Genomic DNA, 57671 nt, shown 5'->3' with positions numbered 1-57671 from the left:
CGTTTAGGTCGTAGGTCATGGGAATAGTTCCTCGAAGTGCGGTCATTTCAGGCCAAAGTTCCTGGCAGGCCGGTGACAAGGGGGGAGCCGCGATGCAGCACCGGGGTGACTGATCGTGTGGCGAGGGCGTGTCGGGCAATCTCGTCCTTGCGGGCGAACCAGACACCGGGCTTGCTGCGCGCGTAAGTGAGGAAACGATCAAGCGCCCTCACCCGCCCTGCATGGCCCGAAATCCGGTCATGCAGGCTGATCACCATCATGCGACGGCGCGTTGCGCCCTCGTCATAAAGCTGATCGAACTCGTCCTTCAATGCCTGCTCATAAGCCCCCGGATCCCACCCCTGGAAGGGGAAGGAAACGATGTCGTTCATGTGGAATGTATAGGGGACTGTCACGAAATCGCGGTCCCGCACCGGAATGATGAACGGCTCATCATGGCTCGGCTCATCGATATGGTAGAGAAAGCCGAGCTCCTGCAGGCTTTCGAGGATATGCACCGAGTTACGCATCCAGTAGGCATTCCACCCTACGGCTCGCTGGCCTGTAATCCGATGGATCGTCTCCACGCTGCTGGCGATGAAGCGTTTCTCCTCATCGGGCGATAGCTGATAGGAGTTCTCCCAGCGACGACCATGGGCAGCGGCCTCATGGCCACGCCTGACGATCTCCCTCGCGAGGTCAGGTGCGGTCTCGACAGCATCGCCAATCATGAACGAACTGAGCTTGATCTCGTGTCTGTCCATCAGTTCGAGCAGCCGCGGTATGCCCTCGTAATGTCCGTAGGCGAAAAACGCATTGGTTGGCAGATCCGGGACATGCTGTGCGATCGGGTCAGGAATGACCCCGCCGGCGCCCGAGATCGGCTGACCGCCCCCCTCGAACATGAGAGACAGGCTGATGGCGAGCCGCGCTCGATCCGGCCAGAAGTCGCCTTCCTTCTGTTCCGACGGTATTGCTGCGCGGGCCTGCCCTGTGCGCTCGGCCAGCCCCGCTCCTGCTGCTGCGCCGCCCGCCATCATCAGGCTGCGGCGGGATAGGGCATACTTATTGCGGGCTTCTGTCTCGGCCATGATGCGTTTCTCCTCCGTTTCTGGTTGAGAAATTGCCGTTGCCTTCGTTAGGAGAGTAGCCGTCGGTAAGGAGAATGATATTCTCCCCTCAGGAAATAACCATGCTCGACGCCCTGTCAGATTTGCGGCTTTTCACAAGGATCGCGCACCATGGCAGCATCACGGGGGCTGCGCGCGAACTCGGCTTGGCTGTCAACATGGCCAGCAAGCGCTTGGCAGGGCTAGAAAAACGGCTTGGCGTCACTCTCTTCATACGCACTACCCGCCAGTCTTCCCTGACGGAGGAAGGCGCTTTCCTGCTTGAACGCGCGCACACCATCCTGACGGGGGTGGACGATATTGAAGCCCAGTTCACGGAGCGTCGACGCGAGCCCCATGGCCTATTGCGGGTCGGTGCTCCCGCAGCGCTCGGACGCCGCGTGATCGCCCCCCTCTGCGCCGCACTGATGGCGCAATGGCCGAATCTGAGGATTGATCTTCATCTGAGCGACCGCATTGCGGGGCTCGTCGATGAATCGCTGGATGTCGTGATCCGTATCGGGGCCGTAACTGACTCAAGTTTGCGCATCAGGAAGCTGGCCGATAGCTGCCGCGTGATCGTCGCCAGTCCTGATTATCTCGCCCGATATGGCACCCCATTGTCGCCAGAGGTGCTATCGCGGCATGATGTGCTGCGTTACGGCAGCATCATGGACTGGGAACTGATCGGGCCCAGTGGACGCAGGATGACGATACGCCCCTCAGGCAGGCTCTACACTGACAGCGGCGACGTGGCCCATGACTGGGCGCGTATGGGGTTGGGACTGATATTCAAATCCGGCATCGACGTGGCACAGGACCTGAGCGATGGTACGCTGGTGCGCGTGCTATCCCAATGGCATGGCGAGCCCGCCCCGGTCTCCGCTATCTACCCGGCCGGTCGCCATATGCCTCACCGATTGCGTGTATTTCTGGATTTGGTCACTGAGCGCCTTCGGAACGAGGTATACGCGCGCTGACAGGTGCGCTCTCGCTCCGCATCTGGTTCTGTTGCCTATCAAGACAGAACGCGTGCAGCACCCCATGATCGAATGGCGGCCCAGGTCGCGTTTATCACGCCTCATAGGCAGACGGGCGATCCATCCGGTTCGCGGCATATCTGGCTTCCCGTTTTCGCTTCAAGACCCATAGCTGCGCGTCATTTGATCGCGACCAGCAGCCTGCCCCGGTGCCGCCCTTCCAGCAAGTCGTTCGCGGCCGCTTCGACATCGTGCAGCGTGATTTCGTGTGCCAGGGTCTCGAGCACTGCATGATCGACCTGTTCAGACAGGCGTCGCCACGCTTCCACTCTGAGGGCGCGCGGACAATACACGCTGTCGATTCCGATCAGGGAAACGCCACGGAGAATGAAGGGAGCCACTGTTGCCGGGAATGCCATGCCAGCGGCCAGCCCGCATGCCGTCACGACCCCGCGCGCTGCCATTCCCGCACAAATATTGGCAAGTATCTGCCCGCCCGCCGTGTCGACCGCTCCTGCCCATCGCTCATGCGCGAGAGGTTTGCCCGGTTGGGTGAACATGGTGCGTTCAAGAATTTCTGAAGCACCCAGTGAGCGCAGCCACGTGCCATGCTCTGGTCGCCCGGTCACAACCTCGACCCGATAACCGAGACGGGAAAGCAGCCTGACCGCGATACTGCCGACACCACCTGACGCTCCCGAGACGATGACAGGCCCGCTGCCGGGTAGGATCCCATGGCGCTCAAGTGCCATGACGCACAACATGGCGGTGTAACCCGCTGTGCCGATTATCATTGACTGACGGGGTGACAAGGTGTCGGTCAGGTGAACCAGCCAGTCGCCTGACACGCGCGCCATGCCGGATAATCCGCCCCAGTGCTTTTCACCCAACCCCCAGCCATTAAGCACGACACGATCACCCGATGAGAAGGCGGGATCATCACTGCGCGTCACCGTGCCAGCAAAGTCAATGCCCGGCACCATGGGGAAATGTCGGATGACGGGCGCGCGCCCCGTGATTGCCAGCGCATCCTTGTAATTGAGCGCGGAATACGCGACTTGCACGGTCACGTTCCCCGCAGGAAGGTCGCTTTCACGCATCTGGCGCAGCGTGACTTCCTGCCGGCCCGTTTCATCCCTCGCGATCACGAGGGCGGGGAAATCCGATGCCATGAACCTGTTCCTCTTCGCGAGAGATCACTGCGTTTCAGACACTGCCTCGATCTGTTCGGGAGCCACCGGGGCTCTTTTCGATTTGCCGAAGCCCGTATGAGTGTCGCCCCAGCTCTTGAGCGCGAGAATCACGGGCTCGAGCGTTCTGCCATGCCCCGTGAGGCTGTATTCCACCTTGGGGGGGACTTGCGGATAAATTTCCCGATGGATGAACCCGTCCTCCTCTAGCTCCCGAAGTTGCATTGTGAGCATACGCTGCGTTGCGTTGGGCAAAAGCTTGCGCAGGGCGTTGAAACGCAGCGTACCCTGCAGAAGATGGAACAGGATCACCCCCTTCCATTTTCCATCAATCAATTCGAGCGTGGCCTCGACCGCGCAGCCGGGGCTGCAATCGAGGCGCTTATGGCGGATGCGGGGCATGACGGTATCATTTCCGATACTATGAACAGTATATGTGCGTTCTTGCGCTTGAGAAGTATAAGACCTCATCTCTGCTTCATACAACCATGGAGCAGAGATCATGCGTGCAATTGGTTTTCAGTCGCCCCATCCGAACGGGAGGGCGCCGACATTGCAGGATATCGTCCTGCCCGATCCCGTCCCGACCGGGCGTGATATCCTGGTCGAGATTCGCGCAATTTCGGTCAATCCTGTCGACGTGAAAATGCGGGCGGGTGCCAGACCGGCCCCGGGCGAATATCGCGTTCTCGGCTGGGATGCCGCGGGCATCGTCAGGGCAATCGGTCCCCTCGTGCGTGATTTCGCGATTGGCGACGAGGTTTTCTACGCGGGAGACCTGCAGCGTCCCGGCACAAATGCCGAAAGGCATCTGGTCGATGAGCGTATCGTTGGTCGCAAACCTCAAAGCCTGGACTGGGCGCAGGCAGCCGCCCTGCCTCTCACCGCGCTGACCGCCTGGGAGATGCTGTTCGATCGGCTGGAGATCCGTCGTGACGTTCCGGGCACGCACCCTTCCCTGCTCATCATCGGCGGCGCTGGGGGTGTCGGTTCGATGGCTATCCAGCTCGCGCGTGCCCTTACCGATATTACCGTCATCGCCACGGCCTCCCGCCCTGAAACGAAGGATTGGGTACAGGGCCTTGGAGCGCATCATGTTATCGATCACCGCAAGCCGCTTGCTCCGCAGGCAGCGGCGCTGGAAACCGGTGCGCCGGGCTATGTCTTCTCCACAACAGCGACAACCCAACATTACGCCGATATCATCGAGCTTCTGGCGCCTCAGGGTCATTTCGGGGTGATTGACGATCCGACTGAGCTCAACGCCATCGCGCTCAAGCGCAAAAGCCTCTCGCTGCATTGGGAGTCTATGTTCACGCGATCGTTGTTCACGACTGCTGATATGGATCATCAGGGTAAAATTCTGAACGAGATCGCATCGCTTATCGATGCACGGCGCCTGCGCACAACGCTGGGCGAGCATTTCGGCCTCATCAATGCGGAAAATCTGCAGCATGCACACGCCTTGATCGAAAGCGGCCGCGCCCGGGGCAAAATCGTGCTCGAAGGCTTCCCAAGTGGTGAAGATGGGGCATGAGTGACGGCGCGGCCGATCTGGAAGGAAGATGGCAAGCACCAAGTGATACGCGCCTGTCAGCACAAAGGGCGGTCTCCATCACGCCCTATGCCCCCTTCCAGCAGAAATCCACATCTCGTGGCGACGTGGCGATGAGTTTCGGTATAGCGGTGAGAGCGCCTTTAAGCGCGTGGAGGGCGGAGCTGAAGACCCGCCCAACCCGGGCCGAAATAGCGGTGACAACCGGACTGCGTCATCTTGACGGGCTTGTTGCTACAGCGAAAGACACAGGCGGGGCGGTATGTCGGAGGCAGATCGCCACAGCCCTCACAACTCTTCTCGAGAGAGAGGCTATCAGCATGACAAATGGCTCCAATTTCCCCGCCGGCGGTCGGTTCGACCTTCACGCCGTCGCCAGCGACTTCCCGCAAACATCGGAGACGATGTTGCTGGACACCTATCTGACCGACAGCCCGATCCGCAGCATCCGAGTGTTCAAGGTCTATCAAGCTGTGCCAGCGCATTATCACACTGGATGTGACGAGATACTGTACGTGCTCTCGGGCGGCGGAACGTTCTGGATCGATGATCCAATGACCGAAGCCGCATTCGCTCCGGGCCAGCTTCTCGTCTTTCCCAGAAGAGCGGTTCATGCCCTTCCGGCACTTACCGATGCTTCTACCGTTTTCCTCGCAATCGATACGCCCCGTCGCGCTCAGGACGATGTTACCTTTATTGAGACGACAAACGACACTCGCCCGATTTTCATCGCCGGGATATAAGTTCGTTTTCCGGCTTCATAACGGAACGGACCGTCGGACTCAGACTCTTATCTCATCCGTTCTCTGCACCACGCCATTCTGGATGGGTTCACGCAGTTTGACAGAGCGAGGAAGCTCCTACTGCCTGCGCCGACGGCGCTGGCTTGCCGGTCATGCAAATCCTCAGGCATCGCCTTGGTCGATTGATCTGAAAAGGGCGCTCGGGCTAAGCCCGGTCATCTTGCGACAAAGGTTGAAAAAACTCGAGGGGCTCTCGTATCCCAGGCGATACGCTGTCTCGGTTATGGATATGCCCTCTGACATCAGAGCACACCCTCTGAGGATGCGGGCGCACTGCATCCAGGCTCCGGGCGCCATCCCGGTTTCCGAACGGAATCGACGCGTGAAGCTCCTCCTCGACATCCTGCAGCGCTGCGCAAGTGCGTCGAGCGAGAGTTGTTCTTCACTCTCACGGGCCCATTCCGACATCACAGCGCGCATGATGACGTGAGCAGGCATGGGCAGAATGAGCGGTCGCGTCACGGCACGGGTCATCTCATCCGATACGAGAGCGAGCCTGTGGCGATCGAGCGGCCTATCGGGCAAGCCCAAGGAAGCCTCCTCCGCCCAACGTTCCATAATTGCGCAGAGGAGCGGCGTGACGCTGAAAGCAAGCGGTACGGGGGGACAGAAGTCTCGAGAGAGATCGGTTGAGATATAGACCTTGATACCATCCGCCGCACAGAGCGCACCGCCATGAGGCATGGCGGGCGGCACCCAATAGGCCTGTCCTGCCGGGATCAACCAGCGTGCGTCTGTGGACGCCGATACAAGGTGACCCGCCTTGACGATATAAATCTCGCCATGGGGATGGCGATGAGCCGCGATCTCGTCGCTGCGCGCGCGGTCCTGCCGGGAGATCAGCGCGCAGCCAATCGGTAGATAGTCGAGCGTTTCCAGAGCAAGCCTCCATATCGCGTTTGGCCCAATCCGAACGAATTATGGCCTCGCAATGTTATCGGGTCGCTGGCAATGGCGCGATAGTGGTCCGCATGAAATACGCACCTCCCAACAATGTTTCTCCATCTCTCTTCCTCTTCACCATGCCGTTGATTTGCCTGCTATCAGGCTGTGCAGGCACCCATATACGGGCCGAGGAAATGAGTTCGGCACAACTCAAACTTGCTCAGCCTCATAGCGTTGCGGTCTCGATTATCGACGAAAGCCCTGTGCCCCGCAGGCCGACACGGATCACCACTCACGCGCATGATGTTGCCTTGGCGGAACACGCGCTTGCACAGGATCTTGCGCAGATATTGGCGTCGCGGCGGTTGAGCGTTGTCGGTCCCGGTGATCAGGCAGACCTCGTGCTCGTATGTGCCGTGACCGACGTACGCAGCGGCAGCACAATGGCGAGACTTCTTGTCGGGTATGGTGCGGGCAAGGCCGTGCTTGGAACCAGAATCACGATTTCGGCTCCACGAGCATCCAACGAGCCCTTGCTCGCTTTCGGGACGAACAGCACGACTGGTGCCATGCCGGGAGCCGGAATTGGGGTTATGTCTGCGGCAGGTGCCGCAGGAACGGCAGTGCATATGGTCGGCCCCCTATTGGGTGTCCCCGGAACACTTCGACAAGGCTTGGCTCAGGAGGCACGGCAGACATCCGCGCGGATCGATGACGAATTGGCGAAGCTCTTTGACAAGCAAGGGTGGGTCTATCCTCGCTCGCCTGCGTCGTTTCCAAGCAGATCGTGACCTCATCTGACCCGAAGCCGCCTTGCATCGTATTGCACGCGTGGTCGGGTGCCCCCGACCGCACCACGCAAGCGTCCTGACGAGGATCGGTTTCCTGCTTTTCGAAGACAATGCGTCGCCGCCAGCAGTTGGGATTTCTGCTTCACATTTTCTTTCTGAGGCGACACCACCAGCAACGGAGGTGAGATGCCTCCTCGATACGTGGCATTCGCCAGCGCGCTTTACGCCACTATGGTCGATCCTCCGCCTGAGCGGAGAAGTATATCATCTGTCTGCGACACGATACACCGTGGCTTCCCGATAATGAAAAGCTTGTTGCTCGTCCTACGACGTGCGGATTTTAGGACGCAGTGATCGGCAGGACAAATTCCTCCGATCGTGGCCCGGCAAGACAGGTCGGGAAGACTGTGCCTCAGGACACAGGCTTCCCGTGACTCACAGGGTCTTAGCAGGCTACGGCAAGAGCTGTCGTTGTCTCCGCAACATATGGACCGCCTGCGCGGATCTCGATGCTCAGGATGCGCTCCCCATCCCCGGTCGAACCGGGCAGCGCGATCAAGGCATATCCGTCGGTCCAGCGCGCGTCAGCAGTTTCACTCTCATGCCAGCCTCGAGAAGCCTCATCCCCTAGATGTGCATCGAGCGACCGCATGTCCGACGCATCGAAGAGGGTGATGGCTCCCACGAGAACGCCGAGTTGACGACGGTCATCATGAAAAGGTCCGATCGCGTCGCATGGGCGGCAGGCATTGGAAGCGATACGGACACTCTGGATCTGCGGAGGCAGCCTGAAGACAATGTGATTCGCACTTGCCCGCAGGGCGCGCACTACCTGCCCGGAAGGTGTAATGAGACGCACGTCACGTTCATTCGTGAGGACGCGTGCCTGTTGCGCCGACGGTTGATTCCCGGAACGCGATGAGATCCTGTTGTATAGCGTCTCCAGAAATGCCAGGTCGGTACACAGGCTGAGGGACGAGCAACTCATCTGAGGATAAGACAGACGAGCGAGCTTGCCATGCTGTGAAAAGGCTCTGGCATTGCCGGTATCCCGATATGTTTCGCTCGGCATGCCGTCAGCCAGGATGACGCTATGCTTTTCCGTCGCAAGATGGAAATACTCGTAGTCTGTACGCGAGGTATCGTAATAGATCGAGCCCCCATTAACGAGCGTTCGTACTGGCACGAGATGACCGTCTACATAGAGACAATGCTCCGCCGTGAGATAAACGTCCCGGTGGGGTACGCCCGTAGCAATCGCGTCCTTGGCAACGCATACAGGATATCCTGCAAGATCGTCATAGGCGGACCCATTTGTGATTGTCCGACCCTTACCAACCCATGTCACGCGTTGTGTGACGGCATTACCTGTCCCGGGTTCGAGAGTGATGATCTCGTCACCAACTGCAAGTGTCTCGATTGCCACCTCGCCCATAGGCGTGGCGATCATTGTTCCCGGCAGGAAGCAGGCTTCTGCTGTTCCGTAGATCGTCGCCGCACCGCCCGACCCGATATTGACGGGCTCGATCAGGCTCGCGCCGCTCGATACCACCAGTGTCGTATTGGAAAGAGACGGCCCGCTGATAGTCGCTCCACTCAGAACGGTGACTGTGTCATTGCCTCCATAGGTCGTGTAGAAAGTGTCGTTGATTGATTTGCCCCCGGAGGAGACGGTGACCTGTGCCGAGTTTCCGTAATTGCCGGACATGACGCCGCCGTTCTGGACGGTGACATACCCATTATTCAGGGTCGAGTGTGTGAGCACACCGCCACTCTGAATGGTGATGGTCGGGTTTCCCAGCTGGGCCTGCAACATGCCGTCGACCACGGCGCCGGACGTGATGGTCAGCGTGGCATTGGTCAGAAACACGGGCCCGGTCAGCTTGGCAGTGCCGCTTTGATAATAGGTCGTGCCGCCACTATTGACCGCAATCCAGTCCCCACCCGTGATCGACCCGCCGGTATTCATCGTGTTGTGGTTCTGCACGGAAGGGTTGAGGGTCACATTGCTCGTGCTGGACGATACGGGCGCACCGGCAGAAATCACACTCCCTCCCGACCCCACGACGATCTGGCTGAGAGAGGCCCCGGCAGCGGCACTCAAGGTCATGTTCGAGGTGATCTGGGCTCCCGAAACCGAAGCGCCGTTCTGAACGGTCACGGTGCCGCTCTTGCCTGTCGTGGCATAGAAGACGTCATTCTCGGACTTCGCACCGCTGGCATAGGTCAGCGTATTGCCATTGAAGTCGTTATTGGCCGTCAGTCCTCCAGCCGCAACCGAGACCATGCCCGTATTGACCACTGAGTCGATCAACTGGCCGCCATTCATGACGCTGATGGTCGGAGAGCCAACCGCTCCCGCTGCCAGCAAGCCGGAAACGACAGCGCCAGACTGAACGATCAGCGTGGTTGATGCGGCAAGCACCACCGGGCCATCAACAACAGTAGAGCCGCTGATATAGACCGTCTTTCCATTGACGTTACTTGCGACCCAGGTCTCGCCATTGAGGAAAACCTGCTTGTATTTCTGATCAATGGTCGCCTGGTTCGTCGTGATCGTAGAGGCGCTTCCGACCTTGGCCCCATTTAAAATCTGAACGACACCGGAATCCGAATTAGTGAAACTACCGACATGCGCCCCGCTCGAGGCAACAAGGGTCGAGTTCTTGACCGTAACACCCTCGATACTACCACCATTCAGTACCGTGACCTGATCTCGGCCGCCGTATTGGGTGTCGAACGTATCGTTGATTGATTTGCCCCCGGAGGAGACGGTGACCTGTGCCGAGTTTCCGTAATTGCCGGACATGACGCCGCCGTTCTGGACGGTGACATACCCATTATTCAGGGTCGAGTGTGTGAGCACACCGCCACTCTGAATGGTGATGGTCGGGTTTCCCAGCTGGGCCTGCAACATGCCGTCGACCACGGCGCCGGACGTGATGGTCAGCGTGGCATTGGTCAGAAACACGGGCCCGGTCAGCTTGGCAGTGCCGCTTTGATAATAGGTCGTGCCGCCACTATTGACCGCAATCCAGTCCCCACCCGTGATCGACCCGCCGGTATTCATCGTGTTGTGGTTCTGCACGGAAGGGTTGAGGGTCACATTGCTCGTGCTGGACGATACGGGCGCACCGGCAGAAATCACACTCCCTCCCGACCCCACGACGATCTGGCTGAGAGAGGCCCCGGCAGCGGCACTCAAGGTCATGTTCGAGGTGATCTGGGCTCCCGAAACCGAAGCGCCGTTCTGAACGGTCACGGTGCCGCTCTTGCCTGTCGTGGCATAGAAGACGTCATTCTCGGACTTCGCACCGCTGGCATAGGTCAGCGTATTGCCATTGAAGTCGTTATTGGCCGTCAGTCCTCCAGCCGCAACCGAGACCATGCCCGTATTGACCACTGAGTCGATCAACTGGCCGCCATTCATGACGCTGATGGTCGGAGAGCCAACCGCTCCCGCTGCCAGCAAGCCGGAAACGACAGCGCCAGACTGAACGATCAGCGTGGTTGATGCGGCAAGCACCACCGGGCCATCAACAACAGTAGAGCCGCTGATATAGACCGTCTTTCCGTTGACGTTACTTGCGACCCAGGTCTCGCCATTGAGGAGTACATTTGCGTAACGAGAATCAGAACTTGATGTCATTTTACATCTCATAACTCGGGAGATTTGTTTTGTAGAAATACTATCTCATAAAATGCACGTATTTTTTTATGTCAAACCATGTTTTAGAAATACAAATTTCTGTAAGTAAGACAAGATGAGTATGTAATATAATACAAATGGTTATAACAAATAATTATATCGTCATAGACCACTAATTTATGTCAAACTATGTTATAGGTGTCTCGTTTTGTATTTATGTCGTACTGCGCGACTGTGGGTAGTATTCATATGTCACTTGTGATATATTTATTCATGTCCTGATTTCTGAGGCTTTGTGAGTGACTAATCGTGTATCTTTAACTCTTTGTTAACACAGTATTTGTCAATATATACAAATATAATAATAAACTAATAAGTATATCTACCGATTCGATAAGCAAAGAAGGTGCCTGAAAAATTTTCCGCATCGACATCAGGGGCATTTATTGTTTGTAGGGCTTCACTCCGCCGCAAAGCGGTCCTGGCTTGAGAGCTCTCGCCAAGCCACCTGTATGAACCGGTATACGGTTTCCCGCGGCGTACAGACGAGAGGAGGGAGCAGCCGGCCTGGTCGCCCTTTGCTTCTTCGATAAACAAAGCGAAGCCGATCGTAGGCGTGTTCAGCGCCCGAAGTGGTCGACGAGTTCCGCTACCCTCGCGTGATCCGACAGGGTTGCCGGACTGTAGATGATCAGGCCCAGATCAGAGCGTCCCTCAACAGCGAAGCCGGAATACTCCAATTCGATCAGGCCGGCTGTCGGATGAACCAGACGCTTTGTGCCCTCGGCATGACTCTCGATATCGCTTTGTTGCCATAGCGCACTGAACTCCGGGCTGCAGGCGCTCAACTCGTCGATCAGCTGATCGACCAGGGTAGAGGCGCCCGCGCGCACGATATCTGCCCTGAAGGCTGCGACCACGGATCGCGCAAGATTATCCCAATCCGTCTGCATCGCCCGAACTCGCGGCGTTCCGAACACGATCTTGAGGATGTTGCGTTGATCGGGCGGTAAAGTGCTGTAGTCGGTCAGCACCGCAGCGGCCGCCTTGTTCCACGCCACAACATCCCAAAGCGGCGTCTTCACGATTGCCGGCCTGTAAGTGAGCGCGTCAAGAACACGCTGCAGTCTAGGCGTAATGGCGTCAGCCTGCCGATATCGGATCTCAGGCAATCGGCCGAGCGCCAGCATGTAGAGATGCTCCCGCTCTAGTTCTGTAAGCTTCATGCCCTTGGTCAGACGGTCAAGGACGTCTGATGAGGGTGCGCCTCCTCGCCCCTGCTCGAGCCACGTATACCAAGTCACGCTGATATTGGCGCATTGTGCGACCTCTTCCCGGCGAAGACCCGGGGTACGGCGGCGCGATGCGGGAAAACCAGAAGCGACCGGATCGAGCCTTGACCGCTTTTCCCTGAGATAGGCACCGAAGGATGGAGAAGCGGGCATGCGAGCCTATCAGTCACTATACCATGATACGATCACTACTATAACAGGAAGGCGCGTCAGGCGATAGCAGAGGAGACGATCACAGGAGATGGATAATGAGAGTCTTTTTAACCGGTGCAAATGGTTTCATTGGAACCAGACTCGTTACCGAATTGATCGCGGCGGGCCATCAGGTTCTGGGCCTCACCCGCTCTGAATCCGGCGCTCAACGTTTGCTTGCCGCAGGTGCAGAAATCCATCGTGGCACGATTGAGGATTCAGCCGCGCTTCAAGCGGGCGCCAATTCTTGTGACGGCGTTATTCATACCGCTTTCGACCATGATTTCTCTCGCTACGTCGAGAACTGCACGATGGACAGCCGTGCCATCCTGACAATCGGATCGGTGCTGCGCGGGACCAAACGCCCATTCGTCGTCACCTCGACCACATTATTCGGTGAGGAGACACCCGGGGTGCTTGCAGATGAGGATGTGTCCAATCTGGATCATCCTAACCCCCGAGCCGTGTCTGAGCGTGTGGTGGCAGGCCTCGTTGCAGATGGCATCAACGTTTCATTGGTCCGTCTGTCTCAAATTCATGATACGCACCGTCAAGGATTGGTCACATTCCTTGTTGATCTGGCCCGCAGAACAGGCCGCGTGGCCTATCTTGGCTCAGGCACCAATCGTTGGTCGGCGGCTGCTCTTGGCGATACAGCGCGTCTTTACCGCCTCGCCCTGGAAAATCCAACCGCGGGGGCACGGTATCACGCAACGGCCGAAGAAGGCGTAACGCTGTGCTCAATCGCTGAAACGATTGGGGAAAGACTTGATCTCCCGGTCGTCTCACTGTCAGAGAGCGAGGCACGGGATCATTTTGGATGGCTCTATGGGTTCATTGCCAAGGACATGATCGCTTCCAGCGAGAAGACGTACAAGCGTCTGGGTTGGTGCCCGACAGGCCGTTCCCTTCTTGAGAGCCTCAAATCGATGGCAGAGCGAAAATGACACACACCCGGACGTCACTGGACGTTACCGCCCTGCGGTAGAGTGGGACATGGTCCCATCGGCTTGTTGCGCTCTCCCCTTAGTGGCTCGCCAAAGGGGAGAGGATGGAGAGTTCAGCGCATCAGAGGCGCTTCGCTCCCAAGATCGAAGAGAAAAACCATCTGGTCCGCCCGGGATACGCTGCGGTCCAGACGCAAGGTGACGTGCTCATCGAGCTGCGCCAGCCAACCCTCGAGAACCCCGCCATAGAACGCGCTCAGCCACTGGCCAGCGGGATTTCCCAAAGACCCGACGGTCGGGAAGTCCGTCAACTCGATATAGAGGGCGCGCGTTCCCTGTTGCAGTCGTAGCGACACAACGCCCCATCGGGCAATCGACAGAAGCGCATTGCACTCGAGTTCGAAGGCCTCAACCGTCTCGCACTCTGGCAGCGGCAGCCGGGTCGCCATCCGCCTGCCAACGCTGTGCAAGAGCGCATCGCGCTCCTCCGGGCCAGCCTGCAGATCGAGTTCGGCGGCGAGAGCATGAATGAAAAGAGAATAATCAGGCGCGATCATTTCGTCCCCAGAAAGCTGTATTTTGCTGCGACAAAGGCACGGACTTCGTTCCAGGGTCCGGCCTTCTGATAATCTGCGTTGAGGCTGAGCTTGAGATTGGGCGTCAGGCGGTAATCGATATTGCCGTAGATGCCCCCAGTCAGACCACTTGCCGACTCACCTGATTCATAGGCGTAGAGCGGTGCGATACTGGCCAGAAGCGCCTGGTCCTGCGGATTGTTGGGAAAGGTTTCGGAGTGACTGGAGTGATAGGTCTGGTACCCTATGCGGCCCAGAACATTCCAGTCCATCTGTTTGTAGGATCCGGCATAGGTGATCGGGAAGGTGAAAGCGAGGAAGTTCTGCGGCGAGAAATATCCGCCATTGCCGAAGGAAAACTGGTACTCGTTGCGCGCATAACCGAACCACGTCAGATCCATGCCGAGATGGAGGTTCTGTGTGCCTGATTCCCAAATCTTGGCCTGTCCCCCTGCCCCAGCTTCATAGCCCGTGTTGCTGCGCGTGTTTCTCCCTGCAAGGTACGAACCACCCCCACGCACGTAGAAGGACGCGTTGCTGGTTCCGTAAGCGAGTTGAGCGTAAGCGCGATTGCGGGTCACCCCACCCCAGGTTGCTCCGGATGCGTCACGCAACCCTGCGTAGGAGAGAATACTGTCCTGAACGGCGCGACGTTCTGCTCCTATGGTAAGGGTTGTGTTGCGCGCAATCTGCGGCGCGACACGCAAACCACCCTGGGCCGTCGCTGTGGTAAACCCGAGCGGCGTGGAACCAACATCTGCGGTCAGCCAGTTCCAGCCGAACTGCGCATCCAGAGCGACACCCGTCGCATTGAAAGAAGAGGACTGATTGAGCGGACCGTTCTGCTGGCTCGACAGCGGGTTCATGCCAATCTGCAAGGGTCCATTGACGTCACTGGCGTTGTAGGATCGGCTTGAGAGGAAAGTGGGGGTCGCCGAAAGCGTAAGACGGCCATGACCAAGAGGTATCGTACCCGCAACCCGCGTAGTGACGTTGTTCAACCCGTTCAGACCTGATCCCGATCGGCTGTCGATCCCCGGGGTGATACTTACCGAGGCGGTAAGGGAGTCCGTGATCTGTGTGAGATCGCCATCCATGCGCCGGATGAGCGGATCAGAGTCGTTGCGTACGAGCGTGACATCCTCAGAAGCGAACGGGTTGACCCGTCGCGCGCCCGAGAGGCCAGAGGGCGAGATTTGCTCGATGCGGAGCAACCGTGCCTGGGCCAATTCGCGCACCGCAGCGCGAATATTGCCGCGCGCCCGATCTAGCTGCGCTGCTGCATACCAACTCCTCGGATCAGTCGGCGCCATCGCATTCATCTGCTGGATATAGCCACTGGCCTCGGCGTAGCGATGCATGGCGATTGTCGTCTCGACAAGTGCCAGGCGCGCGTCGAGATCGGCTGGATCATGCTGTACGGCACGCAGATTGATCTGATAGGCCTGAGCGTATTGACCGCCGGAGCTATAAAGCCGAGCCAAAGCGAGATTGGCTGCGACGGGAGGGTTGGCACGATCGATAGCAGGGGCCAGTGCCTCATAGGCGCGCGCGCGGTTGCCGCTCTCATTCAGGCGGTCTGAGGTCGCGACGGCGAGGCCCGTGTCGATTTGCGAAAGGCGGGTCTGGTCATCGGTACCGAGAGGCATCGCCCTGAGCTGTGCGGCAAGACGCCGTGCCCGCTCCAGGTCGTGCAAATGCAGAAAGGCACTTGCATAGGCGAGGCGCTGCGAAACGCTCAGCCGACCAGCGGCGCGAGCGATCTGAATATCCAGAATTTGGGAGGCACCGCCCTGATCTCCCCGATCATAGAGTGCTTGAGATGCAAGCTGACCGAGTGTGCCATCCGGATCGCCCTGATCGAGCAGATGCGCAAAGTAGAAGCGGGCCGCGTCACGATCAGTGGGCGCGTTACGGATATCGTCTCTGAACGTCGAGGCGCGCATTACTGAACGCAGCTCTGGTGTGAGGCCACGGTCAGGCAGAAGCGGGCGCAGCCTCTGCACCGCTCGGTCGTCTCCCGTTTGTGCGGCGAAGTACAGTGCGGCCTGCAATCCTTCCATGTTTGAGGGTGAAGCCGCCTCAAGCAAGGGGGCCATCACCTGCTCGGCATCGCGCCGACGATCCTCACCAAGAAGGGCCTGTGCATAGTGCAAACGCGACCAGGGAGACAAAGCGTTGCTTTCATCAGCCTTGTGCAGGATCGCCAGGCGCTCCGCCGGCGTGGCTGCCTGCGCGGCCTCTTCATCATATAACAGGGCCTGCAATTGCGGGTTCGACACCGGGCTTTCTTCCAGCAGGGAACGTGCTTCCCCGAATTGCCGGTCATTGATCAGCGCGCGTACGAGACGCTCCCTGACCGATACGCTACGCGGGTCGTTGTGCAGCAACGCGCGATAGACGGCTATCGCCTCGGGCCTGCGGCCAGTGCGCTCAAGAATATCCGCGCGCATGGCTTGCAGCCAGGACTGGCGCGGCGACTGGGCGATCAGGGGATTGATCAGCGCGAGCGTCTCGGCATAACGGCCCCGCCCGAACAGGTAATTCGCGCGCGCGTAGGAATCATTGAGTACCGCGCCACTCTCCGCTGCCCTCCAGCGCTCTGCGGAACTTGGATCTGCCGCCATCGCACGATCCAGATAGGTGCGGGCTTCCCCATCTCTGTTTTGACGGAGCAGACCCACGCCGAGGCCACCCAATGTATCCGCATCATTCGGCGCGAGCGCCAGAGCCTGCCGAAAGTAACCAATCGCCTGAGACGGATTATTGGCACGCAGCGCGTCCCACCCTTTCTGGCGCAGCTGTTCGTTAGGGTGAAGCGTTCCTGCGAGTTCACGTCCCTTGAGCGCAAGGACGTCGCGATCACCAGGGTGGTCATTGAGATAAGAGGTGATGACCGCGTCCGAGCTTGTGTTGGCAGGAAGCCAGAGGACAGACTGACGCGCGGTCGTGTCGATTTCCTGCTTCTGTGCGGAGTTTAGACCGGGGAGTTTAGAAAGGGCCTCGAGCCGCTGGATACCGGTGACGCGATTTTTCTCATCCCAAACGAGCGATTGAGCATAAGCGATCTGATATTCCATATTATCAGGCGCAGACATGATCAGCTTCGCGAGGCCTTGCTGGGCCTTGCTTCGCTGGTCTGGCACGCCAGCGAGCGTCCGGTAATACTCCAGGGCATAAAGCGATGGAGGGCGATCGGGGAAAGCCCTCAGATAGGCGGCAGCGGCCTGCGCCGTGGCCCCTCGGCGAGCGAGTGAGCGCGCCGTTTCAATCTCGGGGCTTGGCGCGGAACGCGCTTGGAGATCCATGTCCAGCGATCGTCCGGCATCAGGATCATGGCTTTGATCGCGTATCTGCTTGAGTATCTTGTGTGCTGAGGCGATGTCGCCTTCGCGAAGGCGCATCTGACCCTGCATCGCAAGCACATCGGGATCATTGGGCGCAAGCTGCGCCGCTTGGTCAAGGGCGACACGCGCATCGTCCATACGACCGTGATCGAACCAGTAATGGGCCCGTTTCATCACGACCGGCAGAATCCGTGTGGGATCAAGAGACTGGGCGATGCGTTCGTCCTGTGACTGCGACCTTGCCTGTGCCGCTGGGGGTGCGGCGTCCTGAGGTGCAGCCTGCCCTCGTGAAATGCTGACGCAGATCAGCGCCGGGAGAGCCGCACGGCGCAGCCCGAGGATCCTATTTGTCACGGCGGAGTTCCTGCTGGCGGCGTCTTGCATGGGATGTAAGGATACGGAACAGGATCAGAACGCCCACCCCAATGCCAAACATCGCGAGGATAATAACGCGGAACGGATGATTGCCGAGATAAAGGTCGGGCCAGAACCAAAATGGGAGGGACCCAATTGTGTAGGTCGGCAGATTTCTCGTCGACAGGACGTGGCTTCCGTTGACGATTGCCAGATCACCCTGAATCATGGGCTGGACCTTCGTGTCATGTACGGCCTGAAGCAGGCGTTCCAACCCCTGTGGATTTTCGCTCAGCATGAGGACCATAGTCGCATTTGAGGAAAAGGGAGAGCGTCTTTCGATGAGGACACCTCCATCACCGAGCGAAGTCGTTGCGCTCAATGCACGCAGCATGTCCGGAGTCTTACCTGTGGACTGGCTACTGAAGCTCCGCGAAAGGACGTGGAACGGCTCGAGGAAAGTCGAGCTGCTATAATTGAGTGTCGTACCGTTAAGGCTGTACGGAGTACCGCGGAGGAAGCGCTCGATGGCAGGCGAAGAGGCGACTGTGTCGAGGACAATCAGGTTGCGCGTCTCGGTTTCGGAGACTGCGTCCGAATGGAGAACTGTCAGACCGGAGACGGGATATTGCGTGAAGGCGCCGATCATACCCATCAGATCCAGATAAACCGACTCTACCCCTTCAGTATGTGATGAGGGCAGTACGACTGCCGTATCGGAAAGATCGGCCATACGCGTGAACGGAAACCCTGAGTTGGCAAAATAGGCCAGATTGGGAAGCTGGGTATAGTGATAGGCCCGGGTCAGATCGATCGTCGAATCCGGGTCGATGCTCATGCGCAAATCCTGCGTCATGCCACTGCAATCGCGTCGGCCTACCGGACGGCTCTCGAGGTAGAAGTCGAGTGTATTGGCACCGTAAATCGCCCAAGGAGGAATGGCGACGCTTGCGGATTGCACCCGCGACGCTGCTGGCCAAAATCTCTTGATCCAGTCGGGCAAATCCGAGGGCGGCGCGAGAGAGACGGATTTGAGATAGAGGCCATTGACACTGACATCTACATGCGAGCGCCTGCGGTCGATCTCCGTTCCCAAGGGGCCGCGAACCGTGAAGTGCAGGCTCAAAGGGTGATCGCGCCACGTATAGATATCTGGCGAGGTACGGAACGGTACTGATATCGTTCCGGGCACATAGCCATAGCCCTGCAGCGACGACAGAGCGACGAGATCCCCTACCCTCACCGGCTGTGAACGCGTCACGAAACCAGGAGCATCGCAGGGCTGCCTCGGCTGAATGGTCACCTCAGGGGCAAGGATACGGGCTGCGTGGGGAAAGCCTTTGCTACCAAATGCAACAGAGCGTGCAGCGGCCAGAACTTCGCTGTCTGTACGCCCTGTGACGATCAGAAGGGCACCAAACGGATCATTCGCGTTAACTGTCTCGAGGACGGTTGGTCCATCGATAGACGCCTGCCCTTTCAAAAACTCACTCAAGGTCGATGCCGGGCCGATCACAACCGCATTCCCAGAGGGTGGCATCTGAGACATTACGGGGAAGCTCACGCCGCGGTACTGGGCCATGGACCCGAACCACGATGCTAGAATCGCCGAGGCCTCGAGCGTATGAGAATTGCTCTGTCGTGCAATGACGAATGGTACACGGGCCGGAGTCAGTACTGCTTCGTCGAAGAATGGCTCTGGCAAAGCAGCGAGGTCTCGGGAGGGAGGCATCGGGGCGGTGGTGATAGAGAGAGTCGACTGGCCCAAGATCTTTGCCCATAGCACAGGGCTGGTCTGATCCCCGCAACTCAAAGTGTACTGCCCTGCGAAATGGAATGTCAGGACGTTATGCTCTTTGAAATAAAGTGGATTGACCTGAAAGCTGAGCGGGCCGAATTGCGGCTTGTTCTTATCAGGGTGGACCACGCCGATATATTGGTCATTGAGGAAAATAGTGACCCCGCTCCCCGCAGGTAGCATTTCGGGAGATAGGGAACCAAAGAGAGAGAGGGTGGCGCTCGTCACGACTTCGGAGGAGGAGACCCCAAAATTCAGCCCCTGGATCGGAATCCAGGGCGTCATTAGGAGGGTATCGGCGCTGCCAAGTTGGCTGAAGCTCCAGGACGTCGTTCGCGCATTCTCGAGTTCATCGCGGGATAATGCCGGTCCTGTTTGCGCCGGTCCTTGGTCCAGGATAGCAGAGCCAGGCGCAGCGAGAGCCGGCGGAACCGGCGCCAGATGCGGATCTGGAACTGTTACGGACGCGGAGATACCAGGCGTCGCTAGAGGCGTGTTCGTAGTACTGTTACCCACGACCGTGGGATTAGTCGTTGCCGGCATTGCAGCGGGGGGAGAAGGTTGCGTGGCCGGGGAAATTTGATTTCCAGACGAGACCATACCGCCGGGTAACGGTAGATCCGCAGGATTTACCTGTGCGGAGGCGCTACCGGTGAGCATGATGGCACCGAGCCCAAGAACGAGCGCCAGACTCCGAATCATTCCGGGATTGGGACGGACGATGACGGCAGTCTTCTGCGGCGTGGCTGGTGTCACACGGGGCATGAGCGAGATACTCGGCTTCTGCTTACGAAATGTTGCAGGCTTAAAGAGCTCGAAGATACTCCGAAGGATGAGACCAATCGAGCGCGGCAGGCTGTCCGGCTTGTAATCTGCCCAGCTTCTCCATGCATCCAGACGGCCGAATATGACACGCACGATTTGTGCCTCCTGCAAAAGGGTAGTTTCTGCCCAGCGCAGAGCCAGTTCGCCGGATTGCGCGGCGCGAACGACGATCGCAGGAAGACAGTAAGTATCATTATGATCCCGGATCATAACGGTAACGGAAGAGTCTTTCACGAAAGCTTCGGCGGGTGCGGTACCGTGAAGCTGGCAGCCGCCGTAAGACATGTTTTGGGTCATGAAGTGAAAGAGGCGACCGTCTTCGACACGCACCATGACCGGAACGACCATCTCGACACGGGGACTTTTGCGAATCTGCATTGATTCCCGTCCGATCGAGATGGCGGCAAGAAGTATGGTGATGCTTATCGACACCCAAACGACATTCATCATGAGCGCGTTGGAGACAATGTAGTCGTTGTGCTGGAAGAAAAGCCTGTAAAGGCCGAACACCAACCCCAGTATCAGCGCGATTGCGATGTAGACATTCGGATAAATCGCGCTCCAGTCCAAATAGGAACGATCCAAAATACCACCCTTTTCTGTCACGTTGAATTTGCCGCGACGTGGAAAAAGGAGGGTCATGATGGTAACCCGAGCCAGAAAAGGTGCGAGTGTCGTCTCGTAGACCTCGCTCCATAGAGAATAACGCCAGTTCCTGTTGGTGCGTGCCGAAGTCAATACGCTATGCATCAGATGCGGTATTGCGTAGATCGCAATGGCGAAAGGCGAGGCATCGATTAGCGTTTGATTAAAAAGGAGGTAGGCCATCGGCGCGGAGAGGAAGATCAGACGCGGGATGGCGAACAAGAAACTGGCGATTGCAGAAAAATAGCACAGGCGTTGTGCGAAGTTCAGGCCTGGCCCGAAAAGCGGATTATCCAGACGGAAAATCTGTAGCATCCCCCTTGCCCAACGCATACGCTGGCCGACATGCAGGATCAGGCGTTCCGTCGCCAGTCCAGCGGCCATGGGTTTGCCGATATACGCGGTAGACCAGCCAAGACGCTGCAATTTGAGCGCCGTATGCATATCCTCGGTGACGGTTTCAACAGCAACTCCGCCGATCTCCATCAGCGCCGAACGTCGGATCACCGCGCAGGAACCGCAGAAGAAGGTCGCATTCCAGAAGTCATTGCCGTCCTGAATCAGACCGTAAAACAGATTCCCTTCCGGTGGAACGATAGCGCCATGAGAAAAATTCCGCTGGAACGGATCGGCTGAATAGAAGTGATGGGGCGTCTGCAAAAGCGCGAGCTTCTCTTCAGACATGAAGGGCGCAACCGTCTCCTGCAGGAAACTGCGCTTGGCAATGTGATCGCAATCGAAGATTGCAATCAGCTCGCCTTTGGTGATCGTCATCGCGTGATTGAGGTTGCCGGCTTTCGCGTGACTATGTTCCGACCGGGCGATGTAGCCGGCACCGCAAGCCTCGGCAAACTCCTGGAACTCCTCGCGATGCCCATCATCGAGAATATAAACGTGAAGTCGATCGGCAGGCCAATCGATCCCCATTGCTGCGAGCACAGTCTGCCGAACGATACGCAGTTCTTCATTATAGGTCGGGATATAAATATCCACGCTGGGCCAGGAAGCAATATCGTCTGGCATCGGGGCGACACGGCGTCCCAACGGATGAAGCGACTGGAAATAGCTGAGAACAAGCATGACAAACGCGTAGATCTCGGCGGCGACGAGCGTTGTCCCCAGTATCGATTGCGTCCATGTGCTGAAATTCAGGGTTTCGGTCAGGCGCCAGCTCAGATAGCGGAGCGAGACGATGATCGAGAGCCCCTTGAGGACGAGGGTTGCGCGTGGCCCAGGCCGACGATTAACGACGAAGAAAACGAGAATGCCGAATAAACAGACGATGGTCTGTCCTGCGAGGTTCAGATGAACAAATGCAGCGACAAATGTACTCAGAAGCGCGACAACGATCATGGAAAACTTGATTGTCGTATCCAGGCGCGATTCATGGGCGCTATCGATCCAGTGTTCTGCAATCGAAATTGCATGCCTGACGCGGCTCATGCCAGCTTCCTCACTCTAAGTTTCAGTGCAGCCTGCGAACCGTCTGGAGCAGACGATCTCCGATCGCCTCAAGGTCTAGAGCCGCGCGCGAAAAGGGTGCGTAGTGATGAATCAGCTTTTGGCTGGCAAAGGCTTCCCCGACATGCTCATCGCGGAAAATTGTCCCGAGATGCATGGAGCCAAGACGCCGGATAATCTGGGGCATCGTCATCGCGCTGATACGGTTCATGGGATCGAAGCGATTGACAACCACCTGATGCAGAAAAGGCAAGCTCGTCTGGGCCTCACGTGCGTAGCAGCTCCCCGAATGAATCTCTGCAATCAACGAGACGCAAGACGCCTCTGCAGTCATGACGGTGACGACCATATCCGCGTGATCAATCAGTGCGGAGAGTGCCACCGAATAGCCCGGCGCCGTGTCGACGATAACGACTGTGTCCGGAGCCTGTGCCAAGGACACAAGATCATTGGCGAGAACGCCCGGGTTTGTGACGACCACCCGCTCAAAAGCCATCTGGCGTTCCAAAGACAACGTACCGAAGGGATATATGATGACGTCATTTACCCCCCTCACAGCCGTATCTCGCCAGAGGCGGCGACTTGCAATCTCAGGTGCGAAGCCGGCGCGATGTGAAATCGGGATACCAAAGTGTAGACGCAACGCGTTTTGCGGATCGAGATCGACTGCTACGACCCGCGGTATCCCGGCGCGGCGCAGTTCCTCCGCGAGATGCGCGGTTACCATGGTCTTTCCAACACCCCCCTTGGGTGAGGCTACGCATATAAGTGTCATCAGGGCTGCTATCGTCTCAGAGGGGTTAAGATAAGCAATCGATGTTCTAGCGACGAAATACGCCATGTAGGCGACGCTGCGTGCTGTGTCGGCTTTGCGGTGAGGCTCTTAGTGAAGACAGCAATTGCTTGAGGGGCGTGTGCTTCCACTGTTGGTCTGGATTTGAAACGAAGCTTGTCTCAACTCCCCTGGAAGCAGAATCCCCCAATGGAATGGCCTTTTTGACGAAGACGGCCTTTGGGGGAGGCTCGACCTCGTGCGCACGACCATCGGTCTCCTGCGTTGGGGACATTTGAGGGCGGGGCTCAGGCACATCGAACCGCACCTTCGAGGCCTCCCGCTCCGCATACGACGGGCTATTTTCAGTATCAGATGGCCGCGGCTGTGACTGTCCTTCAATCCGCGATAAGGCGTCGAATTCATGAAAACCGCCATGAGCTTCCACTGGGGAACCTGCTTCGTTGAAAGATTCGTTTAGAAGCTTGAAGTTATCGGGCATCAGACCATCTCCATGGCAGCAATTCGCGCCAGTAACGTGAGCGAAGACGAATAATAATCGGCGCTATCTTTGACACTTGGAAGGATTGGGAGTGCGTCCGCGCCGTGCAAGGCAAATTGGTAAACGGCGCGGAAACCGGGTGGTGCGGCATAAGGTGAACGCTCGCCCGTGTTGAGATCGACCCAGGCTGGCAGGTCTGCCATTGACCAGTTCTGACTGACGGCGAGGAGCGATTGTGTCAGACTGGGCACCATGCGCTTCGACCATTTTAGATAAAGAGGGATACGAATGGCATCATAGGAGAAACGCGCAGGAAAGCCGGGCGCGGGTGCGATACGCTCGGATTTCTTGTCTATGGACAGCCAGTCAGGGGGCAAACCCCACAGTCCGAAGCGGCTGGCCTGGATGAGCTGCGTGCCGGTTTCCATCAACGCGCGCCATGGGCCATTCGGATCAAGCGATGCTGCCCGCCCCAGCGCCGGCATGAGGTAATATGAAAGGTTGATGATCGTGATTTTGGAGCGATCAAAGCCCTTCATCGCGGGCAGGAACACAGTGCGCGAGCCAACCTTGCGCACACAACGCGACGCAAGGTCAGCGAGTATGGCCCGCGCCGCATCGATATAGTCGGGACGCTGCCAGAGAATACCTCCCCGCCGCAGCGCCCACGCAATCATCAGATCGCCGTCGGAGGCGTTGTTCGTGTCAGTGATGTGAGGCTGCGTCGGCACCCACCGCCAACTGCTCAATGCGTCGCCGCGATGCCGGAGCGTATCCCGTGTCCAGCTCCAGATCTGCTCGAAGACGGCCTGATCGTTGAAGGTCGAGGCGAAAAACATGCCATAACCCTGCCCCTCGGAATGGGACACACCCTGATTACCCGTATCGATGACACGACCGTCAGGGCGGATATAGCGGCCCTTGAAGACCTCCCAGTCGCTATCGGTCTGAGCGGACCGCTCCTCTGCTCGGCCGCTCCCTACAGATAGGGCGATCGATGCGGCTGCTGAGCCGCTGCAGAACCCCCTTCGCGTTCTCAAACGAAACATTAACGATCTTCCGTCCACTTGCAGACTTAAGCTACAAATTAATTCCTCGACCTTTGAATAATATCACGATTACGTCAACAGGTTATGAAGGACGTTAATGACGGAGAGGGGCATTCTGCCCTTGAATAGGTAAAAATCATTAAAAACCGCACGCCTATCGTCACAGTGCTACCCATTTGCCAGCAAAGCCTTGCGAATGATCATGAGGCGTCCAGTTACCTCGCGATTCGCGCAGGCGATCATTAAGGCCGAGGCGTAAGAATTCCGAACTATGCAAGCAGGCACCATGGAAATGCCGTGCACATGGCAGGAGGGCTACGCCGATCAGGCTGAGCAGTATCGATTTGGAAACAAATATTAACGGTTCATCGTTTAGTCGTTGGCTCAAGCAACGACTGAGCGGCGATAAGCGGGCCTGCTCATGACAAGGCGCTACATTGGCGCCCAGTCAAAAGTCGCATGTTGGTCTAGCCTCAGGCGAGGTGGCGCCTGATGAGCTGAACACCGAAGCTCAATCTGTACTCGGTACCCTCATCATCGCGGATCTCAAGCGTTCCGCCGAGCTGGCGTGCAAAGCCCTTGACCAGCTGTAGTCCAATACCCTCACGCTTTGCAGCGTCCTGCGCGCGAGTGGATGACAGGCCGATCCCGTCATCTCTGATCGTGAGCACCGCCATCTCTCCTTCTCGCTTGAGCGTCACCTTTACAGATCCGGTTCGGTGATCCGGGAAAGCGTAACGTAGCGCGTTCGTCACAACCTCGGTGACAACGAGAGCAATCGGTACCGCCTGATCCGGTGTGATTGGTACGGGATCAACGTCCAGGAGGAGGGTAACACGGCCTTTGTTCAGCCGATTATTTGCCGTAAAGATCTGACTGGCGAGTTCCTCGAGGAAGGCGCTGATATCTAGAGCGGAGAGCCCACCCTCCGGGTAGAGGTAGCGATGAAGGGTTGCAAGCGAGCGGATGCGATCCCTCACCAAATGAAATTCCTCGCGCGCCTCGGGTAGCTTGATCCTGTTCGCCTGCAGGTTGAGAAGAGAAGCAACAATCTGCAAATTGTTCTTCACCCGGTGATGGATCTCTCGGATCAGGAGATCCTGTTGTCTGGTGGCGCGTTGCAGGCGCGCCTCATGTCGATCCAGACGGCGTGTCGCCCGGCTGAACGCTCGCTCCATCTGTCTTATCTCAAGAGGCAGAGATTTGGGCAAATCTGGCTGGAAGGTTCCGTTCCGGCGCCAATCGCCGACACTGAAGGCGAGTTTCTCAAGTGGCTCAACAAGGTAACGTTGCGCTGCGAGCGCGACGAGAAGGAGCTCTACCACGAGGATAAGGACGATCAGCGTGAGCCGCGCCAGAAATAGTTGTAATGCACGGTTTTCCGCGATGCTTCGCGCGGATATTGCGACGATATTGACGGGACCGTAGCCTGGTATGAGGGTGTAGTAGGTCATGCCGAGGCGGAAGTGGTCTGTCATCACCCGGGTCTTCAGGTCACGATCCAGCCGTGCTTGGGCGTCAGCTGACCACGGTATCGGAGTGGTCCCACGACGCGTAAGCGGCGTCGGAGGGACATCTCGATTATAGAGCCAGAGATCGGTGCTCCCGCTTTCCGGATCTGACGCAGGTCGGGCGTATTGGTCGGTACGGAGTATTTGCTGATTCACGAGCGGGCGGAGTGCGACGAGTTTGCCCGACACGAGCGCGCCACTCCGATCGACGTACTCAAGGGAGACGATCGCTCTCACGATCGGGCGCGCACCGTGGAAGATGATCTCGGCTTGCGAGCCCTCGCCATGTAGGGGAAGAGCCATCATCTCACCTGGCGTGAGAACCAGACGATTATTGTCGCAACCCGGAACTTCCGTCCCAAGATCCTGATAGGTCGATACAACACGGCCGGATTGATCGACAAGGACCAAGGCACAGTAATGCTGCTGGCTGATTGACTGCACAAGGCGAAAAGCCCTGGGGGCGATCTCCTCGTGCAGACCAATACCCGCTAGCGTTTCGAGCGCGCTGCGTGTGCGGTCAATGTCATTGATGATTTCGTGGCGCGCGCTGAGCGCGTCGCTTCGTGTGCGCTCGTAGCTGTTGTCAGCCGTCGCTAGGTAGGTATGCCAGGCGAGCACACCAGCGACGCAAGCTAGGGGGAGCGACGTGCAAACGATGAGCGCCATGACGCGGGAGCCGACCGTGTCGAAAAGGCGTGGTCGAAAACGGGCAAATCGCCAGAAAGACGTCGAGGGACTTTTCAAAGAGAGTTCGTCCCTCGCCCTACGCGATGCTCATAGGAGCGAGGTCAAGAGGAGCGCTCATCTCTGTCTCCTTCGATCAGACGCAACAATTCTTCAGGAATGGGCTCATTCGCCACATCATCGAAAAGCTGGTGGAGGCCCCGCTTCAGCCAGATATCGAAGGGGTTGTCGCTTTCAGGAGACTGATCCGTCTGACGGGACTTACCCGGCGCGCCGTCCTTTCCCCCCGTCATGTCATCCCCTTAATGAAAGAAACCAACTCACGCCATTCTAACTAAGTGCTGACGGTCGAGTTGCACTACCGAAATTTAATCATCTGATTTTGAAGAAAAGAAAAGGTGCAAATGTGAAGAGGGGGAATGACGGATCGCCATTCCCCCGAAAATCGTGCAAAGATGTCGCACAATCACCTTTCGTTACTCGTCTCGCGCCTGCGATTGGGTCAAAACGTGAAAAGATCGTCAGACTTGAGACCCTTGCGGCGACGATCGTCGAGCGTGGAACGCAGGGCAGCGACCTTGATGCGCAGCTTGTCGTTAGCGGGAAGATCGCCCGTCATCCAGGCTTCGAGTTGGCGACGCGCCCGGAAGACGCGGCTCTTGGCAGTTCCGACTGCACAGCCCGTGGCCTCGGCGAGAGCCTCGTAGCTCATGCCCTGAACGACGACCATGACGAGCGCTTCGCGCTGGTCGGAGGGCAGACGCGACAGGGCAAGAGAGAGATCTTTCAGCGCCAGACTGTCCTCGTGCGTCGCGTTGCTCGCGAAGGAGGAGGCGGGCACGTCCTCGATATCCGTAGTCTCGCGACGCTTGCGCAGGTCCGAGATGAAGCGATTGCGCAGGATACGGTGCATCCATGCCGAGAAATTCGTGCCGGGAATGAAGCTGTCCTGAGCGGCAAGCGCATTGCAGACAGCATCCTGCACCAGATCTTCAGCGGCGAACCGGTTACGGGTCAGAGAGAGCGCCTGGACGCGCAGCTTGGGGAGAATCTGGATAACCTGGTCATGGAAGCTAGTCATGCGAAAATCCTCTTCGCTCGGTGCTTTTCAACTGAGGAATGAACGGCAACTCGGATCGGTTGCATGGTCTCGCAATTTTCTGAAATTAATCTGCAGCACTTTAAAAAAGTCGTGTGTCAGACGGGCGCAGTGGGATGCTCGCGGCCTGCCGGAGTGGCCGTCATTTCGGCCAATTGCGCTCGGGCGCGAGACACGCGGGCCTTCATCGTGCCGACGGGACAGGCGCAGATCTGAGCAGCCTCCTCGTAACTGAGTTCCTGTGCACCCACGAGGATGAGGGCTTCGCGCAGGAGCTCGGGTAGGCGCCATAAGAGGACAGACAGATCGAGCACGTGATCGTGAAGGCCAGAACTGACGCCGTCGCTCTCATCACCATTCCGTGAAATCTCGGACAGTATCTCGGTTTCACGTGCCTTGCGACGACGTTGCTCGAGAAAGACGTTGCGCAGGATTGTGAAGAGCCACGCCTTGATATTCGTCCCATCCTCAAACTGATGGCGCGCGCCCAATGCCCGCAATACGGTGTCCTGGACGAGGTCGTCAGCGGCGGCTGCCTCACGCGTGAGATAGCGGGCAAAACCACGCAGGTCGCCAAGATGGGCCGCAATGCCCCTGCGTACAGGGTCGCCCCCTGCCCCACTCTGTCTTTGAATATCCCGCCCGTCCGAGGTCAGCGTTTCTTCTCCCGATCCTGGTCCACTGCATTCCCCTTTGCTGCCATCTGAAAAAGTGCCATTCTGACGCAACAGAACGCGTTTTGTTCGCACATATTCCCGGAGCTTCGTTAATCAATGGTCGATGCAGAGCGCCAAGACCTGATCCAAGCCTTGCCCTTTGCTCGCCGATTTGCAAGGGCTCTCGAAGGCAATCAGAAACAGGGCGACCAACTGGTTGCCCTCGCCATCAAGGATATGATGACCCGCCAGGGTGGGCACGATATTGGCGTGAGATACCGCCTCTACCGCTCGATCATCACATGTTTTGCTCTGGAAAGCGAGGCTCTTCACGCGCCCTCGTCCCTTACGCTGACCCAGCGCTATGTTCTGCTGCTGACCTCTCTCGAGGAAGTTCCGCTGAGCGCGGTCGCCCTCATTCTAGACCGCTCGGAAGCGGAAATCCTCGGTGACATCGCCCAGGCGAATGACGGATTGCGCTCGGTCGCAGAAACAAGCGTGCTCATCATCGAGGACGAGCCGATCATTGCCATGGATATCCAGGATGTCGTGCAGCAATGCGGCCATCGTATTGCGGGTGTCGCCTATACCGAGGCCGACGCCGTGCGGATTGCGAAGGAAACCCGTCCCGGGCTGATCCTGGCCGATATCAATCTTGGTGGCGGTGGTGACGGAATGCATGCTGTCGGGCGTATCATGAAGGATCATCAGGCTCCGGTGATCTTTGTGACTGCCTATCCTGAACGCCTTCTTACGGGCGAGCAGGAGGAGCCCTCCTTCATCATCACCAAGCCATTCGAGCCGACGACCCTCGCTATCACCACCTATCAGGCCGTCACCGGTGGACTTAAGGCAATCTGACTTGCATCCCCGGGGTCTGTGCGACACATAGGGCGCATGGCCGCACCCATCCTCCATCTCCGTGATATCGTCTACACTCTCGGGGGACGCCCCCTTCTGGATGGCGCCGAAATCGGCGTCGCTCCTGGAGAGAAACTTTGCCTGGTAGGCCGCAACGGTTCGGGCAAGTCCACGCTTTTGCGCATCGCTGCTGGTGAGATCACACCCGATTCAGGGCAGTGCTTCGTGCAGCCTGGAATCAGGATCGTCTACCTCCCGCAGGAACCCGATCTCACCGCCTTTCCCACCAGCTATGACTATGTGGCCCAGGATCTTCAACCGGATGAGGATTATCTTGCGCGCAGCATGCTGGCTGAGCTTGGTCTGACGGGCGAGGAAAGCACGGCGACGCTCTCGGGGGGCGAAGCAAGGCGCTGTGCGCTCGCACGTGCCCTCGCCGCACGGCCTGATCTGCTTCTCCTGGACGAACCGACGAACCATCTCGACCTCCCGACCATCACATGGCTGGAACGCGAGTTGGCGACCATGCGGTCGGCCATGATCGTTATCAGCCATGATCGGCGGCTTCTGGAAACACTGTCTCGCGCGGTGGTCTGGCTCGAGCAGGGAATCACGCGGCGCCTCGACCAGGGCTTTGCACGCTTCGAGGACTGGCGTGAGGAAGTCCTGGCTCTTGAGGAACTTGCGGCGCACAAACTCGACCGCGAGATCGCGCGTGAGGAAGACTGGATGCGATACGGCGTAACGGCGCGGCGCAAACGCAACGTGCGCCGTGTGGCCGAGCTTGCAGCGCTACGCTCGCGCCGCAAGGATATTGCCAGCCAGTTCCGTGGCGCCTTGAAGCTGACCGTCTCAGAGGCGCAGAACACAGGCAAGCTGACGACCGTTGCCGAAGGTGTCACCAAGGGATTCGGTGAGCGCGTTGTGGTGCGAAACCTCGATCTGCGCGTACTAAAGGGCGATCGTCTCGGCATCGTGGGTGCAAATGGCATGGGTAAGACGACCTTGCTCCGCCTTTTGACTGGCGAAGATGCGCCAGATGAGGGGCGGGTACAGATCGGTCCGTCCACGTCCCTCGTCACGCTGGACCAGCGTCGGGCGAGCCTGGACCCTGCCCAGACGCTCTCGGATACCATGACCGGCGGCAGTGGCGATATGGTGCAGGTCGGAACCGAGAAACGGCACGTCATCGGCTATATGAAAGACTTCCTGTTCCGCCCGGAACAGGCTCGTACGCCCGTGGGCGTCCTCTCCGGCGGTGAGCGCGGCAGGCTTGCTCTGGCCTGCGCCCTCGCTCAACCGTCCAACCTGCTCGTACTCGACGAACCGACCAATGATCTCGATCTCGAGACGCTGGATTTGCTCCAGGAGATGCTGGACGATTACCCCGGCACGGTGCTTCTGGTCAGCCATGATCGCGATTTTCTGGATCGTGTCGCGACATCTGTCCTCGTGGCGCAGGGGGACGGGCGCTGGATTGAATATGCCGGTGGCTATAGCGACATGCTTGCCCAGACGGGAGGCGCGGCTCCCGCTGAGCGCGGCACCGCGCCTACAGAGGATAAACAGAAAAATACTGCAAGATCAGAGAGAACGACCAAAAAGCTCAGCTATAAGGACAAGCTTGCCCTCGAAAAACTCCCCGCTGAGATCGATCGCCTGGAGAAACTGATCATCTCGCTGCGCGACACCTTGTCAGACCCTTCGCTGTACAGCAAAGACGCAAAGAAATTCGCAAAGACCAGCGAGGCCCTTACCCAGGCTGAAGGTGCTCTGACGACAGCTGAAGAAGAATGGCTGTTGCTGGAAATGAAGAAAGAAGAACTCGAAAGCGGGGGCTGATCGGTTCACATCACGCGAGATTGGAGCGCTCAGCTCCATGCCCCGCTCGACGTTAGGCGCTTCCGATGAGCCCGGATAATTCCATGCGTGCCCGGGTTTCATCCATACTGGCCTTCACCCTGATGGCCGCATCAAGCGCTCTGATCCCGGCCTCGGCATCAACGAGAATGGGGGCGCCGTCGAGACAGGCGGCCGCGAAGGCATCGTGCTCGGCAGCGAGGCAGTCGCAATCTTTCCAGCGCAGCGCCTCGCGCCTGAATCCTCCCGTTCCGGGCAGGGGCAAACCCCGCTTGCGACCGATCATCGTGAGCTCCTGCTGCATGAAATCAGCGGAGAGATAGCCCTCTTCAGAAAATACGCGCATCTTTCGCTCGGTCTTGAGCGAGATACGGCTCGCTGAGATAGCAGCCACACACCCATTGGCGAAACGCACACGCGCATTGGAGATGTCTTCATGTTCGCTCGAAACCGCGACGCCAACGGCATCAATCGACTCAATCGGTGAGTCCACGAGTGAAAGCACCAGATCAAGATCATGGATCATCAGATCAAGAATGACCGACACGTCAGTGCCGCGCGGTTTGAACGGCGCGATACGTGTCGCCTCGATATAAAGCGGCTTGCCGATACGTTCGGAGATTGCCCGGTGCTCGGAGGAATAACGCAGCAAATGTCCGACCTGCAGGACGCAGCCGCTTTCGCGCGCGAGCTCGGCAAGCGCTTGCGCTTCCTCAAGGGTTGCCGCAATCGGTTTCTCGACGAGTACATGACGCCCAGCCCGGAGGCAGGCCGAGGCGACCGGAAAATGATGCTCTGCAGGCGCTGCGACGATCACGGCGTCCACCTGATCTATCAGTCCCTCCAGGCTCATGGCCATCGTACATCCCGCCTCCTCGGCCACGTTTTTCGCGCGGGCAGGATCGGGGTCATACAAAGCGACAAGCTGCTCGCGGGGACAATCGCGCGCCTTGAGAGCATGAAAACGGCCGAAATGCCCAGCCCCGACAATCCCGACCTTCAACATGTGTTTTCCTGACTTTTGTACGCCTGAATTCATGAAATTTGGTGTAGCAGGGCGCAAAGGGAGGTTGCAACGCGCTGCGCCACCCGGCATCTTCCCGCTGCCTGACCGCCCTGCGGTAGTTTTTGATCTCCGGTCGTTACAAGAAGGACGCCGCTCCGCTCGATGATGTACTATAGTCGGCCCACCATGCTGGGAGTTCTCGGGGTCTGTGTCCTCGGTCTCCTGCTCTGCCTGCCCAATTTCATGCGTGCGCCCGCGGCCAAGCTGCCATGGCACCAGATCCATCTCGGTCTGGATCTGCGCGGCGGCTCATATCTGCTTCTTCGACTCGACCAGCAGAGCCTGGTCGATGACCGCCTTCAGGGGCTCGAAGATCAGGTCAAGCAGGTCCTGATCGAAAAGAATCTCGGCTATCGCGATTTCCACAAGGATGGCAGCGCGCGTGTACTGAGCTTTCTGCCGCGCGACGCCAACGAGGCACAGGCGAGCCTGACCGCCCTCTCCGCCCTGACAGGCAACGGCGGCGACGTCGCGGCAGCCCAGGATCAGGGACGTATCACCCTGTCTCTGAACGAGGCCGCTCTCAAACAACGGGCTCGCGAGGCCGTCAGTCAGTCGATCGAGATTGTGCGCCGCCGTATCGACGGAACGGGAGCAGTTGACCCGGAAATCACACGTCAGGGTGATGACCGCATTGTGGTTGAACTGCCGGGCATCAGTGATCCGGAGCACATCAAGCGGCTTCTCGGTACCACTGCCAAGATGACATTTCGGATGCTCGCCAATGGTGCGGGCGGCAACGTGGCCCCGCCAGGTGCAACCATGCTGCCTGATATGAGCGATAACAACGTCCTGCTTCCCGTGATGGATCATGTCGAGGTAGATGGCGCAGCCCTCACCAATGCAGGAACGACCATCGACCAGAAAGACGGTGGGTGGGCGGTCAGCTTTTCATTCAACCGGGCGGGTGCCCGCGCCTTTGCCCAGACAACCACGCAGAATGTCGGGCGACGCTTCGCGATCGTACTGGACAATAAAGTGATCGAGGCGCCGGTCATCAACGAGCCTATCACCCAGGGGAGTGGCCAGATCACCGGTCGGTTCACGGCTCAGGCAGCAACCGATCTCGCGCTCATGCTGCGTGCGGGTGCCCTGCCCGCCCCGCTGGCCGTTATCGAGCAGCGTTCCATTGGGCCCTCTCTCGGCGCTGATTCGATCCGCGCCGGCGCAATCAGCCTTGGCATCGGGTTCGTGCTCGTGATTCTGTTCATGGCGTTGTTCTATGGGCGCTTTGGCCTCTACGCGAATGTTGCGCTCCTGGCGAACCTCGTGCTCATGACCGCCATTCTGTCATTATTCGAAGCGACGCTGACCTTGCCCGGCATGGCAGGCATGCTGTTGACGCTTGGCATGGCGGTGGATGCGAATATCCTGATCAACGAGCGTATCCGTGAGGAGGTCGGTCGCGGACGGACGGCTCTTGCAGCCATGCAAGCAGGTTTCGAGCGTGCGTCGTCCACCATTATTGACAGTAATGCCACAGCCTTTCTGGCCCATGTCATGCTGTTCGTTTTTGGTACAGGTCCGGTGCGAGGCTTCGCCCTGACGATCACGATCGGTATCGTCACCACGCTCTTTACCACCATGCTGCTCTCGCGCCTGCTCATGGTGCGCTGGTACGCCCTCACCCGTCCCACTGAACTGCCGGTCTGAAGCGATGCTCTCACGTCCCCTTTTCCGCTTCGTCCGTGAAGACAAGCATATCCCGTTCATGCGCGGCCGCTTCGCGGGCCTTGCGACTTCGGCCATTCTCTCGGCGCTCTCTGTGGTGCTGTTCTTCGTTCCTGGGCTGAAGCTTGGCCTCGATTTCCGCGGCGGAATCGTGGTTGAAGCCCAGACGCAGGGTCCAGCCGATTTTGACAAGCTGCGTCACGCCCTCGCCGCCCATGGGATCTCTGCCGCAGGACTACAGAAATTCGGCAGTGACCGCGATGTACTGATCCAGCTTGATACGCCGCCCGCCGGGCCCAATCAGGAAGCGGCGACGCAGAGCCTGGTCGATACCGTGCGTCATGCTGTGGTTGAGGCTCAGGCCGGGACGCAGGTCCTGCGGGCGGACGCCGTAGGCGCATCGGTATCGAGTGAGCTCTTCCGTAACGGTCTTCTCGCTCTCGGGCTCAGCCTGGCCATGATTCTGGTCTATATCTGGGTGCGGTTTGAATGGGAATTTGCGGTTAGTGCCGTGATCACGCTCGTGCTGGATCTGACCAAGACTGTCGGGTTTCTCGCCATCACACGGTTCCAGTTCGATCTCGTGATGGTGGCGGCAATTCTGACCATCCTGGGCTACTCCACGAATGACAAGGTGGTCGTCTATGACCGTGTGCGCGAAAATCTGCGCAAATACCGCACCATGCCGCTTCGCGATTTGCTGGATCTCTCGATCAACGAAACACTGAATCGCACACTGGGCACGTCCATGACGGTCTTCCTTGCCGCACTGCCCCTCGCAATCTTTGGCGGGCACAGTCTTTCCGGCTTTGCGACAGTCATGCTCTTCGGCATCGTTGTCGGAACGTCCTCCTCGATCTTCATCGCCGCGCCGCTCCTGCTGCTTATGGGAGAGAAACGCCTGCGTCGCAGCAGGCCGGTCTAAGGGCATTACAGGATTACCGGCATATCTCCCGGTTCAATGCAAAAAGGCGCCTCATGGGCGCCTTTTTCATGCATGCTGCGTGAGACGGCAGTCACACCCGAAGAGCACGACGAGCGTTCAGGGGATTGGCGCGCTCTTGCTATCGCCCTTCGGCGCAGGCTGCGAGACAGGCGTGGAGTAGCTGAGGATCTGCAGAATTCCGTCATCTGCAGCACGGAAATTATCATCGGTTGGCGTGAAGGCTGCCTGCCTGATGGCAATCCAGGTGTTGTGGTCGATGGCAATCAGTTTCGCGATATCCGCGCGCGTGGCCTGATGCTGCAGGATCTTCGTAATCAGACCATGTTCTGCCATGCCATTCGCAATAGCATAGCTCGTCAGCAGAACACTCGGCGAGCGGTTCTGCATCAGATGGTCTCCTCCCTGCCCGGCACACGCCGTGAGGGAGAGGAGGACCGTCATGGTGATGGGGACAAGTAAGCGGCGCATGAAAGGATCATGCGCCGAACAGAAGCGCGCGCCAAGGGTGACGCGCCCAGTTGAGGAACGGCTCAGCCCGCATCCTTGGCGATCAGGTCGCGAATTTCGGTCAGCAGGACCTCGCTCTTCGTCGGGGCCGGGGGAGCGGCAGGGGCCGCCTCTTGCTTGCGCTGGAAACGAGATACAAGCTTGATGAGCCAGAACACGGCGAAAGCCACGATCAGAAACTGAATCACTACATTCAGAAAGACGCCAATATTGATCGTAACGGCGCCAGCCTTCTGAGCTTCGGCAAGGGTGGGCAGCACCGGCCCTTTCAGCGTGACGAAGATATTGGAGAAGTCGATCCCCCCGGTCAGCAACCCGATCCCGGGGGTCAGGATATCCTTGACAAGGCTCGTCACGATCGAGGTGAAGGCCGCACCGATGATGATACCGACCGCCATGTCGATAACGTTGCCACGCATGATGAATTTCTGAAATTCCGCGACCCATCCCGGTGTGTGCAGCTTTGATCTGAGATCGGACATCGATGACTCTCTCCTGAAAGGTGGAAGATTTGAAATGAGCCGCATGGCCACACAAGATGGAGGCGGCACGCATGGCGGGCTCAGAATGTGGGCTAAAGGTGGAGGGATCGATAGAAAAAACATAGCGTAGCCAAAAGTTTCTGCGTTTTTGTCGTTCCCCTCACCGTTTCTTTCCGTTATAGCCCCGCCATCCGCTCCGGTCGGCATCGGAGCATTCCAACGAGGACACCCCCATGAAATCCGGCATTCACCCCGATTATCACGAAATCACCATCATCATGACCGATGGTACTGAGTTCAAGACGAACTCCTGCTACGGCAAGGCTGGCGACACGCTCCGTCTCGACGTCGACCCGAAGTCGCATCCCGCCTGGACTGGCGTCCAGCGCATGCTCGACACCGGGGGCCAGGTTGCCAAGTTCAACAAGCGCTTCGCCGGAATCGGGGCACGCGCCGCAAAGAAGTAATCCTGGCGCTCCTTCCCGGGCAGGCTCTTGTCCTGCCCGGAAACGATCCCACATGCAGGGAGCGGCAATGCCCGACAGGGGTTGCCGCATTACCCTCATGCAGTCGCGCCGGCCCGTGAGGAGGCGCGCTGATGGATCTGCCTTGAAGGAGGTTCACATCATGTCCTACGATTTTGCTCCGCTTTTTCGCTCAGCCATCGGCTTTGATCGCCTGGCACGTCTCGTCGATGATGCGGTATCCAACGCGCCCGCCCATGCGAGCTATCCCCCCTACAATATCGAAAAAGCCTCGGATGACGTTTATCGTGTCACCATGGCGCTGGCCGGGTTTGGCCCCGATGATGTCGAGATCTACCTCGCCGACAACCAGTTGATCATCAAAGGCAGTGTGCCGCGTCACGATCGCGCCGGCGAGCTGCTCCATCGTGGCATCGCCACAAGAGCATTCGAACGGCGTTTCGCCCTGGCTGATCATATCGAGATTGCCGGTGCTGAATTGATCAATGGACTTCTGACCATCACAGTGCGACAGGTCACCCCCGAGGCCCTCAAGCCACGGCGTATCCCGATTTCACTGGGTCCGGCCCCCGCAACAAGCGCTCCGAACCATGTGAATGTCAGCCACGCTGCGTGAAGTCCTGAGCCTCGGCCCCCGCCAGGTCCGGGGTTCATATTTTTAGGCGATTTGTCATCGAGGGGCTTGACCCCTCCGCACTCGACAGACCATACCAGCGCTAACTTTGCAGTGCATCCAGCAGGTGCCGCGCAGATGGCTCCGGACCTTCCGGAGCAGGACATTTGAATCGGTGCCTGCTGGAGCCTTGCTCCTCACGCAGGATAGACCGAGATGACCTTGCCGCTTATGCCGAAAGCCACCGCAGTATGGCTGATCGACAAAACCGCCCTCACCTTTACGCAGATTGCCGAATTTTGTGGCATGCATCCTCTTGAAGTGCAGGCCATTGCCGATGGTGAGGTGGCTGCGGGCATCAATGGCTACGATCCGGTCAAAAACAATCAGCTGACGCAGGAACAGATCACGCGCTGCGAGGGCAATGCCGATCTGCGTCTCAAGCTCTCGGCCAAGGCAAATCCGGTAGCGCGCCGCGCCAAGGGAGCCCGCTACACGCCTATCGCACGCCGTAATGACCGGCCCGACGCGATTGCCTTCGTGCTTCGTCAGTTTCCGCAGCTTTCGGAACTGCAGATCATCAAGCTTCTGGGTACCACCAAGGACACTATCGCCAAGGTGCGCGACCGCCAGCATTGGAACAGCGCCAACATCAAGCCCCGCGATCCCGTCATTCTCGGGCTTTGCAGCCAGACCGACCTGAACGCCGCCGTGCAGGCCGCTAATGAGCGTCTGGCCCGTGAAGGCCACACGGTGCCGGTTGTCGCGGAAATGTCAGACTTTGACGACGGTCAGGACTAAGAAGAGATGGCACCGGCGAACGACCCTGTTGTAAGATTTACGGGTCAGAGCCTGACAGTCTAGCGGAAAGAAACCGATGCTTGTTGATGTTGACCATGAAGTCATGCTCCGCCGTCTGCATGAGCTCCGCAGCGAGCATCGCGATCTCGACACGGTAATCGACCGCCTGGTGCAGCACCCTCTCAATCAGTTGCAGCTGCAGCGTCTCAAGAAGCGGAAACTCCTCCTCAAGGACGAGATCAACTTCATCGAGAACCGCCTTATACCGGATGATATTGCCTGAATGAGCGAAGAACTCGATCTCTACCGTCAGACGACGGATGCGGCTCAGACCCCGCGTATCGGCATCATCATGGGAAGCCAGTCGGACTGGAGCACCATGAGTTTCGCCGCCGAGAAGCTTGCTGAGCTCGATATCAGTTTCGAGACGCGCATCGTCTCGGCCCATCGCACGCCCGATCGTCTGGCCGAATATGCACGATCCGCCCGTGGGCGTGGCTTGCAGGTGATCATCGCCGGCGCGGGGGGAGCGGCTCACCTGCCAGGCATGGTTTCAGCCTGGACCACATTGCCCGTTCTGGGCGTCCCTGTGGAATCCCATGCGCTTAAGGGAATGGATTCCCTTCTTTCCATCGTTCAGATGCCCGGTGGCGTACCGGTTGGAACGCTGGCCATCGGCAAGGCAGGGGCGATCAATGCGGCCCTTCTCGCTGCCTCGATCCTCTCTCTTCAGGATGAGGGCGTCCGGGCACGGCTTGATACATGGCGCGCCATGCAGACGGCTTCGGTAGCCGACACGCCGGAATCATGAGCCTGACGACCCTCGCCCCCGGGGCGACTATCGGGATCATTGGCGGCGGGCAGCTCGGGCGCATGTCCGCCATGGCGGCGGCGCGGCTCGGCTATCATGTGCATGTTCTGAGTGCCGAGCCAGATCCTCCGGCGCAGGATACCGCTCATCGGGTCACGATCGGCGCCTATGACGATGAAGCGGTGCTTCGCGCCTTTGCTCAGAGCGTTTCAGCCATCACCTTCGAGTTCGAGAACATCTCGGCATCTGGGCTCGACCTTCTTGCCTCTCTCTGTCCAGTGCATCCCGCGGGCAGCATTCTCGCTATCAGCCAGGATCGTATTCTGGAAAAGAGCTTTCTGGGTGATCACGACATCCCTGTCGCAGACTGGGTATCCGTGCCGGATCGCGATGCCCTGCCCGAGGCTGTGGCATCCCTCGGATTTCCCTTCATCCTGAAGACGACGCGTTTCGGTTATGACGGCAAGGGCCAGTTCCGTATTGCAGATCAGGAAGCCATCGACGCCCTGGCCGCCCATCTGCCATATCCGCTGATCGCCGAGGGTTTTGTCGATTTCGAACGCGAGCTCAGCGTTATGGTGGCGCGAAATGAGGCAGGAGAAATACGCTGCTTCAGCACGACGGAAAACCAGCATCGCGACGGAATTCTGGATTACAGCCTCGCCCCCGCCCGTATCCCTGTCGCCCTCGCGGAAGAAGCGCAACGCCTGGCAGCCCATATCGCCACCACAATCGGCCTTGTCGGGATAATGGGGGTCGAGATGTTCGTGTCTGCGCGTGGCGCCTTGCTCGTCAACGAGATCGCCCCCCGACCGCATAATTCAGGTCACTGGACCATGGATGCCTGTCTGATCGATCAGTTCGAGATGCATATCCGTGCAGTTGCCGGGCTGCCCCTGCCCGATCCCTTCCGCCATAGCGATGCCGCCATGAAAAATCTTATTGGTTTTGAGGGCGTGGGGCTGTGCGACGCCGTCCTGGCGCAGCCGGGTCTGGCGCTACATCTCTACGGCAAGCACGAAACCCGAGCGGGCAGGAAAATGGGCCATGTCAATGCGCTTTTCCCCCTTGGTGCCTTGCCAGGCCCCTATGGTATTGCCGCGCGCTTCGATCAGGCATTGAAACCAGCTCTAGAGATCGCGCAGGAGCCGTAGATCGCGAAAGCTCACATAAGCGCCATTGCCGATAATGAAATGATCGGCAATCCGTACCTCTATGAGGGCTGCAGCGCGCTGTGCATCCAGCGTCATGGCGATATCGGCCTCCGAGGGAGTCGGGTCGCCGCTTGGATGATTATGGACGAGTATGATGCTTCTGGCCCCAAGCTCCATCGCTCTGCGTGCAACCTCACGCGGATAAACGGGTGTGTGATTGACCGTTCCGCGTGTTTGAGCCTCATCGGCCAGGAGCCGATTGCGCTCATCCAGAAAGAGAATGCGGAACTGCTCGACAGGCTCCCTCGCGAGCCGCGAGACGAGGTAATCGACCATGAGCTTGCGATTGGTAAAGATGTCATCACGGCCCATACGGGCCCGGCTGAGCCGGATTGCGGCCTCCTGAACCAGACGTATGGCGACGCGTATCTGCGGGCCGATATGCAGGATGCCATTCAGGGCCCGGTCTTCTGTGGCGAAGATGGCGGCAAGGGATCCGAAGCGGATCAGGAACGCGTCCACAAGAATCTGCGCATCCTCACCGATCACACCAAGCGATTCGGCAAAAAGGCGCAGCAGCACCTCGTCGGAGAGGACCTGACCCTGCCCTGCGATCAGTGCGCGCGGGGGAATTTCGACCCAGTTCGGGGCGGCGGGATCGGAATCGCGCGCGCCGGTGGCGACATCCTGCTTACCTGATCCTGAGATATCATTTACTTCTTTCAACGGCGCCCCGCCACTTTATACCGGGATAGTTATGTCAGAATTCGACGCATATACGAGTGATCATGCCATTTTATTTGACCTCGATGGCACGATTATCGACTCCCGTATCGGGATCATCTCGACCTTGCACCAGGTCATCGCTGCTCTTGGACACGCGCCGGATGTCTCGATCGACCTGACATGGGTGGTGGGCCCGCCTCTGGCCGAGTTGATGGCTGAGGTCATCGGCGCCTATGGCGATGACCGCGTGACCCTTGCCGTCTCTCTCTATCGTCGTTTCTATGACGAAACCGGCCGTTTCCAGACGCCCGTGTTTCCGCATATGGCAGAGCTGCTCAAAACGCTGGCTCGATCTCCCATCCGCCTTTTCACGGCCACGTCCAAGCCTGCGAGCCTCGCACGCGAGATCCTGGCAACTCACGGGCTCGTCTCCTGCTTTGATCGTATCCATGGTGCGGCGGATGACGATAGTGGCGGTGAAAAGCCGGAAATGGTGGCGCGGATCATCGCGCAAGAGGGGCTGCAGGCGCATCGTACCCTGATGATCGGCGATCGGCGGTTCGACATCTCTGGAGCGCATGCCAATCGCCTGAGAGGCATCGGGGTGCTCTGGGGCTATGGCGGAGAAAAGGAACTGACTGAAGCAGGGGCGGACATACTGGTACCGGGTCCTGAGGATCTGGGCGGGGCGATCATCAGTCAGTTTGCGGCGCTCGCACGACACTGACCCGCCACGCCCTGTCGCACGCCTCGCTTCAAAACAGACCCTTCTGTTTGAGGCTGAGCGGTGTGCGCCGCTCGCTGACGACAACGACGTCGTGCAGCCTCATCGAAAGCGCGGCTGTCTCCCCGTCCAGACGGCGCGCAAACAACCTCAGCGGAGAGGTCGCAGCGTTGAAGCTCGACAGGGTTTTCTGGATGCCAATCAGGGCTACGGCCTGCAAGGCGAGGGCCCGCCTGAAGATCGGTGCAGTTGTCGTGAAATCATCAACCGGCTCGTCAGCCAGAAGCCGGTTGCGGTTGTCGAGATAAAGCAGACGAAACTGCTCCGGCACGGCACTGGTCATCGCTGCTGATAGATAGGAACAGAGCTGGTCCCAACTGCCGAGTATCGGGCGCAGCCGTTCCTCAGCAAGCGCCAGACGCTCCGCCACAACGGGTGGAAATTTCAGCAAAAGCATCGCCTGGTCGTTTATGCCAACGGCCCGTAATTCTGGCCCGGGCGCCCCAAACACCGCTGCAAGCGAGCCAAACCGGTGCAGCAGCGCCTTGGCCAGAGGCTTCGTATCCCGTCTGGGGATGCTGTAATAAAGCAGCATCTCCAGCACTTCATAATCGGCCAATGCTTCCGCCCCGTTACTCAGCACGCGATGGCGCATACGCATCCGGTGCCCCTGCGGCCCGGTCCCGCGCAGCAGGTTCTTTCCATCGGTTGGAAATGAGGGTTTGGCCATGAGGCCATTACATTCTATATCGGGCGGGTGACGCAATCCCTGATCTCACCCTCCTCCCCCGAGTATCTCGACCGGCTGAACCCGGAGCAGCGTGAAGCCATCGAGACCACCGAAGGGCCGCTTCTGATCCTGGCCGGCGCCGGCACGGGCAAGACCCGTGTGCTGACCACACGCTTTGCTCATATCCTGCTTGAAGGACGCGCCCGGCCCTATCAGATCCTGGCCGTGACCTTTACCAACAAGGCGGCGCGTGAGATGCGCGAGCGTGTGGGTGCCCTGCTTGGGGAGACGGCTGACGGGCTATGGCTCGGTACCTTCCATGCTTTATGCGCGCGCATGCTGCGTCGTCACGCTGAGTATGTGGGGTTGACCACGGGATTCACCATTCTCGATACGGACGACCAGATCAGGCTGACACGGCAGATCATGGAGCCCTATCACGTTGACACCAAGCGCTGGCCCCCTCAGGCCCTGCTCGGCATTTTCCAGCGCTGGAAGGACAGAGGTCTTACCCCGGAGCAGGTGACGGCGGCCGAGGACACAGAGTTCGCCGGTGGTCAGGCGCGCAAGCTGTATGCCGCCTATCAGGACCGGCTCAAGGCCGTGAATGCCTGTGACTTTGGCGATCTGATGCTGCACACGCTCGAGATCCTCCGGACACAGCCCGATGTACTGACCCAGTATCACCGGCTCTTTCGCTATATCCTGGTCGATGAGTATCAGGACACGAACACCATCCAGTATCTCTGGCTCCGCCTTCTCGCCAAGCGCGATCATGGCCCGTCCAATATCGCCTGCGTGGGTGATGACGACCAGTCGATCTATTCCTGGCGCGGCGCCGAGATCGAGAACATCCTGCGCTTCGAGAAGGACTTCCCGGGTGCAAAGGTCGTGCGTCTGGAGCGTAATTACCGTTCGACAGCTCAGATCCTCGCTGCAGCTTCAGGGCTGATCGCTCATAATTCCGGCCGGCTGGGCAAGACATTGCGTCCGGGTCGTGAAGATGCCCAGGGTGAGAAAGTCCAGATCATCAGTGTCTGGGACTCAGACGAGGAGGCCCGACTGACCGCAGGGGCAATCGAAAGACTGCGCAGCGACGGTCACCCCTTGTCCCAGATTGCGATCCTGATGCGCGCCGGGTTTCAGACCCGCCCGTTTGAAGAACGTTTCCTGACGCTCGGCCTGCCCTATCGCGTGGTCGGTGGATTGCGCTTTTACGAACGCGCCGAGATACGGGATGCCATGGCCTATATGCGGGTTCTGGCGCAGCCCGCAGATGACCTCGCTTTCGAGCGGATCATCAATGTACCCAAGCGCGGCGTCGGCGCGGCCGGGCTTCAGAAACTGCATCATGAGGCGCGCCTCCTCAACGCACCTTTGAGCGCTGGCGTATCCCACGCGCTGGAAACGGGCCAGGTCAAAGGCAAGGGCCGCGAGGCTCTGGCCGGATTGATGGAGGCTTTCGAGCGAGCGCGTACGACGCGCGAAAGCGAAGGTCATGTGGTCGCGACCGAGCAATTGCTCGAAGAAAGCGGCTATCTGCAGATGTGGCGTGACGACAAGACGCCTGAGGCGCCGGGACGCCTGGACAATATCAAGGAGCTGCTTCGCGCCATTGGCGATTTCGGCACGCTCGAAGGCTTTCTGGAGCACGTCGCTCTGGTGACAGAAACCGAGGATCAGGCCAGCTCGGACACGGTCAGCCTCATGACCCTTCATGGTGCCAAAGGCCTGGAATTCGATACGGTGTTCCTGCCCGGCTGGGAGGAGGGCGTCTTCCCTTCCCAGCGCAGCCTCGATGAGGGAGGGCTCAAAAGCCTCGAGGAAGAGCGCCGCCTTGCCTATGTCGGTATTACCCGCGCGCGCAAACGCGCTGTGATTCTTCATGCGGCGCGCCGTCGCATCTATGCGAACTGGCAGGACTCCATGCCCAGCCGCTTCATCGATGAAATTCCTGCCGAAACCGTGGAGCATAGCGGCCAGGCGATGCAGGAACGTCGGCAGCTCGCCGCGCAGAATGCCTCACTCTTCGCCACCGGCCCCGTTTCGAGCACGCGCGCTGGCAGCATGGCGGGACCCCGCCCCGGCTATTCGGGCGGCTATACGCGACCAACGCCGCGTGTCACGGATGTTCTGCCCGATGCCTCACACGGAATTGGTCCGGGAGCCCGCGTTTTTCATCAGAAGTTCGGCTATGGCACCGTGCTGGCCGTCGAATCCGACAGGCTGCACATCAACTTTGAAAAAGCAGGTGAAAAACGCATCATGGCGCATTTTGTGGAACAGGTCTCGTGAGTGCATCCAGACGACATGCCTCGGCGCTCGAAACCATTTCCGTCACCGTTGCGGATGAGGCGGTGCCGCTTTTCGAGCAGGCCTTCCTGACCGTCTGTACGACTGTCGGCATTTTCGAGGCCAATGAGGATCAGAACATCTGGCGCGTTGAAGGCGTCAAGGATGTCGGTCACGCCGAGGATGAACTCGCCCGCGCCCTGACCCTTGCCCGCCTGATGACAGGCGTCGATGCCGAGCTCATTCGCGAGCGTACGGAAGCCGAAGGCTGGCTGGCTCGAACCTACGAGGCCTTTCCCCAGCAGGATGTGGGGCGTCGCTTTGCCATTCGTGGCACGCATCTTGCCCCCAGCCACAAGCGCGATCGCCTGACGATCACGCTCAATGCCGGGATCGCCTTCGGGTCGGGAGAGCATGGTTCCACACGAGGCTGCCTTCGCGCGCTCGAAGACATTGCGTGGCGCAAGCCTGCGCGTATTCTCGATATGGGGTGTGGTTCCGGGATCCTGGCGATGGCGGCCGCCATGCTCTTTCACAAGCCTATTCTGGCTGTGGATATCGAGCCCTGGTCGGTTCGGGTCGCCGCGAGCAATGCAAGGCTCAATGGGATCGGCCCACTGATCGATGCCCGCCTTGGCAATGGCTGGCTGACACCCGAGGTGCGTGCGAAGGCGCCCTATGACCTTGTCTTTGCCAATATCCTGGCACGCCCGCTCTGCAAGATGGCGAAATCGCTGGGCACCCATCTGGCGCCCGGTGGCACGGTCATTCTGGCCGGATTGCTCACGACACAGGCACGCATGGTCATGGCCGCTCACAGGCGGCAGGGCCTTGTGCTCGAAAAGCAGTATTATGAGGGCGAGTGGTCCACGCTCGTCTTGCGCCGCCGTGATTGAGCTGCGTGCCGCCACCGAGGCCGATCTGCCTGCCATCCTGCGGATCACCAATGAGGCGATAGCGACCTCTGAGGCCATCTGGGCGACCTCACCGAGGACGCTGGATGAGCGTCGCCAATGGATGAGCGAACGTCAGGCTGCCGGATTTCCGGTGACCGTCGCGGTCAATGGTGAGACCGTCCTCGGCTTTGCCTCTTACGGTCCTTTCCGTGCCTATGAGGGCTATGCGAAAACCGTTGAGCATTCGATCTACGTCTCGCCCGATGCCCAGCGTCGTGGCATTGGAAGGCTCCTGCTCGATGCGATGGTCACGCATGCCGAGAAGGCAGGGATGCACGTCCTTGTCGGGGCCATCACGGCCAGTAACGCTGCCTCCATTGCCCTGCACCGGGCGGCAGGTTTTGGCGAAAGCACGCCTCTGCCCCAGATGGGCCGGAAATTCGGACGCTGGCTCGACCTCATCTTCATGTACCGGCTTTTCGACACCCCGTGACAAGCGGGACGCACTGAGAAAGATCAAGCGATGAGCATCATCCCCCTCGCCAAACGTCAGGCACTTGTGCGACAGGAGCTTGATTCCAGCCAAGTGGATGGGTTCCTCCTGCCGCGTGGTGACGAGTTTCTGGGCGAATATGTTGCCCCTTATGCCGAGCGCCTGGCCTGGCTCACCGGTTTCACCGGCAGCGCAGGCATGGCGATCCTGCTTCGTGACAAGGCCGCCGTGTTCTCAGATGGCCGCTATACCAGCCAGCTGCGCGATCAGGTCGATTCCGCGCAATGGTCCCTGCTGCACCTCATCAAGGAGCCTCCCGCAACCTGGCTGACGGAAAATGCACAGGGTCTGAGGATCGGCTACGACCCCAGACTCGTCGGTGAAGCGCAGCTCAACGCCTTGACCTCAACGGCCTATGAGTTTGTACCCCTCGAGCACAATCCGATCGATGCTGTCTGGGTCGACCAGCCCGCGCCACCCGAGACGGAGATGCGCTACCAAGACGAGGCCTTCAGTGGTGAAGGCAGTCTGTCGAAGCGACGCAAGATAGGCGGCGCCCTGCGCAAGGCAGGTCAGGAGGCGATGCTCGTCTGCGATCCGACTTCCCTGGCCTGGCTGCTCAATATCCGCGGCGACGATGTCCCGCACACACCGGTCATTCTGGCTTTCGGCATCCTGCATCATGATGCCTCGCTGGAAGTCTTCATTGACATCACGCGGGTCAGCCCTGACGCGGCCATTTCGTTTCGCAACGTCTCGGTCCTTCCGCCCCATGAATTGCCGGACCGTCTGGCTGCCCTTTCCGGACAGGTAGTGCGTTTCGACCCGGCCCAAACAGGGCTCTGGTTCATCCAGAAACTTTCCGATGCGGGCGCAACGCTCGTACGGGGGGCCGATCTCTGCGCCCTGCCCCGCGCCTGCAAGAACCCCGTCGAGCAGGAGGGCGCACGCAAGGTCCATCTAACCGACTCAGCGTCTCTTTGCCGGTTCCTGCGTTTTGTGTCCGAAAATGGCACGGGGCTGCGCGAGACCGAGCTCGCCGAGATCCTCGACGGATATCGCGGGGCGGCGCCCGGTTATCATGGCGAGAGCTTCCCGGCGATCTCCGCTGTCGGGCCCAACGCCGCCCTTCCCCATTATCGTGCCCTGCCCGACGCTGATCGCGTCCTCGAGCCCAATCAGGTCTATCTGATCGATAGTGGTGGGCAATATGACGCCGGGACGACCGACGTCACCCGCACCCTCTGGAACGGACCGGACGCACCGCCTGACGAGCTCTGCGAGGCGTTTACGCGTGTTCTCAAGGGCAATATAGCGCTTGCAAGGGCGCGTTTCCCTGAAGGGACGACCGGTCATCGTCTCGACTCCCTGGCGCGCTACGCCCTGTGGCAGGCCGGGCTCGATTACGACCATGGCACGGGTCATGGCATTGGCAGCTATCTGTCGGTGCATGAAGGACCGCAGAACATCAGTTCCGTCGCGCGGCCCATCGCACTCGAGGCAGGAATGATCCTGTCTGACGAGCCCGGGTACTACCTGCCCGGGGCCTATGGAATCAGGCTGGAAAACCTGCTTTTGGTCAAACCGGCCACCATTGAATCCCGCACGCCGTTTCTGGAGTTCGAGGTCCTCGGCTACGCGCCATTCGACCGCACGCTGATCATGGCATCGTTACTGGAACCCGACGAGCTGCGCTGGCTCAATGCCTATCATCAGGATACGTTCACGCGCATCGGGCCGCTTCTGGACGACAAGGACCGGAGCTGGCTTGCACAAGCCTGTGCCCCGATTGCGCACTGACACCCGTTCACGAACTGACAAAGGAATGACCAATGGCTGATCACATGATCCCCGCGACCCTTATCGAAGGCGACGGTATCGGCCCCGAGATCACGGCATCGGTTGTCGAGATTCTGGCGAAAGTCGGTGCGCCCTTCGCATGGGACCACCAGTCGGGCGGCTTGGGCGCGATCGAGAAATTCGGGGCGCCCCTCCCGCAGCCCACACTTGACAGCATTCGCAAGACCGGCCTGGCCCTCAAGGGCCCGCTCACCACGCCCGTGGGTGCAGGGTTCAAATCCGTCAATGTAACGATGCGCCAGGAATTCGGTCTCTATGCCAATCTGCGCCCCACGCGCACCGTGGTGCCGGGTGGCCGCTTCGACAAGGTCGATCTGGTGGTGGTGCGCGAGAACATCGAGGGCCTGTATGCCGCGATGGAGCATTACCTGCCCGTCGGCGATGATCCGAAGGGCCTGGCCTATGGTGCCGGGTTCAACTCGCGCAGCGAATGCGCACGTATCGTGCGCTTTGCCTTTGAGTACGCCGTTGCCAATGGCCGCAAAAAGGTCACGCTGGTTCACAAGGCCAACATCCTGAAGATCTTCAGTGGCATCTTCCTTGAGGAAGGGCGCAAGGTCGCGAAGGAATACGAGGGTCGCGTTGCCTGTGACGAGCGTATTGTTGATGCCTGCGCCATGCAGCTCGTGACCGATCCCTGGCAGTATGATGTGATCGTCACCACCAACCTGTTCGGCGACATCCTGTCCGATCTCACGGCCGGACTTGTCGGTGGACTCGGCATGGCCCCCGGTGCCAATATCGGTCCCGATGCCGCGATTTTCGAAGCCGTGCATGGCTCGGCTCCGGATATCGCAGGCAAGGGGGTTGCCAACCCGCTGGCCATGCTGATGGCCGCGAGCATGATGCTGGCCCATGTTGGACGTCAGGATCTGTCAACACGTGTGGATAATGCGATCGACCGTGTGATCCGCGTGGATGGCGTACGCACCCGTGACCTAGGGGGCGAAACAGGCACGGCCGAGCTGACTCGGGCCCTGCTCACCGCACTTTGATCAGAATAGGCAGGGGACGCTTCGAAAAGCTTTCCTGCCTGGATTCTCACAGAAAGACATGAGAGGAGGCACGAGCTTCCTCCGGTCGCCCTTGACTGCCCCTCTCTCGCCTCCCTGCCGGTGTTTACGGCCCCAGCTCCGCCAGAGCGTTTACTCTTCCTTTTGCTATCCGCTATCGCGTCGTTGGATCATCAGCGCCTAAACAATGAGGGAGCCTCGCAGCGCATATGAGTATCATGAAGGGGCATAACGTCTTGGCATGTCATGCAGGCATTTGCTTCACCCTGATTCTCATACTACCCAACGCGCTGCCCGGGGCGTTCGCCGCCCCACGCACGGCACAGATCAAGCCCGCGTCCGGATCAACGGCCTCTTCGCCATACAGCTACGTGCCAACTGAGACGATCGACGTCCATGGGCGGTCTGGCTGGACGCCGGCGCCCCTCCCTTTGGAGAGGACTGCACCCGAGCGCGACCCTTCTGCACATCTGATGCTCCCTTACGTTGGGACTATCAATATCTCGACCGGCGACAGTGAGGGTCATGATCCGAATACGGGCACGAGTCTTGAGCCATTTGGCGAGGCCTATGAAAACAGCAGCCCGGTATCCCATGGTTTAGCCCTGCCGGGACAGCTCGGCCCTAACGCGCATCTATGACGAGCTCTTGGCCGCACGAGCCGGATTTCCTGACCCTTTGCGCCCCCCCCGGTCACTCCTCGGACCGTCGACAGTCCTCGGATCGAGCCGAGCTACACCATGGCCCTGGACTGCTCCCGGGCGTATTCGACCAAGCAAGCAAAGCTCCAGTGGGGTCAGACCTCAGGGCGAGAGCGGCCAAGGATGCCTAGCCACGAGCCCCGCCGGGCCTCATTGGGCATTGGAACATCTCCCTCTTCGCCGCCCTTGGTTCGCGTGATTTGAAGACGCGGGGAGAAGCGACCCGAAATACGTCGGCAGTCCCCTCCTGACTCCCGCCCCGGTGCGACAAGAAGCATGGGCGCCGGAGCCATCGGTTGAATGTTCAAAGCCGCCTCAGGTGGGCCTGGCATCTCGTGCGTTTTCACCCTGCGCCGCTCTCCGAGAACGTGGTCACGATGGTCTGGCCTTCAGCACGGTCGGGCCAGGCCAAAGAATAAACAATACCTGCGTTGTCTGTTTTTTCATTCATATTGAGAATTATATTTGATCTGTGACAAATACAGATTGACCTTCCGATCGAGTTTTATTGATCATTCGAGATTCTGTCCTTTCCACTTTTCCCACGTTTATGCTGCATACTCGTCGGTGCCGTCCTGTCGGCTTTAGGACGGGAAACCTGCTGCTCCATTGGGAAGAAACGACATCATGGCACACACGGCTCTCGCTGATCATACCGACAGCTTTTTCATACCCTGCGTCACCCTCATCGGGCCTGGCTGCGCCCGGCAGGCTGGCGATCGCGCGAAGGCGCTAGGGGCCAGAAAAGCCCTCATCGTCACGGATGCCGGGCTGAAGAAAATGGGCGTGGCGGACATCATTTCCGGCTATCTGCTGGAAGATGGACTTCAGACGGTAATCTTCGATGGGGCCGAGCCGAACCCTACGGACGTGAATGTCCATGACGGGGTCAAGATCTATCAGGATAACGGCTGCGACTTTATCGTCTCGCTCGGTGGTGGTTCAGCCCATGATTGTGCCAAAGGTATCGGTCTCGTCACGGCCGGTGGGGGCAATATCCGGGATTACGAAGGTGTCGACAAATCCCGGGTTCCTATGACACCGTTGATCGCAATCAATACGACAGCAGGAACCGCGTCCGAAATGACCCGGTTCTGTATCATCACCAACTCGAAAACCCATGTCAAAATGGCGATCGTAGACTGGCGCTGCACCCCGCTCATCGCCATTGATGATCCGAGCCTCATGGTTGCCATGCCTCCGGCCCTCACGGCGGCGACCGGAATGGATGCCCTCACCCACGCAATAGAAGCCTATGTCTCGACGGCTGCAACCCCCATCACGGACGCTTGCGCCGAGAAGGCGATCACCCTTATCGCTGAGTTTCTCCCCAAGGCTGTCGGACATGGGGAGAACATGGAGGCACGTGTTGCCATGTGCTACGCGCAGTATCTCGCTGGCATGGCGTTCAATAACGCCTCTCTCGGCTATGTGCATGCCATGGCGCATCAACTCGGCGGGTTCTATAACCTCCCCCATGGTGTGTGTAATGCCGTACTTTTGCCCCATGTCTGCCGGTTCAATCTGATCGCAGCGGCGGACCGCTACGCCCGCGTCGCGCGACTGCTTGGGGTGCCCACAGAGCTCATGAGCCGCGACGAGGCAGCAGAAGCCGCGATCGATGCCATCGTCCTCATGGCGCGCTCGGTCGGCATTCCTGCAGGGCTGACGCAGCTCGGGGTCAAGGCAGAGGACCACAAACTCATGGCGGAAAATGCGCAGAAGGATGCCTGCATGCTGACCAACCCTCGCAAGGCGACCCTCGCCCAGGTGATCGGCGTTTTTGAAGCTGCGATGTAACGAGACGGCGCCCCCGATGACCTGATCACGGGGGCGCCACTCTCAACGGTCGTGCGACATGAATCCGGCATTTTTACAAAGAATAATGGGGCCTTTCCGGAGCCGCGCCGAGAGATAGCGTGGCGGAGCCCTTCTAGAGGAGGAAGCAGCCTGGCCTCTGATGCATGTGCTGGGGCCGCCTCCACGGCGGGCGTGGATCACCTCACCAGCGACCTACCGCTACTGAGCATTGCGCTCTACCAAACGCCGTGCCTCCATGCATCGCATCCGGTATAGAAAATCAGTCAGGCACGCCAACACCGGGTGCAGAAATGCGCCCTCCATGGCCTAGCGCTCTTTCACGTGACAAAGACGATATAGTGTGGGGCACACAATGCCACCGAAGGCAGAGGGGGCTCAGACGCATATCTTGAGCTGAAACGTTGTTATCCCCGAGTAATCTCGAGGCGTGAAGGCCTGTATCTGGTGCAGCAGAGCGCCTGTTTGCGGACAAAGGCTTGGAACGCGCTTCAGCCAGTAAGCGCGCCCTGTATTCGCAGATGATACGCCGCATCGCTCACGAGGCCATCACCCCCGTGCAGCCCGGTAATAGCCCGAAGCGACACGCTCGGTTTCTGCCGCAGCAACAGCGTGCCAATGGGCGCGCTTTTGCATTCGTGCATCCGCGCTCAGCTTGGGCAGATACAACTTGCCTTCGGGCAAGGTATCACGCGCCTCGCCGAGACTGCCCCAGAGAGTACCGTCGCTCCCCGCGAGAAACGCCGCGCCGCGCAATGTCGCACGCGCCGAGCTCGGGCGGTGACGTACCGGAATGCCGCCCAGATCTGCCTGAAGCTGCAGTAAGGGCGCGCAGCTTGACAGTCCTCCTCCGACAATCAGTTCACGAACGGGCACCTCCGCTACCGAGGCGCTTGCATCGGCGCAGGAGACCGCCTCATGCGCGATACCCTCCAGAATTGCTCGAGCCATGTGGCGTCGGTCATGGGCCATGGACAGCCCGGAAACACTCCCTCTGGCTTCCGTACAGGGTTGTGGCACCCTGATGCCGGTCAGCGAGGGCATGAAGAGGAGCCCCTGCGAGTCCTCGATTGTCGAGGCCAGATCTCCCACCTCACGTGCGTTGCGGAACCAGCCCATCTGCTCGCAACTCCAGCTCAAGGCAGAGCCCGTCGTGGCCGCAAAGGTCTCAACGGCATAGGTCGAGCGATGGCGCTGACGCCAGGCGATGAGGCTGAATGTGCTCTCATGGCGCCCCGTGTTTTCGGGCAAACGCTCCCCTGTCACGAGATCGACAAATGACCCCGTGCCGTGAAGGCACATGGCTTGTCCGGCATCGAGACACCCCAGCCCGATCATTCCACCATGCTGATCCCCGCAGCACGCCTTGATAGGCACGCGTATCCCAAGCGTCCTAGCGCTCGTATGACCGAAATCGTCGCTCTCCTGCATGACGCGTGGAAGAAGTTCCGGGGGGAATCCCTGAGCGACGATCCATTTCATGAAATAGCTGTTCCGCCGCAAGTCGAACGCTCCCCCTGCGGCTGCATTCGTGGCGGTGGTTGCCAGAATTCTCTCTTCCGAGAGATGCCAGAGCAGCCATGAGTCAACGGTCCCGAAAGCCAGGCTACCCTCCCGATACGCCTCGATCACGGCAGGGGTCTCGCGTATATGCTGCGCCGCCCAGTAATAGAGGGCATAGCCGGCTACCGGACGCCCCACGGTCTCGAAAAGCTCCCGGTCCCAGAGATGCTCGAGCGTCGCCAGACGCTCGGCATAGCGCGTATCCTGCCAGACGAGAGAGGGAACGAGCGCCTCGCCAGTCCTGGTACTCCAAAGCACCCCGGTGGCCCGTTGGTTCGCAAGAGCAAGACTGATGATTTCGATTCCGTTCTCCTGTGCCTCGGCGATTGTCCGGTGACAAACGGCCAGGGTCTTGCGCAGGACGAGATTTGCGTCCTGCTCGACAATGCCGTGGGAGGGAGTTTCGACGGAAAGCGGCTCGTAGAATAGCGCTGTCACAAGCCCATCCGCCCCAACGAGAGCCGAACGCGTTCCGGATGTCCCTTCATCAATCGCCAGGATTGCCCTTCTGGTCTTGTTCAGCATCTTCCACACCCAGACGTGGTAGTCGACGGAATTTGACGGGCATATAACGGAAGCATTGTCAGTACACTCCTAGCATGTGGGCAATCTTCCTTTGGTAGACGCACGCAGAATCTCAAGTCGTTTCTGCGCGGACCATACATCATGATATTTTCATTATTCTATACTCATCGGGTTACATTGCCGTGATTGGCATCACATCTCTGGATGCAGAAAAGTCCTCGTCTGGTCGATCTCCATGGAACCGAAACTATTGCCCCGGGTTTCGCCCTTGCCTTTCAAGGATGGACAATGCCCGACACGCCGCTCTCTGCGCCCGAAGCACTCGCCCTTGCCGCACAATTGCGCGAAACGAACGCGTCGGCTCTCGCGCTGCGAGAGGCCCTGCAACGGCGTCAGAAGCCATGGGGCGCAGTACCCATAAAAGCGCGCCTCAAGGTTCTTCGTAGATTTCGTCGGCGCCTCTGGAGGGTCATTCCCGAACTGCTCCGCCTTATCCCCGATCATGCCCCGGCGGATGTGATGACGGCGGAGATCCTCCCTCTCATCGCAGCCATCCGTTTTCTCGAAAGGAAGGCAGTGGGGCTGCTCAAGGAAAAAAGCCTCTCTCCCTTCGGCAGGCCGTTCTGGCTGAGCGGTCTAGACACGCGCGTCAGGCGGCGTCCCCTAGGCGCCGTTCTGATTATCGCTCCGGGTAATTACCCCCTGATGCTCCCTGGCATCCAGGTGGTTCAGGCTTTGGCTGCGGGTAATGCGGTGGCATTGAAGCCCGCTCCCGGGCGCACGGCGCTCCTGGCACGATTTGTGCTCCTCCTCGAGGAGGTCGGGCTTCCTCATGGCGTGCTCAAACTCATCCCCGAAGAGGACGGCCCATCCGCCAGTGCAGCGGGCTATGATCTGATTATCCTTACCGGTTCAGAAGCCACCGGTCGCGAAGTGGCGCGCGCTGCGGCAGAGACAGCCACTCCAACGATCATGGAGCTTTCCGGTGCCGATCCGGTTTTTGTCCTGCCATGCGCCGATCTGGCGCTGGTCGCGCGGGCATTGCATTTCGGTCTCACGCTCAAACAGGGGGCCACCTGCATTGCTCCCAGGCGCGTCTTTGTCGACGCGACCCATAAGCCGGTATTGTTCGCCCTGCTGCGCCACTTGCTTGACAAGGCACCGATCCGCTCCTCGTCGAGCGGGGCAGTCGACGCGCTGGTTGGTCGCGCACTGCAGATGGGCGCGCCAGTCTCGCGTGAAGGGGGGGCTACGATCCTGTCCTTGACATCGGACCAGGCGTCCCTGGCCGATCAGGACGTCTTCGCCCCTTGGTTGGCACTCATCACCGTGCGGGACATGGCGGAGGCGCTCACCCTCGAGCGGGGGTCGCGCCATGTGCTCGGCGCCAGCATATTCGGCAGTCGACGAGACGCCTGGCGGCTCGCTCGGCAGATCGGAGCTGGCACCATCACAGTCAATGACCTGATCGTGCCGAGTGCCGATCCACGATTGAGCTTTGGTGGCAGCAAATGCAGCGGACATGGTGTAACCCGCGGGCGAGAGGGTCTGCTAGCCATGACCCGCCCTGTATCCGTTTCCACTCGGCGGTGGAACGCGCTCCATCTTACGGCGCGCATCCGTGTTCTCCATGCGCGTTTTAACTCGCGTTAACGTGAAACCAGATGGATCACGGTCCGTTAACGGCAGGAAACAGGATGCGTGATCGTCCCATCAATATTCTGATGTCGGAATGATTTGGAAACGATCAAGCTTCCGGTTGCCTCAACCTCAGGCCAATATTCCGGGCCGTCTGTGCGTCGCAAGGATCAATGCCAAATGGCTCCTCTATCCGGTACGGCGTCTCTGCTCACCGACCCTACTCTCGCTTCGAAGCAGATCGCCGTGGTAGGCGCAGGTCCGGGCGGGCTGGCTTCCGCGATGCTTCTCGCCCATGCCGGCGCGCATGTCACGGTCTACGAGAAAGGCAACCGCATCGGAGGGCGATCTTCCTGCATCGAGATGGACGGGTTCAGGTTCGACACAGGCCCAACCTTTTTCCTGTATCCTGAGATAATTCGTCAGATCTTCACACGTTGCGGGTTTGATCTGGACAAGATGGTACAGCTCAAACGCCTCGATCACCTCTACGATCTGGTTTTTGAGGGCGGTCCGTCACTTTCCCTGACTACGGACCCAGCCCAGATGGAAGCGGAGATCGCGAAGATCTCTCCCGATGACGCGCGGCATGTTCGACGGTTCCTGCAAGACAACAAAGGAAAGTTCGAACGCTTCATTGCCCCGTTGCAACGCCCGTTCAATTCATGGCGCGACCTGTTGCGCCCGGACATGATGCGCGCCTTGCCGGTTCTCTCTCCTTTCTCCTCGATCGACAAAGACCTTTCCCGCTACTTCAAGGACCCGAGAACACGCCTCGCCTTCTCTTTCCAGAGCAAGTATCTGGGCATGTCGCCTTATCGCTGCCCTTCCCTCTTCACGATCCTGAGCTTCATGGAGCATGAATTCGGTATCTTCCATCCTGTTGGAGGAACCGAGGCCGTGATGGAGGCCATGGCCACGGCTGCGCGCGCCATGGGGGTCACCATTCGTCTCAGCGCTGGCGTAGATGAGATCGTGACGCGTGACGGTAGGGCTGTAGCGGTGGAAACGGCGAGCGGCAGCCACCCCGTGGATGCGGTGGTGGTCAATGGGGACTTCGCACGGACCATCCAGAAGCTCCTACCCAACGAGAAACGGCGGAAATGGAGCAACGCGACGCTCGCCAGTAAAAAATATTCCTGCTCGACTTTCATGATGTATCTCGGCCTGCGCGGTACGATGCCCGAGCACGCCCACCACACGATCTTCCTGTCCAGCGACTACGAAAACAATTTCGCCCAGATCGAGGAAGGCAAGCAGCTCTCGGAGCGCGCCTCTCTCTACGTGCAGAATGCGTGCGTGACCGATAGCGGCCAGGCCCCGGAGGGGTGTACCGCCCTTTACGTGCTCATGCCTGTCGGGAACCTGCGCGAGGGCGGCTTTGAGTGGGATGAGGCGGCGACGAAGCGGGCCCGGAAGATTGTGTTCAATCGTCTGCGCGATGCGGGCTTCGGTGAGATCGAGGACCGTATCATGGTCGAGAAAGTCATCACCCCGCATGACTGGCAGGAAAACCATGACGTTCATCGCGGCGCTGTGTTCAATCTCGCTCATTCGCTCGGGCAGATGCTGCATCGGCGCCCGCATAACCGGTTCGAGGATGTCGAGGGCGTGTATCTGGCGGGCGGCGGAACGCATCCCGGAAGCGGACTGCCCGTCATCTTCGAGGGCGCGCGTATCAGTGCTGATCTCATGATCAAGGACCTCGCACGCGCGCCTTCCCCCGTTACGGATCTTCCGACGCCGGGACTGCAGCTCATGCCTGAATGCTCACGCCTCTAACCGGCGATCCTGGGACAAGAACGATGAAACCGAAGAACGAGAACGCACCGATTGTCATTATCGGCGCGGGCCTGGGTGGGCTTGCGGCAGCCTGCACGCTCAGTGCTCGTGGCCACCGCGTGGTCGTGTGTGAAGCCAATGAGTGGACTGGCGGCAAGGCTGCGGAATGGGCTCAAGAGGGGTTCCGTTTCGATATGGGGCCGACCATTCTGACATTGCCCTCCGTCCTGCGCCGGATCATGGGCGAAAGCGGCTCGAGACTTGAAGATCGGCTCGACTTGCGGCGTCTGGACCCACAATGGCGCTGCTTTTTCGATGACGGTCGCGCGCTCGATCTCGTCGAGGACGTGGCAACCATGGCGGCCGAGCTGGAGCGTCGCGCGCCTGGCGACGGTAGGGGCTATGAAGACCTTATGGCCATGAGCGAGAAACTGCACGAGGTTTCGCGCCGGTTCGTGTTCTGGAAATCGGTGGGCGGTCTGCGTGATACGCTGGATATCAGTGCGACCCTCTCGCCCGAAACCATGCGCGACGTGCTGGCTTTGCGTATGCATTCCACATTGGGAAGGGAGATACGCAAACGTATTCGCAATCCCCAGGCCGTGCAGGTTTTTGACCATTTTACGCAGTATGTCGGTTCAAACCCCCTCCAGGCCCCGGCGGTTCTGACCGGCATCGCCCATATGCAGGTCGATGAAGGAATCTGGTACCCGATCGGGGGCACACGCGCTGTGCCGGTCGCGTTACGGAAGCTGGCGGAGGAGAACGGGGTCGTATTCCGCACGGGCGCGCGGGTCACGCGCATCCTGCATGACGCCAAATCGGTCCATGGTGTGCAGTTGGCCTCGGGCGAAACCCTTGAGGCCTCGGCCATTGTGTCCTCTGTGGATGGCTCCCGTGTTGCAAGAGAAAAATGACACACTGACGTTGATCAGGAGCAGTCTTCTGTCCGGCCTGTTTGCGCAGTCGGTTTTGGACTGCTGGCCCTGATGGGTTCCGC

Annotated in this window: 47 protein-coding genes (1 of these 47 running past the window's edge); 25 read left to right on the top strand and 22 right to left on the bottom strand. The window is 59.1% G+C overall.

The genetic code is table 11. From position 1 onward, the window contains the following. Both WFJ47_RS12430 and WFJ47_RS12425 read right to left on the bottom strand, forming a co-directional pair. A protein-coding gene (locus WFJ47_RS12430) for an SDR family oxidoreductase (RefSeq protein WP_336763384.1) crosses the window boundary here: on the bottom strand, window positions 1-19 show its beginning. Its footprint begins 698 nt before the window's first position; the window shows 19 of its 717 coding nt (coding positions 1-19); it begins with the start codon at window positions 17-19; the stop codon falls past the left edge of the window. 28 nt (window positions 20-47) lie between these two features. Continuing rightward, complete coding sequence (locus WFJ47_RS12425) at window positions 48-1070, bottom strand: polysaccharide deacetylase family protein (protein ID WP_336763383.1); 1023 nt, start codon at window positions 1068-1070, stop codon at window positions 48-50. Window positions 1071-1171: 101 nt separating this feature from the next. On the opposite strand from WFJ47_RS12425, the gene WFJ47_RS12420 reads away from it, so the two are divergent. After that, a complete protein-coding gene (locus WFJ47_RS12420) occupies window positions 1172-2068 on the top strand; it encodes a LysR family transcriptional regulator (RefSeq protein ID WP_336763382.1) in 897 nt (298 codons plus the stop codon). Between the two features lie 179 nt (window positions 2069-2247). On the opposite strand, the gene WFJ47_RS12415 is transcribed toward WFJ47_RS12420, so the two are convergent. Further along, on the bottom strand, window positions 2248-3240 hold the full coding sequence (locus WFJ47_RS12415) for an MDR family oxidoreductase (RefSeq protein ID WP_336763381.1): 993 nt from the start codon (window positions 3238-3240) through the stop codon (window positions 2248-2250). A gap of 24 nt (window positions 3241-3264) precedes the next feature. Next, window positions 3265-3660 (bottom strand): helix-turn-helix domain-containing protein, encoded by a 396-nt coding sequence (locus WFJ47_RS12410; RefSeq protein WP_336763380.1) that lies wholly within the window; start codon window positions 3658-3660, stop codon window positions 3265-3267. Window positions 3661-3760: 100 nt separating this feature from the next. Between WFJ47_RS12410 and WFJ47_RS12405 the strand changes: the two genes are divergently transcribed. Further along, a complete protein-coding gene (locus tag WFJ47_RS12405; RefSeq protein WP_336763379.1) occupies window positions 3761-4795 on the top strand; it encodes a zinc-binding alcohol dehydrogenase family protein in 1035 nt (344 codons plus the stop codon). Continuing rightward, window positions 4792-5556, top strand: a complete 765-nt coding sequence (locus WFJ47_RS12400) for a cupin domain-containing protein (protein WP_336763377.1) — start codon at window positions 4792-4794, stop codon at window positions 5554-5556. The genes WFJ47_RS12405 and WFJ47_RS12400 overlap by 4 nt, the downstream gene beginning before the upstream one ends. Window positions 5557-5718: 162 nt before the next feature. On the opposite strand, the gene WFJ47_RS12395 is transcribed toward WFJ47_RS12400, so the two are convergent. Beyond that, entirely contained in the window at window positions 5719-6387 is a 669-nt protein-coding gene (locus WFJ47_RS12395; protein WP_336763509.1) for an AraC family transcriptional regulator, read from the bottom strand. A gap of 200 nt (window positions 6388-6587) precedes the next feature. Between WFJ47_RS12395 and WFJ47_RS12390 the strand changes: the two genes are divergently transcribed. Further along, window positions 6588-7292: a DUF4410 domain-containing protein gene (locus tag WFJ47_RS12390; RefSeq protein ID WP_336763376.1), complete on the top strand. Its 705-nt coding sequence runs from the start codon at window positions 6588-6590 to the stop codon at window positions 7290-7292. A 445-nt stretch (window positions 7293-7737) separates the two neighbouring features. Here WFJ47_RS12390 and WFJ47_RS12385 read toward each other — a convergent pair whose 3' ends face one another. Both WFJ47_RS12385 and WFJ47_RS12380 read right to left on the bottom strand, forming a co-directional pair. After that, complete coding sequence (locus WFJ47_RS12385; RefSeq protein ID WP_336763374.1) at window positions 7738-10941, bottom strand: Hint domain-containing protein; 3204 nt, start codon at window positions 10939-10941, stop codon at window positions 7738-7740. Between the two features lie 620 nt (window positions 10942-11561). Beyond that, a complete protein-coding gene (locus WFJ47_RS12380; RefSeq protein WP_336763372.1) occupies window positions 11562-12386 on the bottom strand; it encodes a helix-turn-helix transcriptional regulator in 825 nt (274 codons plus the stop codon). A gap of 95 nt (window positions 12387-12481) precedes the next feature. Between WFJ47_RS12380 and WFJ47_RS12375 the strand changes: the two genes are divergently transcribed. Further along, on the top strand, window positions 12482-13372 hold the full coding sequence (locus tag WFJ47_RS12375) for an SDR family oxidoreductase (protein ID WP_336763370.1): 891 nt from the start codon (window positions 12482-12484) through the stop codon (window positions 13370-13372). 113 nt (window positions 13373-13485) lie between these two features. Here WFJ47_RS12375 and bcsD read toward each other — a convergent pair whose 3' ends face one another. The 9 genes from bcsD to WFJ47_RS12330 form a co-directional block, all read right to left on the bottom strand. After that, window positions 13486-13929 (bottom strand): cellulose biosynthesis protein BcsD, encoded by a 444-nt coding sequence (gene bcsD, locus WFJ47_RS12370; protein ID WP_336763368.1) that lies wholly within the window; start codon window positions 13927-13929, stop codon window positions 13486-13488. Further along, window positions 13926-17648 carry a cellulose synthase subunit BcsC-related outer membrane protein gene (locus tag WFJ47_RS12365; protein WP_336763366.1) on the bottom strand — a complete coding sequence of 1241 codons (3723 nt, stop codon included), beginning with the start codon at window positions 17646-17648 and terminating at the stop codon, window positions 13926-13928. Before WFJ47_RS12365 ends, bcsD begins: the two co-directional genes overlap by 4 nt. Beyond that, complete coding sequence (bcsA, locus tag WFJ47_RS12360) at window positions 17638-22359, bottom strand: UDP-forming cellulose synthase catalytic subunit (RefSeq protein ID WP_336763364.1); 4722 nt, start codon at window positions 22357-22359, stop codon at window positions 17638-17640. Before bcsA ends, WFJ47_RS12365 begins: the two co-directional genes overlap by 11 nt. Window positions 22360-22381: 22 nt before the next feature. Further along, window positions 22382-23152, bottom strand: a complete 771-nt coding sequence (locus WFJ47_RS12355) for a cellulose synthase operon protein YhjQ/BcsQ (RefSeq protein WP_158625377.1) — start codon at window positions 23150-23152, stop codon at window positions 22382-22384. 498 nt (window positions 23153-23650) lie between these two features. Beyond that, a complete protein-coding gene (locus tag WFJ47_RS12350) occupies window positions 23651-24700 on the bottom strand; it encodes a glycosyl hydrolase family 8 (RefSeq protein WP_127102124.1) in 1050 nt (349 codons plus the stop codon). A 473-nt stretch (window positions 24701-25173) separates the two neighbouring features. Continuing rightward, window positions 25174-26958, bottom strand: a complete 1785-nt coding sequence (locus WFJ47_RS12345) for a sensor histidine kinase (RefSeq protein ID WP_336763361.1) — start codon at window positions 26956-26958, stop codon at window positions 25174-25176. 44 nt (window positions 26959-27002) lie between these two features. Next, window positions 27003-27191, bottom strand: a complete 189-nt coding sequence (locus WFJ47_RS12340) for a NepR family anti-sigma factor (protein WP_127102122.1) — start codon at window positions 27189-27191, stop codon at window positions 27003-27005. A 209-nt stretch (window positions 27192-27400) separates the two neighbouring features. Beyond that, a complete protein-coding gene (locus WFJ47_RS12335) occupies window positions 27401-27979 on the bottom strand; it encodes a sigma-70 family RNA polymerase sigma factor (protein WP_336763359.1) in 579 nt (192 codons plus the stop codon). Window positions 27980-28095: 116 nt separating this feature from the next. Beyond that, window positions 28096-28587 (bottom strand): sigma-70 family RNA polymerase sigma factor, encoded by a 492-nt coding sequence (locus WFJ47_RS12330; RefSeq protein WP_408868659.1) that lies wholly within the window; start codon window positions 28585-28587, stop codon window positions 28096-28098. A 183-nt stretch (window positions 28588-28770) separates the two neighbouring features. Here WFJ47_RS12330 and WFJ47_RS12325 point away from each other — a divergent pair, with 183 nt between their 5' ends. Both WFJ47_RS12325 and WFJ47_RS12320 read left to right on the top strand, forming a co-directional pair. Continuing rightward, a complete protein-coding gene (locus WFJ47_RS12325) occupies window positions 28771-29514 on the top strand; it encodes a PhyR family response regulator anti-anti-sigma factor (RefSeq protein ID WP_336763356.1) in 744 nt (247 codons plus the stop codon). 36 nt (window positions 29515-29550) lie between these two features. Continuing rightward, complete coding sequence (locus tag WFJ47_RS12320; RefSeq protein WP_336763355.1) at window positions 29551-31356, top strand: ATP-binding cassette domain-containing protein; 1806 nt, start codon at window positions 29551-29553, stop codon at window positions 31354-31356. A 52-nt stretch (window positions 31357-31408) separates the two neighbouring features. Here the strand turns inward: WFJ47_RS12320 and WFJ47_RS12315 are convergent, their stop codons facing one another. Beyond that, complete coding sequence (locus tag WFJ47_RS12315; RefSeq protein ID WP_336763353.1) at window positions 31409-32380, bottom strand: Gfo/Idh/MocA family oxidoreductase; 972 nt, start codon at window positions 32378-32380, stop codon at window positions 31409-31411. A gap of 165 nt (window positions 32381-32545) precedes the next feature. On the opposite strand from WFJ47_RS12315, the gene secD reads away from it, so the two are divergent. Together secD and secF are read left to right on the top strand one after the other, a co-directional pair. After that, window positions 32546-34093, top strand: a complete 1548-nt coding sequence (secD, locus tag WFJ47_RS12310; protein WP_408868658.1) for a protein translocase subunit SecD — start codon at window positions 32546-32548, stop codon at window positions 34091-34093. A 4-nt stretch (window positions 34094-34097) separates the two neighbouring features. Beyond that, on the top strand, window positions 34098-35036 hold the full coding sequence (gene secF, locus WFJ47_RS12305; protein ID WP_127102117.1) for a protein translocase subunit SecF: 939 nt from the start codon (window positions 34098-34100) through the stop codon (window positions 35034-35036). Between the two features lie 117 nt (window positions 35037-35153). Here the strand turns inward: secF and WFJ47_RS12300 are convergent, their stop codons facing one another. Further along, window positions 35154-35525 (bottom strand): hypothetical protein, encoded by a 372-nt coding sequence (locus tag WFJ47_RS12300; RefSeq protein ID WP_336763349.1) that lies wholly within the window; start codon window positions 35523-35525, stop codon window positions 35154-35156. Between the two features lie 62 nt (window positions 35526-35587). Then, entirely contained in the window at window positions 35588-36046 is a 459-nt protein-coding gene (gene mscL / locus WFJ47_RS12295) for a large-conductance mechanosensitive channel protein MscL (RefSeq protein ID WP_336763348.1), read from the bottom strand. A gap of 233 nt (window positions 36047-36279) precedes the next feature. On the opposite strand from mscL, the gene rpmE reads away from it, so the two are divergent. The 6 genes from rpmE (at window position 36280) to WFJ47_RS12265 (ending at window position 39910) form a co-directional block, all read left to right on the top strand. Then, window positions 36280-36513, top strand: a complete 234-nt coding sequence (gene rpmE, locus WFJ47_RS12290; RefSeq protein ID WP_127102114.1) for a 50S ribosomal protein L31 — start codon at window positions 36280-36282, stop codon at window positions 36511-36513. 160 nt (window positions 36514-36673) lie between these two features. Next, complete coding sequence (locus WFJ47_RS12285; RefSeq protein ID WP_336763346.1) at window positions 36674-37147, top strand: Hsp20 family protein; 474 nt, start codon at window positions 36674-36676, stop codon at window positions 37145-37147. A gap of 213 nt (window positions 37148-37360) precedes the next feature. Beyond that, the gene (locus WFJ47_RS12280) at window positions 37361-37945 is read left to right on the top strand and encodes a DUF1013 domain-containing protein (protein ID WP_127102112.1); all 585 of its coding nucleotides are present in this window, start codon (window positions 37361-37363) and stop codon (window positions 37943-37945) included. Window positions 37946-38021: 76 nt separating this feature from the next. After that, window positions 38022-38228: a DUF465 domain-containing protein gene (locus WFJ47_RS12275; protein ID WP_127102111.1), complete on the top strand. Its 207-nt coding sequence runs from the start codon at window positions 38022-38024 to the stop codon at window positions 38226-38228. Continuing rightward, entirely contained in the window at window positions 38229-38756 is a 528-nt protein-coding gene (gene purE, locus WFJ47_RS12270; protein ID WP_336763344.1) for a 5-(carboxyamino)imidazole ribonucleotide mutase, read from the top strand. It abuts the gene before it with no gap. Continuing rightward, window positions 38753-39910, top strand: a complete 1158-nt coding sequence (locus WFJ47_RS12265; protein ID WP_336763343.1) for a 5-(carboxyamino)imidazole ribonucleotide synthase — start codon at window positions 38753-38755, stop codon at window positions 39908-39910. The genes purE and WFJ47_RS12265 overlap by 4 nt, the downstream gene beginning before the upstream one ends. Here WFJ47_RS12265 and WFJ47_RS12260 read toward each other — a convergent pair. Next, the gene (locus tag WFJ47_RS12260) at window positions 39887-40636 is read right to left on the bottom strand and encodes a DNA repair protein RadC (protein ID WP_336763342.1); all 750 of its coding nucleotides are present in this window, start codon (window positions 40634-40636) and stop codon (window positions 39887-39889) included. The genes WFJ47_RS12265 and WFJ47_RS12260 overlap by 24 nt on opposite strands. Window positions 40637-40667: 31 nt before the next feature. Here WFJ47_RS12260 and WFJ47_RS12255 point away from each other — a divergent pair, with 31 nt between their 5' ends. Further along, window positions 40668-41363, top strand: coding sequence for an HAD hydrolase-like protein (locus WFJ47_RS12255; protein ID WP_336763341.1), 696 nt, complete (start codon window positions 40668-40670; stop codon window positions 41361-41363). A gap of 28 nt (window positions 41364-41391) precedes the next feature. On the opposite strand, the gene WFJ47_RS12250 is transcribed toward WFJ47_RS12255, so the two are convergent. After that, entirely contained in the window at window positions 41392-42090 is a 699-nt protein-coding gene (locus WFJ47_RS12250) for a JAB domain-containing protein (RefSeq protein ID WP_336763340.1), read from the bottom strand. 27 nt (window positions 42091-42117) lie between these two features. Here WFJ47_RS12250 and WFJ47_RS12245 point away from each other — a divergent pair, with 27 nt between their 5' ends. The 6 genes from WFJ47_RS12245 to WFJ47_RS12220 all read left to right on the top strand — a co-directional run bounded on the left by WFJ47_RS12245 (window position 42118) and on the right by WFJ47_RS12220 (window position 51145). Then, window positions 42118-44385: a UvrD-helicase domain-containing protein gene (locus WFJ47_RS12245; protein WP_336763339.1), complete on the top strand. Its 2268-nt coding sequence runs from the start codon at window positions 42118-42120 to the stop codon at window positions 44383-44385. Next, the gene (locus WFJ47_RS12240; protein WP_336763338.1) at window positions 44382-45278 is read left to right on the top strand and encodes a 50S ribosomal protein L11 methyltransferase; all 897 of its coding nucleotides are present in this window, start codon (window positions 44382-44384) and stop codon (window positions 45276-45278) included. Before WFJ47_RS12245 ends, WFJ47_RS12240 begins: the two co-directional genes overlap by 4 nt. Beyond that, window positions 45271-45771: an N-acetyltransferase family protein gene (locus WFJ47_RS12235; protein ID WP_336763336.1), complete on the top strand. Its 501-nt coding sequence runs from the start codon at window positions 45271-45273 to the stop codon at window positions 45769-45771. The genes WFJ47_RS12240 and WFJ47_RS12235 overlap by 8 nt, the downstream gene beginning before the upstream one ends. Window positions 45772-45801: 30 nt before the next feature. Continuing rightward, window positions 45802-47571: an aminopeptidase P family protein gene (locus tag WFJ47_RS12230; protein WP_336763335.1), complete on the top strand. Its 1770-nt coding sequence runs from the start codon at window positions 45802-45804 to the stop codon at window positions 47569-47571. Window positions 47572-47603: 32 nt separating this feature from the next. Next, window positions 47604-48626 carry an isocitrate/isopropylmalate dehydrogenase family protein gene (locus WFJ47_RS12225; protein ID WP_127102102.1) on the top strand — a complete coding sequence of 341 codons (1023 nt, stop codon included), beginning with the start codon at window positions 47604-47606 and terminating at the stop codon, window positions 48624-48626. A 1346-nt stretch (window positions 48627-49972) separates the two neighbouring features. Beyond that, the gene (locus WFJ47_RS12220) at window positions 49973-51145 is read left to right on the top strand and encodes an iron-containing alcohol dehydrogenase (protein ID WP_336763334.1); all 1173 of its coding nucleotides are present in this window, start codon (window positions 49973-49975) and stop codon (window positions 51143-51145) included. A 567-nt stretch (window positions 51146-51712) separates the two neighbouring features. Here the strand turns inward: WFJ47_RS12220 and WFJ47_RS12215 are convergent. Continuing rightward, window positions 51713-53251 (bottom strand): FGGY family carbohydrate kinase, encoded by a 1539-nt coding sequence (locus WFJ47_RS12215; RefSeq protein ID WP_127102100.1) that lies wholly within the window; start codon window positions 53249-53251, stop codon window positions 51713-51715. Between the two features lie 204 nt (window positions 53252-53455). Here WFJ47_RS12215 and WFJ47_RS12210 point away from each other — a divergent pair, with 204 nt between their 5' ends. The 3 genes from WFJ47_RS12210 (at window position 53456) to WFJ47_RS12200 (ending at window position 57588) form a co-directional block, all read left to right on the top strand. Next, window positions 53456-54904, top strand: a complete 1449-nt coding sequence (locus WFJ47_RS12210) for an aldehyde dehydrogenase family protein (RefSeq protein ID WP_336763333.1) — start codon at window positions 53456-53458, stop codon at window positions 54902-54904. 165 nt (window positions 54905-55069) lie between these two features. Continuing rightward, window positions 55070-56671: a phytoene desaturase family protein gene (locus WFJ47_RS12205; RefSeq protein ID WP_336763332.1), complete on the top strand. Its 1602-nt coding sequence runs from the start codon at window positions 55070-55072 to the stop codon at window positions 56669-56671. Window positions 56672-56694: 23 nt separating this feature from the next. Next, the gene (locus WFJ47_RS12200; RefSeq protein WP_336763331.1) at window positions 56695-57588 is read left to right on the top strand and encodes an FAD-dependent oxidoreductase; all 894 of its coding nucleotides are present in this window, start codon (window positions 56695-56697) and stop codon (window positions 57586-57588) included. Window positions 57589-57671: the final 83 nt, after the last annotated feature.

It is taken from the genome of Asaia sp. VD9 (assembly GCF_037150015.1).
GTDB lineage: Bacteria > Pseudomonadota > Alphaproteobacteria > Acetobacterales > Acetobacteraceae > Asaia.
This window is presented reverse-complemented; position numbering and strand designations above follow the sequence as displayed.

Bases quoted from the DNA above. Each gene is read 5' to 3' on its own strand.
- WFJ47_RS12250 (WP_336763340.1), bottom strand. From the start codon at position 42,090: ATGGCCAAACCCTCATTTCCAACCGATGGAAAGAACCTGCTGCGCGGG.
- WFJ47_RS12415 (WP_336763381.1), bottom strand. From the start codon at position 3,240: ATGGCATCGGATTTCCCCGCCCTCGTGATCGCGAGGGATGAAACGGGC.
- WFJ47_RS12425 (WP_336763383.1), bottom strand. From the start codon at position 1,070: ATGGCCGAGACAGAAGCCCGCAATAAGTATGCCCTATCCCGCCGCAGC.
- WFJ47_RS12280 (WP_127102112.1), top strand. From the start codon at position 37,361: ATGACCTTGCCGCTTATGCCGAAAGCCACCGCAGTATGGCTGATCGAC.
- WFJ47_RS12320 (WP_336763355.1), top strand. From the start codon at position 29,551: ATGGCCGCACCCATCCTCCATCTCCGTGATATCGTCTACACTCTCGGG.
- WFJ47_RS12300 (WP_336763349.1), bottom strand. From the start codon at position 35,525: ATGCGCCGCTTACTTGTCCCCATCACCATGACGGTCCTCCTCTCCCTC.
- WFJ47_RS12200 (WP_336763331.1), top strand. From the start codon at position 56,695: ATGAAACCGAAGAACGAGAACGCACCGATTGTCATTATCGGCGCGGGC.
- WFJ47_RS12410 (WP_336763380.1), bottom strand. From the start codon at position 3,660: ATGCCCCGCATCCGCCATAAGCGCCTCGATTGCAGCCCCGGCTGCGCG.
- WFJ47_RS12400 (WP_336763377.1), top strand. From the start codon at position 4,792: ATGAGTGACGGCGCGGCCGATCTGGAAGGAAGATGGCAAGCACCAAGT.
- WFJ47_RS12220 (WP_336763334.1), top strand. From the start codon at position 49,973: ATGGCACACACGGCTCTCGCTGATCATACCGACAGCTTTTTCATACCC.
- secF (WP_127102117.1), top strand. From the start codon at position 34,098: ATGCTCTCACGTCCCCTTTTCCGCTTCGTCCGTGAAGACAAGCATATC.
- WFJ47_RS12335 (WP_336763359.1), bottom strand. From the start codon at position 27,979: ATGACTAGCTTCCATGACCAGGTTATCCAGATTCTCCCCAAGCTGCGC.
- WFJ47_RS12355 (WP_158625377.1), bottom strand. From the start codon at position 23,152: ATGACACTTATATGCGTAGCCTCACCCAAGGGGGGTGTTGGAAAGACC.
- WFJ47_RS12420 (WP_336763382.1), top strand. From the start codon at position 1,172: ATGCTCGACGCCCTGTCAGATTTGCGGCTTTTCACAAGGATCGCGCAC.
- WFJ47_RS12340 (WP_127102122.1), bottom strand. From the start codon at position 27,191: ATGACGGGGGGAAAGGACGGCGCGCCGGGTAAGTCCCGTCAGACGGAT.
- WFJ47_RS12255 (WP_336763341.1), top strand. From the start codon at position 40,668: ATGTCAGAATTCGACGCATATACGAGTGATCATGCCATTTTATTTGAC.
- bcsD (WP_336763368.1), bottom strand. From the start codon at position 13,929: ATGATCGCGCCTGATTATTCTCTTTTCATTCATGCTCTCGCCGCCGAA.
- WFJ47_RS12215 (WP_127102100.1), bottom strand. From the start codon at position 53,251: ATGCTGAACAAGACCAGAAGGGCAATCCTGGCGATTGATGAAGGGACA.
- WFJ47_RS12230 (WP_336763335.1), top strand. From the start codon at position 45,802: ATGAGCATCATCCCCCTCGCCAAACGTCAGGCACTTGTGCGACAGGAG.
- WFJ47_RS12375 (WP_336763370.1), top strand. From the start codon at position 12,482: ATGAGAGTCTTTTTAACCGGTGCAAATGGTTTCATTGGAACCAGACTC.
- WFJ47_RS12390 (WP_336763376.1), top strand. From the start codon at position 6,588: ATGAAATACGCACCTCCCAACAATGTTTCTCCATCTCTCTTCCTCTTC.
- WFJ47_RS12285 (WP_336763346.1), top strand. From the start codon at position 36,674: ATGTCCTACGATTTTGCTCCGCTTTTTCGCTCAGCCATCGGCTTTGAT.
- purE (WP_336763344.1), top strand. From the start codon at position 38,229: ATGAGCGAAGAACTCGATCTCTACCGTCAGACGACGGATGCGGCTCAG.
- mscL (WP_336763348.1), bottom strand. From the start codon at position 36,046: ATGTCCGATCTCAGATCAAAGCTGCACACACCGGGATGGGTCGCGGAA.
- WFJ47_RS12210 (WP_336763333.1), top strand. From the start codon at position 53,456: ATGCAGAAAAGTCCTCGTCTGGTCGATCTCCATGGAACCGAAACTATT.
- WFJ47_RS12225 (WP_127102102.1), top strand. From the start codon at position 47,604: ATGGCTGATCACATGATCCCCGCGACCCTTATCGAAGGCGACGGTATC.
- bcsA (WP_336763364.1), bottom strand. From the start codon at position 22,359: ATGAGCCGCGTCAGGCATGCAATTTCGATTGCAGAACACTGGATCGAT.
- secD (WP_408868658.1), top strand. From the start codon at position 32,546: ATGTACTATAGTCGGCCCACCATGCTGGGAGTTCTCGGGGTCTGTGTC.
- WFJ47_RS12325 (WP_336763356.1), top strand. From the start codon at position 28,771: ATGGTCGATGCAGAGCGCCAAGACCTGATCCAAGCCTTGCCCTTTGCT.
- WFJ47_RS12380 (WP_336763372.1), bottom strand. From the start codon at position 12,386: ATGCCCGCTTCTCCATCCTTCGGTGCCTATCTCAGGGAAAAGCGGTCA.
- WFJ47_RS12405 (WP_336763379.1), top strand. From the start codon at position 3,761: ATGCGTGCAATTGGTTTTCAGTCGCCCCATCCGAACGGGAGGGCGCCG.
- WFJ47_RS12265 (WP_336763343.1), top strand. From the start codon at position 38,753: ATGAGCCTGACGACCCTCGCCCCCGGGGCGACTATCGGGATCATTGGC.
- WFJ47_RS12350 (WP_127102124.1), bottom strand. From the start codon at position 24,700: ATGTTTCGTTTGAGAACGCGAAGGGGGTTCTGCAGCGGCTCAGCAGCC.
- rpmE (WP_127102114.1), top strand. From the start codon at position 36,280: ATGAAATCCGGCATTCACCCCGATTATCACGAAATCACCATCATCATG.
- WFJ47_RS12275 (WP_127102111.1), top strand. From the start codon at position 38,022: ATGCTTGTTGATGTTGACCATGAAGTCATGCTCCGCCGTCTGCATGAG.
- WFJ47_RS12385 (WP_336763374.1), bottom strand. From the start codon at position 10,941: ATGACATCAAGTTCTGATTCTCGTTACGCAAATGTACTCCTCAATGGC.
- WFJ47_RS12315 (WP_336763353.1), bottom strand. From the start codon at position 32,380: ATGTTGAAGGTCGGGATTGTCGGGGCTGGGCATTTCGGCCGTTTTCAT.
- WFJ47_RS12205 (WP_336763332.1), top strand. From the start codon at position 55,070: ATGGCTCCTCTATCCGGTACGGCGTCTCTGCTCACCGACCCTACTCTC.